Raw genomic sequence first — 56,645 nt, 5'->3', positions numbered from 1 at the left:
GGCCCAGCCCTCGACCGGGCCGTCCATCCAGTCGGCCTGCGTCGGCGGGTCGTACGGCAGCTCGTTCTGGTAGAGGATCGTGGTGCCGTGCTCGCCGTTCCAGACCGTGTTGTACCGCTGGAAGTGCTCGACGAACAGCCCGGTAGCGGTCACGCGGTCGCCGTTGATGACGGCCCCGTAGCGACCGGTGTTGGTACGCCAGCGGTCGGTGTCACCGTTGACGCCCTCGGTGAAGCCCTCGACGCCGTGATCGCCGCGCCACACCCAGGTGTGGTCGATGAGCACGTTGTCGCTGTTGACCTCCAGCGCGGTGTTCGTCCGTCCGATGTGCGGACCGCCGACCCGGAAGTACACGTCGGAGAGCGTGGTCGGGTTGTGCGGGCTGCTCGGGTTGTGGCCGTGCTGGCGTCCGACCCGCAGCAGGACCGGCGACTCGACGGTGCCGGCGTCGATCGTGACACCGGCGACGATCACCCCGGGCACACCGGCCACGTCCAGCGGGATCGCGCCGTTCACGGCGGTGAGCGTGGCGTGCCCGATCCCGAGCACCACGGTGTCCGGACGCCGGACCTCGATGCTGCGCGCGATGTCGTACGTGCCGGGGGTGAGCAGCAGGTGCTTGCCCCGGGCCAGCTGGCTGTTGATGACCCGCACCGGGTCGGAGGGCTTGGCGATGAAGAAGTCGCCGATCCCGATGGTCCGCCCCGGCGTCATGCCGTCGGCCCAGGAGACGCCCCGGCTGTCCCGCTGGGCGGCGGGCACCCGCACCTGGTAGCGGCCCTTGCCGTCGACGAAGAGGTAGGGCTTCTCCCGGCTGAGCGGGGTGGTCTCCAGCGTGGTGTAGGGCGGGTCGGGGAAGCTGGCGTCGTCCGGCGCGCCCTCGACCCCGGCGAACACCTGGTTCCACACCGCGTTGGACCAGCCCGCGACCTCGCTGTTGCGGGTCAGCCACTGCTGCTGTGAGCCGTTGGTGGTGGCGGGCAGCCGCGAGTCGGCGATGAAGCCGCCGCTGGCGTACTGCGGACCGGCGGTGCAGTAGTCCATCAGCGACAGACCACCACCGCCGATGTTCAGCCGGCGCATCGACACCGCCTGGGACACCGCCCAGAAGTTCGCCGACGACCGGCAGTCGTCCTGGCCGGCCGCGTTGATGGTGAGCGAGAGGTTGGACAGGGTGCGCCAGAAGTTGACCAGCGCCAGGCAGTTGCCGGTGCCGCCGTCGGCCAGGCAACGGTTGTAGACCTCGAGTTTGCCGTTGATGGCGACGTCGGTGGGCGAGGCGCCCAGGCCGGACACCTCGGTGTAGTAGCCGACCTTGGCCTGCAGCGGTTGCGCGGCGGTGCCGTACGTGCCCGGCTTGAACAGGTAGGCGTGCCGCTCGGTGCCCATCTCGTTGTCGACCTGCCGGGCGTGCGCGGCGTCGAGGGTCTGCTGGATCTGGCCGACCGGCATGGACGGGTCGAAGATCGTCACGTTCGGGCCGAAGTCGGGTGCGCCGTGCGTGGGGCGGCCGGCGGTGGCGGCGGTGCTGGACATGGTGACGGCGGCGGTCACCAGCAGGGCAAGGGTGAGGGTACGTCGGGACGGGCTTGTCATGTGGTTCGTCCTCTCCGCTGACCGGACCGTCTCGTCCGGCGCAGCTGGGGCGGCGTGAGAGCGCTCTCTGACCACAGCGGCCGAGAACGGGTCGCGCGCCGAAGGGGTCGACATGTTTCTACCCGTTAATTCGGCCGGCCGCCATGACCGGGACGGCGAACTTCGCGCCGGGCGGAGGAGGATGACGGACGAACTGGGAGATGCCGATGCCGATCGACCCACTGCCCCACCTGGACGAACACACCACGTTCATCAACGCCGGGCCCGACCGGGTCTGGCCCCACCTGATCGACGTCGTGGAGAGGTCCTTCTCGCGGTTCGGCGCTAGCGGGTACGCCCGCCTGGTGCATGCCGCAGACCCCGTCACGTCCGGGCCCCGACCCCTCAGCGAGGGCTCGACACTGCCCGGATTCCACGTCGCCACCGCGATCCCCGGTCAGGAGCTGGCCCTGCGGGGCAGCCACCGGTTCTCGACGTACGCGCTGACCTTCCGCCTCGACGCCGACGGTCCGACCCGGTCACGGCTGCGCGCCGAGACACGCGCGGTCTTCCCCGGCCTGGCCGGCGGCCTGTACCGGCAGATCCTGCTGACCTCGGGCGGCCACGTGTTCGGCGTACGCCGCCTGCTAGCGGCGGTCCGCCGCCGATCCGAACAGGGATCCGTACGCTGACGAGAGGGGTTCGTGATCCCGACCGCACGGTCCACGTAGCTGGTCCAGTTCAGGGTCCGGACACGGCGAGGCCCGCCCTCCGGGGGAGGGCGGGCCGGCACGATGGTGCGAGAGGTCAGCGCACCCGACGGCGGCCGTAGGCACCGGCTGCGACAGCCACGCCGACAGCCGCGAAGGCGACCTGGATGACCAGCTCGATCCAGTCGATCCCACTGGTGTCGTCGACGCCGAAGACACCGGCAACGAGCGTGCCGAGGATCGCCGCGATCACACCGATGAGCAGCGTCAGCCAGATCGGGATGTTCTGCTTGCCGGGGACCACGAGCCGGCCCAGCGCGCCGATGATCAGACCGATGATGATGGCGGCGAAAAAGCCGGAAACTTCCACGGGGATTCGTCCTTCCAGAGGGATGTCGTCGACAGGTGATTGCCCCGAGCAACCGATTGCGAAACACCCCTACGCCTCCCCCAGGAACTCGTCGATCATCGGGGCCAGCCAGTCGGCGCGCTGCGGGATCGTGGTGTGGGTGGTGCCGGGCAGGATGGCCAGCCGGCAGGCCGGCAGGCCGGTCAGGTCGCCGGGCACCGCGCCGCCGAGCAGCCGGAACATGCGCACCGCGTGCTCGGGTTGGACGATGTCCGCGTCGCCCAGCACGATCATGGTGGGTGCGGCCAGCGCGCGGACCTGCTCGGGGGTCCACCGGGGCAGGTTCGCGTCCAGCACCTTCATCTTCGTGACCAGGGTGGCCCAGCCCGCCGGGTCCGGTGCGGTCCGCAGGTACTCCTCGTGGAACTCCGAGCCGTGCAGGTGCTCCGGTTGCAGGTCCTGGATCCCGTCGAGCAGCCCGGGGTGCAGGCCGTCCTCGTCGAAGCTCACCGAGGCGAGCACGAGGCGGCCCACCCGGTCGGCGTGGTGGGTGCCGAGGCGCAGCGCCACCGCCGCGCCCATGCTCCAGCCGAAAACGTCCGCCCGCCCGATGCCCAACCGGTCGAGCAACTCGACGACGTCGGCGGCGAAGTGCTCCACGGTCAGCGGACGGTCCACGTCGGGGGTGTGGCAGTGGGCCTGCAACTCGACGGCGATCACCCGCCGGGTCTTCGCCAGCGACGGCAGGATCGTGCCGAACGACGTACCGATGCCGGAGAGTGCGCCGTGGATCAGCACCAGCGGGCGACCCTCACCATTGCCATGCGCTTCGGAGTAGATGTCCATGCCCACACCGTGCGCCCGCGCGCTTACGGTCGACTTCAGGTCGCCTTACCGGTGTCGAAGCCCCTGCCCGGCCGGCGGCGGGCCCGGACGGCGCCCCGGCAAGGCCATAAGATGACCGCCGTGCAGTTCGGGGTGCTCGGGCCGCTCGCCGTGACCACCGACGCCGGCGAGCCGGTGGTGGTGCCCGGCACGAAGGTACGGGCGTTGCTGGCCGACCTGCTGGCCAACCGCAACCAGGTGGTCTCGGCGGACCGCCTCATCGACGACCTGTGGGGTGACGACTCCCCCGCCAACCCGGCCGGCGCCCTCCAGGTGCGGGTGTCGCAGCTGCGCAAGGCACTCAACGACGCCGAGCCGGGCGCCCGTGAGCTGGTCGAGTCCCGGCCACCCGGCTACCTGCTGCGGGCCGACGCCGTCGACGCGGACCGGTTCGTCGACCTGAGCCGCAGCACCGATGTCGAGCGGCTGACCGAGGCGCTGGCACTGTGGCGCGGCGAGGCGTACGCCGACGTGGCCGACGCCGCCTTCGCCAGTGCCGAGGCGGCCCGCCTCGCCGAGCAACGCCTCGTCGTGCAGGAGCGGTTGGCGCAGGCCCGGCTGGCCCGGGGCGAGCACGACCTGGTGGCCGCGGACCTGACCGAGCTGGTCGCCCGCCATCCGCTGCGCGAGGGTCTGCGGGCGGTGCAGCTGCGCGCGCTGTACGCGGCGGGCCGCCAGTCCGAGGCGTTGGACAGCTACGCCGACCTGCGCGAACGCCTCGCGGAGGAGTTGGGCCTCGACCCCGGCCCGGAGCTGGTCGCCCTACACCGCAGAATCCTCGAACAGGACGCCGGCCTCAGCGCCCCGCCCAAGGCGGCGATCATCCGGAACAGCCTGCCGGCCCAGCTCGACGAGTTGGTCGGTCGGGCCGAGGCGTTGGCCGAGCTGCGGGCGCTGCTGTCCCGGCAGCGGCTGGTCACGCTGGTCGGCCCGGGTGGCGTCGGCAAGACCCGCCTGGCCACCGAGACGGCCCGCGCGCAGTCCTTTCCGGACGGCGTCCAGCTGGTCGAGTTGGCGCCGCTGCCGGCCGGTGACGCCCGGGTCGCCGAACAGGTGCTCGGCGCGCTGGGCGGCTATGAGACCGCCGGCACGAGCCTGTCCCCCGCCGACCGGGTGGTCACCGCCCTGCGGCACCGGCAGCTGCTGCTCGTGCTGGACAACTGCGAACACGTCATCGAGCCGGTCGCCGAGCTGGTCGCCCGGCTGCTGCGCGACGTGCCCGGGGTGAGCGTGCTGGCCACCAGCCGGGAGCCACTCGGGCTGACCGGTGAGCAGCTCTGGGAGGTACCCCCGCTGCCCGTGCCGGACGACGGTGACCTGGACACGGTCCGGCGCTCGGCGGCGGCCCGGTTGTTCGCCGCCCGCGCCGCCGCGCAGCAGCGCGGTTTCCGCCTCGACGGGCAGAGCGCGGCGGCCGTGGCCCAGCTCTGCCGTCGCCTCGACGGCCTCCCGCTGGCGCTGGAACTGGCCGCGACCCGGGTACGCGCGCTGGGCGTGCGCGGCGTGGTGGACCGGCTCGACGACAGGTTCCGGCTGCTCACCACCGCGCAGCGGGATGTGCCACCCCGGCAGCGGACGCTCACCGCGGTGATCGCCTGGAGCTGGGACCTGCTGGACGAGCCCGACCGGATGGTGCTGACCCGACTGGCGGTGTTTCCGGACGGGTGCACCCCGCAGGCCGCCGAACACGTCTGCCGCACCGACCTGGACACCCTGGCTCGACTGGTGGACCGGTCGCTGGTGGTGCTCGACGACTCCGGCGCGGCCCCGCGCTACCGGCTGCTCGAATCGGTGGCCGCGTTCTGCCTGGAGCGCCTGAGCGACGCCGACGAGGTCCGCGCCCGGCACGCCGCCTACTACACCGAGCTGGCCGAGCGCGCCGACCCCGGGCTGCGCGGGGCCGAGCAGCGGCGCTGGCTGGCACAGTTGGACGCCGAGACGGCGAACCTGCGTGCCGCGCTGGGCCACGGTGGCGGGCTGCGGCTGGCCGTCGCACTGAGCTGGTACTGGTTTCTACGTGGCCGGCTCACCGAGGCACGGCGTGCCCTGTCGGTGCGCGGCGACCCGGCGCAGGAAGCCCGCGCGGCGGCCTGGCGGGTGGGCTTCGCGCTGCTGCGGGGCGACGCCGTCGCGCCGGCGCAGGTGCGCGCCGCGGTCGCCGGCGACCCGGACGGCCGGGGCGCCTGGTTCGCGGCCAACGCGGTGACCGACCACAGTGACCTGGCCCTGGCGGCGGAGCTGTTGCCCACCCCCGCCGACGCGTGGACCGAGGCCGCGGTGCTCACCACCCAGGCCAAGATCGCGCACGTGCTGGGCGACCAGGCGACGCTGGAGCGGGCGGCGACCCGCAGCGCCGCGCTCTTCGCCGACCTCGGCGACCGGTGGGGGCAGCTTCAGGCGACCGAGTGGGTGGGCGCGTTGGCGGAGATGCGCGGCGAGCACGACCGCGCCGCCGCACTGCACCGCGACGGGCTGCGCTGGGCCGAGCAGCTGGGGCTGTGGCCGCAGGTCGGCACCGAGCTGTCCTGGCTGGCGTGGCTGGCGGTGCAGACACGCGACTACCCGCAGGCCAGGGAGTTGGCCGAGCGCGCGTACCGGCTGGCGCAGGAGCACGACTCCCCCAGCGCGCTGGTCTTCGCGGAGCTGAGCCTCGGGCTGGCCGCCCGCCGAGACGGCAAACTCGACCTGGCCCTCACCCACCTCACCAACCTCGTCGAGCGGGGCCGGGCCGAGGCGCAGCCGGCGCTGTACCTGCCACCGGTCCTGGTCGAGCTGGGCCACGCGGTCGAGCAGGGTGGCGACCCGGACGCCGCGCTGGCCCTGCACGTCGAGGCGTTCGAGGTCGCCGAGGCGATGGCCGCGCCCCGCGACGCGAGCTACGCCCTGGAGGGGATGGCGTCGGCGGTGCGGGCCCCGGAGGCCGCCGCCCGGTTGCTCGGCGCGGCCGCCGCGGCGCGGCTCGCCACGCAGGCTCCGCCCGCCCCGGCCGAACGCGACGAGATCGAGCGGGTGACCGGTCGGGTGCGCGCCGCGCTCGGTCGGGAACGCTTCGACGCGCTGGTCGCCGAGGGCGCGAAGCTGAGCCCGGGCGAGGCCCGGGCTCAGCTCTGACCGGTGCTCAGCGCTTCGGCTGGTACGAGGCGACGATCACGCCGCTCTTGTGCACCCGGGTGTCGACCAGGTCGAACGACGCCTTGAAGTCGGTCAGCGGCACGGTCACGCTGGCGGCGCCCTCCAGCACGGGGTGGATCCAGAACCGGACCTCGTCCACCAGACCGGCCCGGATCAGCTGGGCGGTGACCGAGCCGAAGCCGTACTGGATGATGTTCCTGCCCTCCTGGGCCTTGAGCGCGGTGACCGCCGCGACCAGATCGCCCTGGAGCACCTCCGTGTTGTTCCAGGTGGGGTTGGTCAGGGTGGTGGAGGCGACGTACTTCTTGACGTTGTTGAAGTACGCCGCGCCCGTGGTCGGGTCGCTCTCGTCCATGTTCGGCCAGGCCACGGACATGCCGTCGTAGGTGGCCCGGCCCATCAGCATCGCGTCCGCCTCGTCGGTCTGCGCTCCGGCGAGGCTCATGGCCTCCTCGTCGAAGTACGGCCCGGTCCACATCGGGTTCTCGATGACGCCGTCGAGGGTGATGTAGGTCGAGTTGATGAGCTTGCGCATCGGAATCTCCTGGGTGTCGGTCGTGTTCTCCGGTGACACCCAGAACTCTGCCGGCGACCGCTTACGATTCGCTTCAGGTGCCCTTTCGCGGGCCCGGAAGCGGGCCTGACAGCGGGCCTGACAGCGGGCCCTTTCACGGACCCGACGGCGGGTCCGGAAGCGGGTCGGTCAGCGGGATCGGCAACGCCTGCGGGGTCACCGCGCCGCCGCCGGTCGAGTGGGCCGGGGCGGGACGGTCGCCGACGCGACTGTGCAGCCGTCCACGCCCGGCCGGCCCGGCGCGGCGGGTCACCTCGACAGTCACGATCCGCACCGGCGGTGGTGGCACGGCGAACCGCCCGACGCCCCACCGCACCCAGATCGGGATCCGGCCGGCGTCCGCCTCCGCGCGCAGCTTCTGCACGGTGCGGGCCCGGTCGGTGTGGTCGACCTCCACCACCACGGGCGGGCCGTCCGGGCGGGCGCACGCCACGTCGAGCACCGAGTGCCGCTGCTGAAGCGGCGGTGGCAACGGCAACACGCTGGGCGCGCGCCGGTAGACCCGCCAACCCTGGCCCTCGGCCCACCGCACCACCGCGTCGATCACCCGCGCGGTGACCTCGTCGGTGTCCAGGTCGACGAACGTCAGCTCGGCCAGCCAGCGGCCCAGGTCCGCGGCCAACCGCTCGCCCTGCGCCGCGACCTCCACCGGCGCAGGATAACGCCTCAGCCGAGCACGCTCGCGGTGGCGGCGAGGTGCCGGGTCAGCCAGGCGGCGGTGGCCGTCCGGGCCGCCTCGGCGTTGGCACGGCTCAGGAAGTCGTGCCCCTCACCGGCGAGCACCAGGTGCCCGTGCGGCACACCCCGGGCGGCGAGGGCCTCGGCGACCTGCGCCGACTCGCCCGCCGGCACGTTGGTGTCGTTGGCGCCGTGGATGAGCAGCACCGGCACGTCGAGCCGGTCGATGTGGGTCATCGGCGACAGGTCGCGCAGCAGGTCCGCGTCCCGCCGCGGGTCGCCGTACTTGCTGACGGCGGCGGCGGCGATCCACGGCTCGGTGCCGGCGAAGAAGGTGTGGAAGTCGGAGATGCCGCACTCGGCGACCCCAGCGGCGAACAACCCGGGGAAGTTCACCAGAGCCGCCAGGACCAGATAACCGCCGTAGGAGCGGCCCAGGCAGCCGAGCTGACCGGGCCGGGCGACACCGGCGTCGACGAGGAATTCGGCGCAGGCCGCCACGTCGGCGATCGCCCCGTAGCGGCCGGCGAGGTTGTCGGCGGCGACGAAGGAACGGCCGAACCCGGACGAGCCGCGCACGTTGGGCGCGAACACCGCGACGCCCTGCGCCACCAGGGCCTGGAACAGCGGGTGGTAACCGGGACGCTCCTGCGCCTCCGGGCCACCGTGCAGGCTGATCGCGGTGGGCCAGGGACCTGGCCCGGCCGGGCGGTAGAGCCAGCCGGAGAGCGGCAACCCGTCGCGGGCCCGCAGGTCGACAAGGTACGGCGCGACACCGGCGTCGTCCGTACGCGCGGCGGTGTCCGACCGCAGCGGGCGCGACGCCCCGGTCGACGGGTCGACCAGCCACACCTCGCGGGGCCGCACCGGCCCCTGCGCGGTGAGGCAGAGCAGGCCGCCGTCGGCGGCGAAGACGGCGTCGCCGAGCACCTCGCCGGGGGCGGCGACGGCCCGCTGCACCCCGCTGGTGAAGTCGAGCAGGCTCAGCTCGCTGCGCCCGCCGTAGGTGTTCCACAACAACGCGCCGCGCTGCCCGTCCGCGCTCGGCGTGACGTGTTCCAGTTCGGCGTCCGGCCGACCGGCGAGCCGGGTCGGCGGTTGCTCCGGTCGGGTCAGGTCGACCCGCACCAGCGCGGCCAGTTCCGAGTACGCGTCGGTGCGGGCCAGCACGCTCGTGCCGTCCGGGCCGAACCACCCCTGGTCGGTGCTGCCCCGTCCGCTGTCGGGCAGCAGCCGCCGGCGAACCCCGGTGGCCACGTCGAGCAGCTCCAGCCAGCGGGCGTTGCGCGGGCCGCGACGCAGCAGGGCCGCCCCGCCGTCCGCCGTGACGTCCAGGAGGGTGAGCAGCTCACCCTCGGCGAGCACCCGCCGGTGTCCGGTGGCCGCGTCGACCAGCAGGGCCCGCCCGTGCGCGTCGGTCTCGGTTACCGCCATCAGCGCGCCGCCGGGCAACCAGCCGGCCAGTGTGGCGCTACGCCGGCCGAACCCGGCGACCTGGCGGCGTCGCGTGCCGTCCGGGCGCAGCACCCACAGCTCGGTGCGGGGCGCACCGCCGGGGGCGACGACGCAGGCCAGCCACTGCCCGTCCGGGGACCAGCTCAGCGCGAGCACCGGCTCGTCGCCGACGGGCAGCGCGACGGGCGTGCCCGCGTCCACCTCGCAGACCCAGACGCCGGGCGTACCTGCCCGGTCGGAGAGGAACGCCACCCGGCGACCGTCCGGCGACGGCGCGGGGGCGAAGTCCGCACCCACCGGCGGCGACACCGGACGGGGGATCGCGGGTCGGGCCCGCCGGGCGGTGCGTGGCGCCTCGGTCCGTACGCTCATCTAAACCCCGATCCGCTGCAACCAGAGCTCCAGCAGCCCGAGCTGCCAGAGCGCGTTGGAGCCCAGCGTGGTCCGCCGGGCGTTCGGCGCGTCCAGCAACTCCTCCAGGTAGTCCTTGCGGAACAGGCCCCGCTCGCGCGCCGGTCGGGCGGTCAGCGCGTCCCGCACGTCGTCGAGCAGCGGGCCGGCGAGGTGCCGGATGGCGGGCACCGGGAAGTAACCCTTGGGCCGGTCGATCACCTCGTCCGGGACGATGCCCCGGCTCGCCGCCTTCAGCACACCCTTGCCGCCCTGCGCGAGCTTCATCGCCGGTGGGCAGGCGGCGGCCAGCTCGACCACCTCGTGGTCGAGGAACGGCACCCGGGCCTCCAACCCCCACGCCATCGTCATGTTGTCGACCCGTTTCACCGGGTCGTCGACCAGCATCACCAGGCTGTCCAACCGCAGCGCCGCGTCCAGCGCGGTGTCCGCGCCGGGCGCGCCGAAGTGCGCGGCGACGAACTCCAGGCTGGCGTCGCGGTCGAGCATCCACTCGGGCGCCAGGTGCCCGCCGAGCGCGTCGTGGCGACGATCGAAGAACACCCGGGCGTACGCCTCGACGGCGTCCGCGCGGGCCACGTTGGCCATCGGCGGGTACCAGTCGTAGCCGGCCAGGATCTCGTCCGCGCCCTGCCCGGACTGCACCACGGTGATCCGCTGCGAGACCTCCTCGGAGAGCAGGTGGAACGCCACGCAGTCGTGGCTGACCATCGGCTCGCTCATCGCCGCGATGGCCTGGTGCACGGCGGGGACGAAGCGCTGCGCGCCGATGCGGATCTGCTGGTGGTCGGTGTGGAAGTGGCGGGCCACCAGGTCGGAGTAGTGGAACTCGTCGCCGCTCTCCCCCGCCGCCGCCTCGAAGCCGATGCTGAAGGTGGCCAGGCCGCTCTGGCCCTGCTCGGCCAGCAGGGCGACGATCAGGCTGGAGTCGAGACCGCCGGAGAGCAGCACGCCGACCGGCACGTCGGCGACCATCCGCCGACGTACGGCGGTGCGCAGCGCGGCCATGAGCCGCTCCTGCCACTCGTCGGCGGACATGGCGGGGGCGGCGGCCCGGTTGAACTCCGGCCGCCAGTAGGTGGTGTCGGTGCTCCGACCGTCCGCGGTGATCACCCGCACGGTGGCCGGCGGCAGCTTGCGGACCCCGGTGAGGATCGTGCGGGGCGGCGGCACCACCGAGTGGAAGCTCATGTAGTGGTGCAGCGCCACCGGGTCGAGGTCGGTGTCGACGTCACCGGCGGCGAGCAACGCCGGCAGCGTCGAGGCGAAGCGCACCCGGCCCGGCCCCTCGGCCAGGTAGAGCGGCTTGATGCCGAGCCGGTCCCGGGCCAGCACCACCGTGTGCGTGGCCATCTCGACCAGGGCGAACGCGAACATCCCGTAGAACCGTTCGACGCAGGCGGTCCCCCACCTGTGGTACGCCTTGAGGATCACCTCGGTGTCCGAGGTGGACCGGAAGGCGTAACCGGCGGCGGTCAGCTCGTCGCGCAAATCCCGGTAGTTGTAGATGCAGCCGTTGAAGACGGTCGCCAGACCCAGCTCCAGGTCGACCATCGGCTGCGCCCCCGCGTCGGACAGGTCGATGATGCGCAGCCGGCGATGCACCAGGGCCACCGGTCCGTGCTGCCACCGCCCCTCGCCGTCCGGTCCCCGGGAGGCCAGCGCGGGGAGCATCCGCTCGACGGCCGCCAGGTCCGGTGGTGACCCGTCGAGGCGGAGTTCGCCGCCGATACCGCACATTCGCACGCACCTCTCATCGGCTGGACCCGCTGGGCCGCTGACCGGTCCAGGCTTGGCGGGCCGGGTTGCGTCCCGATGACGGGTCAGTCAAGCGTGGGTTACACCGGCGGTTCGTCGGCTCCACCGAGCAGCCAGGTGTCCTTCGAGCCGCCACCCCGCGACGAGTTGACGATCATGCTGCCGGCCGGCGCCACCCGGGTCAGCGCCACCGGCGCCACCTCGGCGGTGTCACCGAGGAACACGAACGCCCGCAGGTCGACGTGGCGGGGAGCCAGCGCCGTGCCGTCGAAGACCGGGTGGGTGGTCAGCGCGACCACCTCCTGGGCGATCCACCGGTGCGGGGCCGCGAGGATCTGCTCCCGGACCGCGTCCAACTCCTCGGCCTCGGCCCGGGGGCCGATCACCACCCGGTCACCGCCGTACCCGTCGACCGGCTTGAGCACCAGCTGGTCGAGCCGGCCCAGCACCTCGGCCCGCTGCTCGGGCAGCCCACACAGGTACGTGGGCACGTCTCCCAGCAACGGCTTCTCGCCCAGGTAGTACTCGATCAGCCGGGGAACGTAGGCGTACAACGCCTTGTCGTCGGCGACGCCGTTGCCCAGCGCGTTGGCCAGCGTGAGCCGCCCGGCGTGCACCGCGGCGAGCAGCGGCCACCCCAACGGCACCCCGTCCGCGCCCGGGGCGTGCAGCAGCGCCTCCTCGTCCATCCGCAGGTAGATCACGTCCACCTCGCGGCGGCAGCCCTCCCGGACCAGCCGGACCCGGCCCTCCTCCACCAGCAGGTCGCTGGTCTCGGTCAGCGGAACCCCCATCTCGTCGGCGAGCAGCCGGTGCTCGAACCACGCCGGGTCACCCGGGCCGCCGCTGAGCACCACCACGGCGGGGTCGTCGGTCGTGGCGGGCGCGGCGGCGACCAACGCCCGGTACAGCATCGCCGGCGTCTCGTCGGCGGGCAGCAGATCCTCCGGTACCGGCAGTTCCGGCAGCACCGCCCGGGTGAGCCGACGGTTCTGCACCGCGTAGCCGATCCCGGAGGGCACCCGCAGGTTGTCCTCCAGCACGTACCAGCCGCCGTCCGGGTCGCGGACCAGGTCGGTGCCGGACACCTGGGCGCGGGTGCCCCGCCGGCCCATCAGCGCCCCGGTCGGGCGCAGCCCGGGTGACGACTCCACCACCCACGCCGGCACCACGCCGTCGGCCACCACCGTCCGGTCGGCGTAGACGTCGCGCAGGAACGCGTCGAGGGCGCGGGCGCGTTGCACCAGGCCGGTACGCAGGGTCCGCCAGTCGGCGGCGGGCACCACCCGGGGCACCAGGTCCACCGGGAAGAGCCGGGTGCTCGCCTCACCGGCCACGCTGAACGTCACCCCCCGGGCCCGCTGCTCCTCGTCCCGGTCGTGCTCGCGTTGACGCAGGACGCCGGCACCGAGCTGACGCAGGGCCGCGAGCATCGGGGCGTACGCCGGTTGCGGTCCGGCCGGTCCGAATACCTCGTCGCCGGCGTCGGCGTACGTGGGCAGCGCCGGTGGTGTCGACGCACCCGGCAGCGGCCCTCGGACCCGACCCCGGGTCTCGTCGAGCAGCAGGTCGACCACGTCGGCCAACCGGCCACGCCGCTCGTACGCCCGCCGCTGCCGTGCGGCGGAGCTGCCGTGCTCCAGCGCGTACCGGGTCAGCTCGCGGACCTGCTCCCAGTCACCGGTCGCCTCCAGTTGCGGGCGCAGGTCGGTCACCAGCCGGCGGACCGCCTGGGCGGCCGGCACCGGCCGGGCCGAGCGGGGCAGGTCGAGCAGGTCACCTTCCAGGCCGGAGCGGGCCGCCCGCCACACGGCCGCCCGCAGCACCGGTGGTCGCACGGCGGTGCGCTCCACCCCGGCGCGCAGGGCGGCGACCTCCCGCCGGACGAGCGCCCGGAACAGGCCGGCGAGCAGGACGATGGTCTCCACGTCGGCGTTGGCGTCGGTGATCCGCAGCTCCACTGTGGGCACGTGCGCCGACGGCCGGACGTCGAAATAGATCATGGCGGGGTCGGTGATGGTCTCGGAGGCGATCAGTTCGGCGACCAGCGCCTCGTGGTCGGCGGCGCTGGTCACCTCGCCCGGGTCACCGGCGGTGGGCCAGCGTTGCCAGACCAGCGACCGGACGCTGGCGTAGCCGCTGTCCTGACCCATCCAGTACGGCGAGCTGGTGGAGAGGGCGAGCAGCACCGGCAGCCACGGCTGGACCCGGCGGGTGACCGCCACCGCCAGGTCCCGGTCGGCGACGCCGACGTGCACCTGCGCCCCGCAGATCAGCTGCTCCCGGGCGAGCATCTGGTACTCGTCGAGCATCCGCCGGTAGCGGGAGGTGGGTGTGACGCTGGGGTCACCGTCGGCCCGCAACGGCACCGTACCGGCCGCCACGATGCCCAGCCCGGCCCGGTCGGCGACCTGGACCGCGCTGTGCCGCAGCCCGGTCAGCTCGGCGCGGATCTCGTCGAGGGTGCGGCAGACCGCGGTGTTGGTCTCCACCACGCTGCGGTGCAGCTCGGCGGTGAACGAGGCCGCCGGCAACCGGTCGAGCAGCTCGCCGGCGCGGGGCACCAACTCCCGGGTGTGCAGGTCGACGACGTGGAACTCCTCCTCCACCCCGATCGTGGCCAGGTCAGCCGGGTCGCCGTCGTCGAGCGACAGGGCCCGGTTGGTGCGCGGCGTGGGCGCTGGCCGGCCATTGCCGGACCGGCCCACCGGCCCGTCGTACGTCGGCACGTTCGTGGTGTTGTCGGCCATGGTCACCCCGGTTCGCGTGTCGGTGGTGTCGACTGTCCGACGAGCGTTCCCAGGGTTGGTACCGGGGGCGTTTCCGGCGCGTTAAGGTGACCCGCCGTTCTGTCCATCCGCCGGCACGGCGATCGATCCGCGCGCTGCTGCCTGATCGACACGGGCATGGCGATGTCGGGGTATCCCGTCGATCCGGATACCCCGACATCAGTGAACTCGTGTCGATCATGGCCTGGGAGCGGCCGGGGTCACCTCATGTTCGCCACTACGAACGGCGCGTGGCCGTGCAGGTAGTTGGTCCACCCGCCGGTCACCGGCGCGCCCGGGCTGAGCAGGTTGGTGGTGTCGGTGCCGACGTCGAGCTTCCAGGCCGTCCAGGAGATGCCGTTCGCCTTCATCCAGTCGATCCAGGACTGCGCCTCGGGCAGGCAGGCCCGGCCGTCGAGGCCGCCGTCGGCGTTGCTGGCGCCCCACTCCGTGACGAACAGCGCCAGACCCGCGCGGATCGCGGCGTCCCCCTTGGCCCGCAGCGACGACCCGTGCGTGCAGGAGTAGAAGTGCAGCGTGTACATCAGGTTGGTGCCGGCGACCGGGCTGGCCGCCGCGACGTCGACGTCCTGTGACCAGGTCGGGGTGCCGAGCACGATGATGTTGTCCGGGTCGGCGGCGCGGATCGCGGACACCACCGCCTGGTGGTACGGCTTGATGACGGTGGTCCAGCTGACCTGGAGCGGCTCGTTGTAGGGCTCCCAGATGACGTTGGGCAGGTTGCCGTACCGGCGGGCCAGGTCGCCGAAGAACGCCACCGCCTGGGACTGGTTGTTCTGTGCCTCGTGCGCGTGCCAGTCGACGATCACGTACACCCCGGCGGTGACCGCGTTGTTGATGATGGTCTCCACCTGTGCGCGCGCCTTGGCCGGGTCGCTGAGGTACGCCCCCGCCGGCTCCACCCCCATCGCCGCGCGGATCACCTGGAGGTTCCAGTTGTCGCGCATCCAGCGCAGCGCGGAGAGGTTCTCGGCGTACGGGGCGGTCTCCCAGTTGAGCCACATGCTGCTGATGCCGCGCAACTGCACCCGGGCGCCGGACTTGTCGCACATCGTGGTGCCGCAGACCCGCAGCTGCCCGTGCCGCTCGACGGGCGTGCCGGTGGTGGGCGGCGGGGTGGTCGGGGGTGGCGTGGTCGGCGGCGTGGTCGGGGGTGGGCCGCCGGCGCAGCCGGCGCCGTTCACCGTGCAGTTGACCGGGGTGCCGGTGCCGTTGACGAGGAAGCCGAACGAGGTCGAGGCGCCAGCGGCGAGGTTGCCGTTCCAGGACACGTTGGCGAAGGTGTAGTGACTGCCCGAGGTGGTCTGCTGCGCGTTCCACGACTGGGTGATGGTCGAGGAGGACGGCAGGTCGAACTCGACCCGCCAACTGCTGATCGGCGCGGAGGTGTCGTTGGTGACGGTGACCTGCCCCTGGTAGCCGTTGCCCCAGTTGTTCGTCACGGAGAACACGGCGGTCGCCGCGCTGGCCGGTGTGGCGGCGACCACCGCCGCCCCACCGGCGAGCAGGCCGGCGACGGCCAGGGTCGTGACAAGTCTCAGTGTGCGCATGCGGAACCCGCTTCGGATCGACGATGGTGGCCTGAGGCGGGGCGGCGCCTCCGCCGACAATATCGATCAACGCCGATGCAGGCAAGCGGAGCCGCTGCTCAGAGGGTCCTGGCGAGCTCGACGAGCTGGTCCAGCGCCGCACCCCAGCCCTCGTGGAAGCCCATCTCCTCGTGCGACTTCTTCGCCGACGCGTCGGCGTGGATCGCGGTGGCGGTGTACTTCGTGCCGGCGCCGTCCGGCTCGATCTGGATCACTGCGGTGAACGGGAAGCCGTCGGTGGTGACGACCGGGCGGAACCCGCCGCCCATGGCGGAGGTGAAGACCAGCGTCGAGCCCTCGTCGGCCACCAGGATGCAGCCGCTGCTCGGGAACTCCTGGCCCTCAGGCGAGCGCATGGTGGTGTCGAACCGGCCGCCGGGCCGCAGGTCGATCTCGCAGGCGACGGTCGACCAGGGTTTCGGGCTGAACCACCGCATCAGCAGCTCGGGCGTGGTCCAGGCCCGCCAGACCAGTTCGGGGGCCACGTCGACGCGGCGTTCCAGGACGAGATCGAGGTCGGGGTTCACCGGGTAGTCGGTCATCGCTGTTGCTCCTTCAGGTCGTAGAGAACCGAGTCGAGTTGGTCGAGGCGTCGGGTCCACCGGGCGCGTTGCGCGGCGAGCCAGGTGTCGAGGCGTTCGAGCGACTGAGGCGCGAGCCGGTAGGTGCGCACCCGGCCCCGCTTCTCCGACGTCACCAGGCCGGAGCGCTCAAGGACGTGCAGGTGCTGGGTGAACGACGGCAGCGCCATGTCGAACGGGCGGGCCAGCTCGCTGGTCGTGGCCGGACCCGCCGCGAGGCGCTCCACGACCTGGCGGCGGGTGGGGTCGGACAGCGCGTGGAGCACGCCGTCGAGCGCGTCGCCCCCCACATGCTTAGCCATACGCCTAACTATTCCATCGGGCTGACACTGAGGTCAAGCACTAAGTGTCAGCCCGATGGTCAGGGGCGTAGCGCGTTGAGCACCAGGTCGGCGTACCGGCGCCACACCGCCGGGTCGCGCTCGTCGAGCACGATGAGCTGCCGAACCGCCCCGCAGAGAAGCACCCGGATGTCCAACTCCCCGGCGTCCTGGCGGATCTTGCCGGACAGCCGGGCCGCCGCCACCAGCTGCCCGATCAGGCTCAGGATGCGCGCGGCGGGCACCAGCCGGCCCTCGAAGAACGCGTCGGCGAGGACCCGGTCGCGCGCCAGGCGTCCGAACAGGTCGGGCACGAACGAACACCACTCCTGGTACGCGTCAGCGCCGTCAAGCGCCGCGCGGATGCGCTGCTCCAGCTCCTCAAACTGCCGCTGGACCACAGCGACGATCAGGTCCTCCTTGCTGGGGTAGCTGCGGTACACCGTCGCGCGACCCACCCCGGCCCGCTCCGCCACCTGCGGCACCGTCACCTGCAGACCCTGCTCGGTGAAGAGCTCCCGGGCGGCGGCGATGACCCGCTCCTGGTTGCGACGGGCGTCCAGCCGCCGACGGGGTGCGTCCGGGTCGCTCGGCGTCGGTGGGGTCATGGCGTCAGTCTGCCCGTTCGGTCCCGCCGGTCAGCAACGGCTCGTCGCCGTACACGGTGGTGAGTTCGACGTTGAGCACCGTGGCCACCCGTCCGAACGACCAGTAGTAGCCGATCACCTGGAGCACCTCGACGACCTCGCGCTCGCTGAGATTGGCCCGGACCTCGTCGAAGAGGTCGTCGGGAACGCGCGGTGAGCGCACCACCTCGGCGGCGAACCGGATGAGCGTCCGGTCGTCCGCGGCAAGGCCCGGGTTGTCGAGGTCCCGGCTGCTGATGATGTCGCGGGTGCGCTGGTCGACGCCGGCGGCCTCGGACATCGGGCGGTGCTGGGCCGCCACGAACTCGCACCCGGCGTACTCGGCGACCGTCAGGATGACCAGCTCCCGCGAGCGGGCGGGCAGCTCCAGCGAGGTGAACTGCGCCTTCGCGAGCTGGATGAAGAGGGCCACCGTGCCGACCGAGTGGGTCAGCATCTTGACCATCGGGTCGGGCGGCAGGGCGGACAGGACGTCGCGGACGTCGGCCGGAATGGCGTTCGGGTCGGGGTCGGCAAGGCGGGGCATGGCTCTCTCTCCGGTGCTGATGGTCGAGATGGGTCAGGCGGGCAGGTCGAAGCCGGTCTCGCTGAGGTGGCGGAACCGGCCGTCCTCGGCGTACGACCCGAAGATCGCGATCTCCCGCCTGGCGGTCGACCCGTCGACCATGGTGATCTCGAAGACGTGTCGTTCGGCGTAGCGGAGACCGTCGCGCACCTCGTCGAGAACCCGTACGGTGCCGCCGGCGATCTGGGCGCGTACCCGGGTCACCATCTCGACGAATCCGGCCCGGTCGACGGTCTCGCCGTCGCTGCGGTGGGTGTAGTCCGGGGCGTAGAACTTGTCGAGCGCCTCGGTCAGGTCGCGGGTGGGTTCGAAGACCACCGCGCGCAGGGCGTCGCTGATCCGTACCGGGGTCATGGGGCTCCTCGTGGTGACGGTGGGCATATCCGGACTCGCAGGTCCGCTTCGCGTCCACCGTACCGGACTCGCGAGTCCGTTTCTGGTGAGAGTCGTCACCGCGCAGTTTCGGATAAGCGTCCGGCGGCGCGGACCCCTACCGTGACGTGCATGTTCACCGCGATCACGCACTCACAGATCTACGTCCTCGACCAGGACGAGGCCCTCGACTTCTACGTCGGCAAGCTCGGCCTGGAGGTCAACGCCGACGTCGACATGGGCTTCATGCGCTGGCTGACCGTCAACGTCCCCGGCGAGCCGGGTCGCCAGATCCTGTTGGAGAGGCCCGGCCCACCGGCGCTGTCCGAGGAGACCGCCCAGCAGGTCCGCGCCCTGGTCACCAAGGGTGCGATGGGCGGCTCGCTGATCTTCTCCACCGACGACTGCCGCAAGACGTACGAGACGCTGCTGGGCCGGGGCGTCGAGTTCACCGAGGAACCCACCGAACGCTTCTACGGGATCGACTGCGCCCTGCGCGATCCGTTCGGCAACAGCATCCGCTTCACCCAGTTGACGTCCTGAGCGGCGAGAAGTCCCGAGGGCCGACGCGGGCACCGGACCATCGGGGCGGTCGACCCGGCCGCCCCGACGCGCGAGGTGCCCGCCGGCCGCGTCGGTCGTAGCCTGGGGCGCATGCGAACCACCACGCTGGGCAGCACCGGCCCCGAGGTCGGCGTCATCGGCCTCGGCTGCATGGGCATGAGCCACGGCTACGACATCACGGGCCCTCGCGACGACGACACGTCGATCTCCGTCATCCGACAGGCACTGGACCTGGGCGCGACACTGATCGACACGTCGGACGTGTACGGGCCGTACACCAATGAGGAGCTGGTCGGGCGGGCGCTCACCGGCGGCGAGCGGGAGCGGGCCGTGCTGGCCACGAAGGTCGGCCTGGTGGCCACCTCCCCCACCGGCGGCCCCGGCAACTCGCCGAGGATCGGCAACAACGGCCGCCCGGAGCACATCCGCGCGGCGATCGACGAGAGCCTGCGCCGACTCGGCACCGACCACGTCGACCTCTACCAGCTGCACCGGGTCGACCCGCAGGTGCCCATCGAGGAGTCCTGGGGCGCGATGGCGGAGGTCGTGGCGGCCGGCAAAGCCCGGCAGATCGGGCTCTCCGAGGTGACGGTCGCCCAGATCGTGCGCGCCCAGGCGGTGCACCCGGTCGCGTCGGTGCAGTCCGAGCTGTCACTGTGGACCCGCGACCCGTTGACCGAGGTGCTGCCGTACTGCGCCCAGCAGGGCATCGCCTTCCTGCCGTTCTCCCCGCTCGGCCGCGGTTTCCTCGCCGGCCGGTTCAGCTCGTTCGACGACCTTCCCGCCGACGACTTCCGGCGCGGCCTGCCGCGCTTCCAACAGGACGCGCTGCGCGCCAACCTCGCCATCGTCGCCCGGGTCCGGGAGATCGCCGACCGGGCGGGCGTCAGCCCCGCGCAGGTCGCCCTCGCCTGGGTGGTGGCCCAGGGTGATCAGGTCATCCCGATCCCCGGCACCAAGACCCCGAGATACCTGCTGGACAACTGCGCGGCCGCTGACGTGCGGCTCAGCGCCGAGGACCTGGCCGACCTGGACGCCCTGCCCGCGCCCGAGGGTGGCCGCTACTGAGCCCGCGGCGGCCCGGCGGCACGTAGCCGGGCCGCCACCGGCGGGCCGAACCGGACTCCGACACCGGGCGAGTAGAGCACGCTGACCGGCGGCCCGACCGGTGCCGGCAACCCGGCGGCGGCGACCAGCTCGTCATCCAGGTGCAGCAGCTCGCACCGGTGCAGCGGCCAGCTCGGATGCCAGTTCGGCAGGTGCAGCGTGCGTCCGTACGCCCGGGTGTGCAGCCCCCAACGGGCGGTGAGGAAATGGTCGAGCGGGGTCGGCTCGACGATCCGTTCCCCGACCCGCACCACCATCCGGCTCGTCGCGCCCGCCGGCCCCGGCCAGCGCCGCCGGCATCGGTAAGTGCGGCGGTCGCCGTCGCGTGCCAACCGCATCGACGACCAGAGGTACGGCAGGCGCAGCGTCGCCCGGGCCACCAGCACCGGCACCAGGCGGGACGCGTCGAGCGACCGGAACACCACAGCTCGTCGGCCGTCGTCGTCGACGGAGTAGAGCCGGACGTTGGTTTCTGAGAAGGTGCCGAAGTAGGGCACCCCCGGGCCACGGCCGAAGCCCAGCCCGACCATCCGGAAACCGATCAGGCCGACGTAGCTGACCCCGTGGAGCGTGTCGGGACGGGTCCCGACGGGAAGCAACGGCGCGACGAGCGCCGGATCGACCGCCCAGTGCAGGAACGTGAGGTCCTCCCAGCGCTGCCGCAGCACCGCCCAGGGGAACGCCTGCCGGGGCGCGTGGTCGACCGGTTCGGGAAGCACCCTCTCATCCTCGCCCAGTCGGCAGGCTGGCGTGGTCTCAGGCGTGCGGGCCGACACTGACGGTGCCGACGGTCAACGACGCCCGGCCCTCCAGGATCTCGCCCACCCGGTCGACCTCCTGCGCCAGCGCCCGTTGCCGGGCCGCGTCGAGCGGGCGCAGCGGCTCGACGGTGACGCGGATCGACCGGCCGGAGCGGCGTTGGTGCCACACGCCGGCGACCACCCCGTCCACCAGCAGCACCGGATAGTTGCCGGCCTGGCCACCCGCGAGCGCCCGGGTGGCGGCCGCACCGGGGAAGAGCCGCTCCCGGGGGTGGCAGCCGACCGCGTACGCGTCGAAGTAGGGCAGCAGCCGTAACCCGGACGGCCGGTCGTCGGGGAAGTCGGTGTCGTCGGCGGCCACCCAGGCCGTGGTGCCCTCCACTGTCACCTCGGTCAGGTCGAGCGAGTCGAACAGCCATGTCCCCCACGCCGGTGGGACCGCCAGCCACCTGGCGAACTGCGCCGGGGTGGCCGGGCCGTACGCGTACAGGTAGCTGCGCACGAGTGCGGCCAGGGCGGCGCGACCGGGCATCGGCGCGAAGTCGGGCAGCCACCGGGTCGGGCTGGTGTACGTGGTGACCCGACCGCGGTTCGGGCCGAAGCAGATCACCCCGCTGCGGGTGGCGTCCGTCATCGCGGCGACCCACCGGGGCCACCTGTCCTGAAAGGCCTCCATGACCAGGTCGCCCGCCCACGGGCCGGTACGGGCGACGATCTCCTCGGTCAGCTCGGCGGTGGTCAGGTCAGCCTCGGCGACCGCGTCGGCGATGGCCGCGAGGACCTGCTCGGTCTGCTGGGGCGTCAGCAGAACCACGCTGCGTTCCCACGACGGGGCCGGCAACGCGGTCAGCGCGCCGACCCACATCGGCAGGTCCGCGGCAGCGAGCAGGTGCACGGTGCCGCGTGGCCCCCGGGTCTTGACCAGCGTGCGATCCGTCCACAGTGCCCGGCGCACCAGGGCGCGGGTCGCGCCCGGCACCCGCAGCCCGACGGACAGCTCGGCGGCCGACGCGACCTGGGCGTGCGCTCCGCACATCGTCGACACCACGTCGGCGACGCGTCCGGCGTCCGGTGCCGCGCCCGCCGCCGGTGTGTGCAGCCCGTGCCGCCGAAGCCGTCGGGCGGAGACCTGGTCCCAGCTCAGCTCGGTCATCGCAACTCTCGGAAGAACGTGCGGATGTCCGCGGCGTGCGCCAGCGGCTCGTCCATCGCCACGAAGTGGCTGCCCGGGTTGCCCTGCGGCCAGTGCACGATGGTGTTGTCCCGTTCTGCGAGGCGGCGCATCAACGCGGACCCACCGCCGTACACACCGGACGGCACCCGCCGTTGGCCCGTCGGCCAGGCGAAACCGCCATCTTCGGTAACGGTCAGCCGCTCGTACATGGGCCACGACGACGTTCCGGACGTGCCGGTGAACCAGTAGAGGCTGACGTTGGTGAGCAGGTGATCCCGGTCGATGACCTGCTCCGGCGTGGGCACCGTCATGGTGAACTCCTTGAACTTCTGCATCATCCAGGCCAGCAGCCCGACCGGCGAGTCGTTCCAGGCGTACGAGAAGGTCTGCGGCGCCGCCCGCAGCAGCGCGTGATGGTCCACGCCACCGCTCATCCACCGCTGCATCTGCTCCCACTCGGCGCGTTCTGCCACGCTCATGTCCGGCACGTCGGCGGCGGTCGGGAAGCCGAACCCGCCGTCGATGTGCACACCGACCACCCGCTGCGGCGCCACCGCCGCCACCCGCGGCGCGACGTACGCGCCAAGGTCGCCGCCCTGGGTGCCGTAGCGGTGGTAGCCGAGCCGGGCCATCAGTTCGGCCCACATCCGGGCGAGCCGGTCGATCGTGAAACCGGCCGGCGGCGCCTGCGAGAAACCGTAGCCGGGCACCGACGGGACCACCACGTGAAACGCGTCGGTGGGATCACCGCCGTGGGCGCGCGGGTCGGTCAGTGGACCGATCAGCTCGGTGAACTCGACGACGGAGTTCGGCCAGCCGTGCGTGAGCAGCAACGGCAGCGCGTCCGGCTCCGGCGAGCGGACGTGCAGCAGGTGTACGTCCAAGCCGTCGATCTCGGTGAGGAGTTGGGGAAAGTCGTTCAGACGCGCCTCGTGCGCCCGCCAGTCGTAGTCATTCGCCCAGTACCCGGTCAGCTCACGGAGGTAGTCCACCGGCACCCCGCGGCTCCAGCCGGTGCCGGGCAACGAGCGGGGCCACCGGGTGCGGGAGAGCCGGTCACGCAGGTCGTCGAGGTCCGACTGGCTGATGTCGATGCGAAAGGGTGTCATGCCGAAAACGCTACGGCCCATATAGGACAGCTTCTGGCACACATCGCTGGCATTCTGGGAGCCATGTCCGACACCCCCGCCCGACTGCTGAGCCTGCTGTCGCTGTTACAGACGTCCCGCGAATGGCCCGGCAGCGAGTTGGCCACCCGGCTCGGGGTCAGTCTGCGCACCATCCGCCGCGACGTGGAGCGGCTGCGCGATCTCGGCTACCCGGTGCGGGCGACGATGGGCGCGATCGGCGGATACCGGCTCGTCGCCGGTAAGGCGATGCCCCCGCTGCTGCTCGATGACGACGAGGCGGTGGCGATCGCTGTCGGTCTGCGCACCGCCGCCGGTCACGCGGTGGCCGGCATCGAGGAGGCCTCGGTGCGGGCGCTGACGAAGCTCGAACAGGTGCTGCCATCCAGGCTGCGGCACCGGGTCAGCGCGCTGGGGGCGGCCACCGAACCGATGCTCACCTGGGACCAACCGACTGTCGACCCGGAGCACCTGAGCGCGCTGGCCGCCGCCGTCAACAACCGGGAGCGGCTACGGTTCACCTACCGCCGTCGCGACGGCGTGGACGCCGAACGGCTCGTCGAGCCGTACAAGCTGGTGTCGGCCGGGCGACGCTGGTATCTGGTGGGCTACGACAACGACCGCGACGACTGGCGGATCTTCCGGGTCGATCGGATCACCGACCTGCGGCCCACCCGGAACCGGGTCGCCGCCCGGCAACTGCCGGCGTCCGACGCCGCCACGTTCATGACGGAGAAGCTGCTTGAGCTGACCCCCGTCTACCGAGCGGTGGTGACGCTGCACGCGCCGATCGAGCGGATGGCGGGCCCGCTCAGCGGTGCCGGCGTCGAGCTGGACCCGATCGACGCGACCTCGTGCCGGCTGCGCAGCAACGCCGACACGCTGGAGTGGCTGGCGTGGCGCCTGCTCACCCTCGGTTGCGAGCTGGAGGTGCACGAGCCGCCGGAGTTGATCGCACACCTGCGGCAGATCGGCACCCGTGCCACCCGCGCCGCCGGCCCTCCCGCAGCGTAGGACGGCCGGCCGCTCGGGGCATCGACACGCCAGCCCGCCGTACGCTTGACGGAGCACAAGCCAGCAAAACCGGCTTTTGGGGAGGAGCTGGACGTGACGCAGAGCGACGCGGAGCTGGTCGTGCTCGCGCAGGCGGGAGACGCGGCCGCGCTCGGTGTGCTGCTGGCCCGGCACGAGGCCGGGATGCGTGCCGTCGCGCTGAGCGTCCTCGGTTACGGGCCGGACGCCGAAGACGCGGTGCAGGACACCATGGTCGTCGCCCTGCGTCGCATCGGCGAGGTTCGCGACCCGAACGCCGTCGGGTCCTGGTTGCGGGCCATCGTCCGCAACACCAGCCGGACGACGTTACGCAAGCCCCGAGCCGTCCCGGTCGCCGAACCGGAGTGGTTCACCGGCCCGGCCGACAGCCCCACCCCGGAGGAGGCACTGGACCGGGCCGCGATGCGCGACTGGGTGTGGCACTCCATCGAGCAACTGTCCGAGCCTGACCGCCTGGTCACCCTGCTGCGCTACTTCAGCGACGCGTCCTCGTACGAGCAGATCGCCGCCGTGTGTGGGGTGCCGGTCGGCACCGTCCGCAGCCGCCTCAACCACGCCCGCCGTGCGCTCGCCGGCGGTCTGCGCGCGGCCGCGACCACGGCGCACGCCGACGTCGCCGCCGCCAACGACGCCCGGTGGCGCGAGGGCCGCGACGTGATCGCCACCGCGATGGGCGGCGACTTCGAGCGGGTGGTCCGCGAGAGTTGGTGGCCGAACGCCGAAATGATCGTGCCGGGCGGCCCGCGCGGCGGTCGTGACCTGGCGATCAGCGGCATGAACCGCGACCTGACCGCCGGGGTACGTCAGCGGCTGCGCAACGTGGCCGCCAGCGGCGACGTGCTGATCTGGGAGACCGACCTGATCAGCCCGCCCGACGACCCGGAGCACTGCCCACCCGCGGCGCTGTGGTTGCAGGTGCTGCGCGAGGGGCGGGTACGCCAACTGACCCTCTTCCACCCCGTCCCCGCGCTGGTCTGAAAAACCCTCCCGGCCGAGCGAACTTTTCCCCCGACCCGAGCATCTGGTCCGCGTCATGCACCAGTCGCCGTGTCGGCGGACGCCGCACGGTTCTCGGATCGGGAGATAGTTCATGGGTTCCACCAGCCACGACGTCAGCGCCCTCGCACCCGGTGCCCACACGTTCACCGTCGACGACGTTCGGCAGGTCTACCACGTCGCCGGCACCGGCCCGGTCTGCGTGGCGCACTCCGGCGGCCCCGGCATCGAGTGGGCGTACCTGCGGACGCCCAGCCTTGAGACGCACTTCACCATGGTCTACGTCGAGCCGGTGGGCACCGGCGCGTCCGGGCAGCTGGAGAACCCCGCCGATTACCGCCTGGACACCTATGTCCGGTTCCTGCACGCCGTCGTCGAGCACCTCGGCGAACCCCGGGTGTACCTGCTCGGACACTCACACGGCGGTTTCGTCGCCCAGCGGTACGCGCTCACCCACCCGGACCGGATCGCCGGCCTCGCCCTGTACGACACGTCACCCGTCACCGGCGCCGAGTTCTGGGCCGAGGCCATGGCAGGCCTCGCCGCCTACCCGCAGCGGCACCCGGACCGGCCGGAGGCGGCGGCGGTCCCGGCCGCCTTCGCGCAGATCGGCGGCGCGACGGACGACGAGTCGTTGGGCGCCGCGCTGCGCGCCGCCCTGCCGGTGTACTTCGCGGACTTCTGGGGTCGACAGGACGAGTTCGCCCCGTTTCAGGCGGCCGTCCGGATCTGGTCGACGCCGGCCGGCGCGCAGGACCCCACGCCCTTCGACGTGCGGGACAACCTGGGTGAGATCACCGTGCCCGTCGTGGTGATCGTCGGAGCGTACGACTTCATCTGCGGCCCGCGCTGGGCCGAGCAGCTGCACGCCGGGCTTCCGGACTCGCGGCTGGTGACCCTGCCGCGAAGCGGACACTTCGCGCACATCGAGCAGCCGGCCGAGTTCACCGACGCCGTGGCGGAGCTGCTGAAGCGCTGACCCGCCCGGGTACGGCGCGACCCGAGGTCCGTTCGTCACAGCGGGCAGGCCTCGGGGTGCGGGCGCGTTGCACGGTCATAGGCTGAGCACTTTGCCGCACCGTGACACAGAGGAGACCGCCGTGAGCCAGACCGAACGGATGGATTCCGTCGACGAGTGGAACGTGGCCGAGGACGACGGGGTGCTGGACGCCTCCGACACCCTCGACGACGACCTGGTCGGCGACCCCCTCGACACCGGCATCGTCGCCGAGGACCACTGGACGGCGGCCAACCGGTTCGGCACCACGCCCGCCGAGGAGCGGGCGGGCGAGTCGCTGGAGCAGCACCTCGCCCAGGAGGTGCCGGATGTCGACCCGTACGCCGAGGGTGGCGACGACGAGGACGAGCTGACCCGCCGGGGGTACGAGGCGGAGGCGCGCGCCGGCCGCCTCGTCGCGTACGACGACGGCGTCCGCGAGGACGACGAGGCCGAGGCGGTGGCGTGGGACGCCGGCATCGACGCGGGTGCCGCCAGCGCCGAGGAAGCGGCGATCCACGTGGTCGAGGACCCGGACGGGCCCGGCGACGGTCCGTTGCGCTGACGACGTACCCGCCGCGCCCGGCACCTCAGCGGGTGCCGGGCGCGGCGGGGTCGGTCAGTGGATGACGACGGGCGTCTTGATCTGCTCGCCCTGCGGGTCGTCGAGCTGCGCCGGCTGCCGTCGGCGCGGCAGCAGGGCGGCCGGGATGAAGGTGAGCACGACCAGCGCGAACGCGACCCAGAACGTGGTGGCGAACGACTTGGCGGCGAAGTCGAGCCCGCGCTCGATGAGCGACGGGTCGACCGGCATCTGCTGAAGCAGCTCCGGCCGCTGCTGGGAGGCGATGGCCAGCCCCGCCTCGGTGACCGGCTTGCCGCTCTCGTCCACCAGGCCGGGAATCGGCCGGGAGCCGTTCAGCTCGTTGGTGAGGATCACCGACATCACGGCGGCACCGACCGACCCGCCGATCTGCTGGAGGATGTTGACGAGCGTCGAGCCGCGCGCCACCTCCTGCGCCTGCAACGTCCGCAGCGCCGACGTCATGATCGGCATCATCGTGCCGCCCATGCCCAGACCCATCACGAACAGCGACGCGCCGAGCAGCCAGTACGAGGTCTGCGGGTCGACCTGGGTGAAGCCGAAGAACCCGATCACGATGAGCCCCAGCGCGAACGGGACCGTACGCCCGATCGGCACCCGGTCGGCGAGCGTGCCGGCGATCGGCATGGTGATCATCGCGCCGATGCCCTGCGGGGCCATCAGCAGGCCGGCGGCCAGCGTCGACTCACCGCGCACCTGCAGGAAGTAGCTCGGGAACAGCAGCCCGGCGCCCATGAACGCGATGATGAACACGAACATCGTCACCGACGCGATGGTCAGGCTGCGGTTACGGAACAGCCGCAGGTCGAGCAGCGGGTGCCGAGGCCTGAACGAGTAGAGCACGAACGCCACCACCAGCGCCCCGCCGACCAGCATCGGGGCCCACACCTTGGCCTCGGCGAAGGTGCCCACCTCCGGCAGGGACGAGACGCCGTAGAGGAAGAGGGCCAGACCCGGGGAGAGCATGAGCATGCCGACGAAGTCGAACGACTCGGACGGCTCGGGCGCGTCCTTCGGCAGCGCGAACTGCGCGTAGATCAGGGCGATCAGGCCGATCGGCAGGTTGATCAGGAAGATCCAGTGCCAGCTCGCGGTGTCGATCAGCCAGCCACCCAGGATCGGGCCGCCGATCGGGCCCAGCAGCATCGGGATGCCGAGGACGGCCATCAACCGGCCGATCCGGTGCGGCCCGGCCGCCCGGGTCATGATGGTCATGCCCAGCGGCATGAGCATGCCGCCGCCGAGGCCCTGCAGGACCCGGTAGCCGATCAGCTCGCCGATCGTGTCGGCCATGGCGCAGAGCCCCGACCCGATCGTGAACAGAGCCAACGCCACCATGTAGAGCCGTTTGGTGCCGAACCGGTCCGCCGCCCACCCGCTGAGCGGGATCACGGTGGCGAGCGCGAGCGTGTAGGCGGTCATGGTCCAGGCGACGCGGGCGTAGGACGCGTCGAACTCGCTCTGGAATGTGGGCAGCGCCACACTGACCACCGTCACGTCGAGGATCGACATGATCGCGCCAAGGACGACGACGCCCGCCACCTTGAGCACCGCACCGTCGAGTTTGTCCGATGTCGCGATGGATTGCTGTGTCACTAACTCTCCTGAAGTCGATTGAGCCGGCCGATGGTGGGCGGTGGCGGCGATGCCGCGCCTACCGGGCGCGGGGCGCGAGGTGCCCGGGGCAGCGACGCGCGGAGGCAGACTAACCGCCAGTTGTGACGATTCGCCGCCGGTTTTCGTGACCGCCCGGCTGCTTATCCGAACGGCTGTGCGACTGTGGCCGGACGTCGGGGTGGCGATCGGCCGGCAGAACCGCGATCCAGTGGTCACCGGGATGGTCTCCTGATCGGCCTGGACAGCCGCCCTGGTGATCTGCCGGTCTGTCGAACGCGTCAAGGCGGGAAAGCCGCGCGTCAGGCCCGCCGTCCCTGCGCGGCAGGACCTCATCCCCGGTAGCTGAACGGGAGCGGCAGCGCGCCAGGTCTTGGCCCTCGCGCCCTCTCACCCCTCCGTAGCTGCACGGTGCGGGCGTGTGCAGGGTCCTGGCCGCGCGCTCTCACCGCCTCGAGAGCTGAACAGGAACGGGCCCATGCCGGTCCTGGCCGCGCCCCGGCCGCCCTCGGTGGCCGCGCGGAATTGCGGCGTGCCGGGCTGAACACTCGATCCGCCCGCCAGCATCACTGCCAGCTTTACGGCGGCGAGACGTTGCTCCAAGCGGTGCGCGGCGTCGAGCGCGGCGATCAGGTCCTGCTCGGAAAGGGCCCAGGCGGCGGCGTCGACACACGCGGCGACCGCGGCGTCTGCCTGCGCCAACTCCTCGAACATGACCCGAATCTAGAACACCTGTACGACACTTTCAGTCACCGTGATCGATTCGCAGCAGGTCGGCGCCAAGGCGGCGGGCGCCTGATTTATCGCGCGGCCCGCAACGCCGCCGCGACCTGGACCACGTCCAGGTCGACGACGACGTCCTCACCATCCCGCATGCCGCGCTCACCGATCGCCAGACCGATCAAGGCCAGTTCGGAGGCATCGTCACGCAGTTCGTACTCTTCGCGACTCTCCTCGCCGAAGCCGCCCAACTCGTCGCGATTCCAGGCGGCGACGGCTGACTCGGCCAGAGACCGAGGCAACCGCACGCTGATCCGGCAGACCTGGGAACCGAGACGAGCACCGATCGCCAGCAGCACGGTCCGGTCCCGCTGATATCGCAGGTACTGTTCGCGATCCTCCACGAGCCGAGGCTACTCACGCCCCGTGCAGCCACCGGTCCCAAGCCGGTGAACGTTAGTGGTCAGGGCACTAGTTGCTGCGCTTGCTGGCGTCGAGGGCAGCCTGCTCCACTCGCTGCCGGTGTTCCCGCCACCATGACTCGTCGGCCGGGGGCAGGTTGTCGTTTTCCGACAGCAGCCCGACCGCGCCGTCGATGAGTTCGCGCACGATGTCGGCGTGGCCTGCGTGCCGTTGCGTTTCCGCGACGACGTGGACCAGGACGTGGTGCAGCGTGACAGCAGCATCGCCCCACCACGGCACCCGGCCGACCTCATCCAGGGTGAGGGCTTCGATGGTGGTGTCGGCGTGGGCGATCGCGCGACGGTACAGTGCGACGATTTCCTCGCGGGTCTCATCCGCGCTCGCCCACATGTCGGCGTTGGGCTCCGCCCCGTCGCCGACGTACGGCAGTTCCTCCTCGAACGGCCGGCCGAACACGACGCCGAAGTAGAGGACCTCCATGGCCGCCGCGTGCTTCACCAGACCCAGCAGGTTGGTCGCGGTCCGGGTCAACGGACGCCGAACATCGTATTCGCTGAGCCCGTCGAGCTTCCACAGCAGCGTGTCACGGCCGCCCTTCAGGTAACTGTGCAGGTCTGCCTTCATCGCGGCACTATGGCATCCGATCTGGTGTCGGCGCCGCCCCGGACAATCAAAGAAGTTCGTGATCGGTGGAACCTAGACGGTGACCACCGGCACGGCGGCGGTCAGCGCCCAGTCGTGCCCGATGTCGGCGGCGGCGCGCAGCAACCTCGGCAGGTGCTCCTCGCGCAGGGTCTCCACCGAGGTCTCGGCGGCGTGCACCGTCACGTTGATGGCGGCGACGACCCGCCCGTCGCCGTCGCGGACGCCGGTGGCGACGGATCGGATCCCCGGGGCCAGGTCCTGGTCGGCGAGCGCCCAGCCCTTCGCCCGGACCTCGCGCAGCACGGCGTCGAGGTCGCCGGGCGAGGGCTGCCAGCGCGGGGTGATGCCGGAGCGGCTGGGCTCGGCGAGGACGGCGGCCAGTGTGTCCGGCGGTAGCGCGGCGAGCAGCACCTTGCCCATCGACGTCGCGGGCGCCGGAAAGCGGGTGCCGATGGTGACGCCCAGCGTCACGATCTTGGGGACGGCCACCCGGGCGACGTAGACGATGTCACTGCCGTCGAGCTGGGCCATCGAGGTCGACTCGTTGGTCTGCGCGACCAGCTTCTCCATGTGCGGGCGGGCCACGTCCCACATGTTCAGCGCGTTGACGTACGCCATCCCCAGTTCGAGGACACGCGGGGTGAGGGTGTGGCCGCGGCCCGCCGCGCGGACGTAGCCCAGCGATTCGAGCGTGATGAGGATGCGCCGGACGGTGGGGCGGGCCAGGCCGGTGGCGGCGGCGATCTCGCTGAGGGTCATCGAGGGGCTGGCGGGACGGAAGGAGCGTAGGACGTCGAGGCCCCGAGCGAGAGCCTCGATGAAGTCGGGCCCGGCGCCCCTCCCGTTGTCACCCATGTCCTAATGCTTCCATTGCGCCGACCCGGCGTCCCACTCGGTGTACTGGTACGGGTTCTCCAGGATCGCGGTCTCGGGGATGTCCGGGTTCATGCCCCGCTGCCACGCCTGCTCCCCCATCGTCTCGCGCAGGTGGTCGATGGTCGCCGCGACCCGCGCCCGCGCGGCGGCGAGGTCGACGCCGACGAGGCGGCCGTCGCGCTTCACGACGCGCCCACCGACAAGCACTGTGTGCACGTCGGCACGCTGGGCCTGGAAGACGACGTGACCGTGCGGGTTCAGGATCGGGAACATCACCGGCGAGGCGTCGTTCTTGATCAGGACGACGTCGGCCTGCCGGCCGGCGGTGAGCGCGCCGATGGTGGCATCCATGCCGAGGGCGCGGGCGCCGCCCCGGGTGGCCCACTCGACGACCTGCTCGGCGCGCAGGTGGCAGTGGGTGACGGTCTCCTGCTTGGCGTGCGCCTCCAGGTGCTCCCGGGAGCGGTCCGCGCCGAGCGTGCTGCGCATCGCGGAGAAGAGGTCGCCGCTCCACCACACGCTGGTGTCCATCGACAGTGACACCGGGATGTCGTGGTGGCGCAGCTGCCAGGTGGGTGGGTAACCCTGGCCGGCGCTCTGCTCGCTCTCGGTCGAGACGGAGACCGAGCCGCCGGTCGCGGCGATCCGGTTGTACGAGTCGTGGGTGAGCGTCGCCGCGTGCACGTAGACGGTCGACGGGGTCATGAACCCGTTCTCGTGCATCAGTCGGATGCCGTCGTCGTTCGTGGCGCCCCACACGCCGGCGTGGGTGGTCACCGCGGCGCCCAACTCCCGGGCCACCTCGAACGCGGCCCGTTCCGGGAAGGCGGGGTCGCCGGTGACGTCGAAGGCCATCTGGAAGCCGGCCAGCTTGCCCCCGTCGACGCGGCGGCGGTGGAAGTCGCGGAACTCCGGGGAGGTGGCCCACTCCCAGGGCCCCTGCTGGATGTTGCCGTAGGCGAGCACGAACCGCCCGTCGACCGCCTCCAGGGCGTCCACTGCGGCGTCGGCGTGCTCGGGTGTCTGCAACCCGTGCGACCAGTCGACAGTGGTGGTGACGCCCGCGTCGATCGCCTCGATCGCCCCGAGCAGGTTGCCGGCGTGGATGTCCTCCGGCCGGAAGAGCTTGCCGGACTCGAGGTAGTACCAGACGAAGTACTGGGTCAGGGTCCAGTCGGCGCCGTACCCGCGCATCGCGGTCTGCCACAGGTGCCGGTGGGTGTCGACCATGCCGGGCATGAGGATGCCGCCGGTGGCGTCGATCTCCAGGGCGTCGTCGGGCGCCGTGAGGCCGACGCCGACCTGCGCGATCCGGTCGCCGACGACCAGCACATCGGCGCCGGGGAGCACCGTGTGCGCGTCGTCCATGGTGAGAACCAGGCCGTTGCGGAAGACCACCGGCCGGTCGGTTGCGCTCATCGCCACCCATTCCTTTCCGGGGTACGAGGGGAATCCGGACTCTTGTCCGCTGTACGGCCAGCCCGGGTGGCGCAAGTGTGGTCCGGGTCACCATTCGTGTCAAGGGCTCTCCCCGCTGGCCAAATTCTCCGTTGACACTCCCCTTCCGGTGTCGGAAGCTGTCACGACGGACAGGTGTCCGTAGAACGGGCGGAAAAATGGTGCAGCATTCGACAGGACCGTTGGCCGGGCTGCTCGTCGCGGACTTCTCCCGGATCCTCGCCGGGCCGTACGCGACGATGCTCCTGGCCGACCTCGGCGCACAGGTGGTCAAAGTGGAGAGCCCCGGTGGCGACGACACCCGCACCTGGATGCCGCCCACCCGCGACGGTGTCTCGACGTACTACCTCGGCATCAACCGCAACAAGCGGTCGATCGCCCTGGACCTCAAGAATCCCGACGACCTGGCCGCCGCGCAGGAGCTGGCCCGCCGCGCCGACGTGCTCATCGAGAACTTCCGGCCCGGTGGCCTCGCCCGGTTCGGCCTCGACTACGACACGGTCACCGCGACCAACGAGAAGGTCGTGTACGCGAGCATCAGCGGCTTCGGCACCGGCGCCGGCCGGGACTTCCCCGGCTACGACCTGATGGTGCAGGCCATCTCGGGCCTGATGAGCCTCACCGGCGACCCGGACGGCTCGCCGTACCGGGCCGGGATCTCGGTCTTCGACGTGATGGCCGGGTTGCACGCGAGCATCGGCATCCTCGCCGCGCTGCACCACCGTGGCGAGACCGGACGCGGCCAGCACGTCGAGGTCAACCTGCTCAGCTCGGCGCTGTCCGGCCTGGTCAACCACTCCAGCGGCTACGTCGCCGGCGGGACCGTCCCGTTCCGGATGGGCAACGCGCACCCCAGTCTCTTCCCGTACGAGCCGCTGCCCACCGCCGACGGCGAGCTGATCGTCATCGCCGGCAACGACGGGCAGTTCCGCAAGCTCTGCCAGGTGCTCGACCTGCCCGGCCTGCCAGACGACAGGCGCTTCGGGCGCAACCAGGACCGCACCGCCAACCGCGAGGAGCTGCGTCCCCTGCTCGTCGAACGGCTCGCCAAGCGGACCAAGGACGAGTGGTTCCGGGACCTGCTCGCCGCCGGCGTCCCCTGCGCGCCGATCAACACCATCGACGGCGGTGTGGCGCTCGCCGAGGAACTGGGGCTCGACCCGGTCGTCACCGTCGGGGACGTACCCGGCGTGCGTAACCCCATCACCTTCTCCGACACCCCGGCGCGTTACGAACTGCCGCCGCCCGGGCTCGACGAACACGGCGAGGAGATCCGCGCGTGGCTGAAGAACTGAGCTTCCCGACCGGGATCGGCACCTCCGACCCGACCACCATCTCCCTGCTGGGGCACGACCTGGCCGCCGACCTGATGGGCACCGTGGGCTTCGGCGAGCTGGCGTACTGGCTGGTCGCCGGCCGCCGGCCCACCCGGGGCGAGGTACGGGTCTTCGAGGCGGTGCTGGTGGCCCTCGCCGACCACGGCTTCACCCCGACGGCGATCGCGGCCCGGCTGACCTACCTGTCCGCGCCCGAGTCGTTGCAGGGCGCGCTCGCCGCCGGTCTGCTCGGCGGGGGCTCCCGCTTCCTCGGCGTCACCGAGGACTGTGGACGCTTCCTCGCCGACACGCTCGAGAAGGCCGGTGAGGTGACCGACTACGACGCGGTGGCGCTGGACGCGGTCACCCGGGCCAAGCAGGAACGCCGGCTGGTCCCCGGGCTGGGGCACCCCGTGCACAAGGAGCAGGACCCGCGCACCCCCGTGCTGATCCGGATCGCCACCGAGGAGGGTCTGCACGGCCCGCACCTGCGGCTGTTCGAGGCGATCGGACGCGTCCACCCGCAGGTGCTCGGCCGCACCCTGCCACTCAACGGCGCCGGGGTCTGCGGCGCGGCCCTGGCCGACCTGGGGCTCCCCGTCGAGATGCTGCGCGGCTTCGCCCTGCTGGCCCGCGCGGCGGGGCTGCTCGGGCACCTCGCCGAGGAGCGACGACGACCGCTCGGCATGGACATCTACCGCACCGTCGACAGCAACGCCGTCTACGAACCCTGACCCCCTCTCGCGCCCCCGAAAGGAGCGGGAATGGCCTCCATCGTCGCGGTCATCGCCTCCACCCACCACCCCTTCTACTACCGGGCCAGCACCGCCACCGGCGAGGATCGACCACCGTTCGCCGACGAGTGGACCCGCAAGATCCTGGCGTTCCGGGAGACGTTGACCCGGGCCCGACCCGACGTGCTGGTGATGGTCGGCTCCGACCACTTCCACCAGCTCTGGCTGGACAACATGCCGCAGTTCCTGGTCGGCAAGGCGCCCCGCTACGACGCCAACTGGTACAACGAGGAGCGCGAGTTCGGGCTGCCCCGGATGCTGCTCACCGGCCAGGAGGACCTGTCCGCGCACATCCTGCGGGCCGGGCTCGACGCCGGGTTCGACCTCGCGTTCAGCAACGAGCTGCGCATCGACCACAGCATCACCTGCCCGATCATCACGCTGCGGCCCGAGGCCGACCTGCCGATCGTGCCGATCTACACGAACATCTTCGCGCCGCCGCTGCCGCAGCCGAAACGCTTCGTCCAACTCGGCCAGAGCATCCGCGACATCGTCGAGTCGTGGCCGTCGCACCTGCGGGTGGCCGTCATCGGCACCGGTCACCTCTCGCTGGAGCTGGGCGGCCCCCGGCAGTTCGGCCCGCACGGCCCGGACCCGGAGTTCGATCAGCGGGCCGTCGAGTGGATCGCCAACGGCGACCTGGACGAGTGCCTGCGCGAGGTCACCCTGGACAGCCTGCACTCACCGGGCAACGCCACCCACGGCTTCATGGACTTCATGCTCATGATGGGCGTGGCCGGTGCCGGCGTGAAGGCCGACTACGTCGACACCCTCGATCTGTTCCACACCATGGAGGCGTACTTCACCTGGTACCCGAACGGAGCGCCGACGGCATGAGCAGATACCTGCTGAACAAGTTCCTCTTCACCGTCGACAGGGACCCGGAGCTGGTCGAGCGCTACCGCAGCGAGCCGCGCGAGCTGGTCGCCTGGTGGGAGGCCGAGTGCGCCAACACGGTGCTGAACTGCCACACCGGCGAGGCCAGCACCTGGCTACGCTTCGACGACGTGGAGCGCGAGGCACTGGCCACCCACGACCACGTGAAGCTCTTCGAGCTGGGCGCGCACCCGTTCCTCACCCTGACCCTCTTCATCGCCCTCTTCGAGCGGGACAACACCGAGCCGTTGGAATACCAGAAGTCCTACGGCGCGCGGCTGGCCCACTTCGCGATGCCCTACCCGGACATCGCGACGTGATCCGCGCGGCAGTGCTCACCCGCTGCGGTGCCGCCCCGACGCTCGCCGAGCGGCCGACACCCGTGCCGGCCGACGGCGAGGTGGCGGTCACCGTCGAGGCCGTGCCGATCACGCCGCTGGACGTGCTCTGCGCCACCGGCACCAGCTACTTCGGCCCGCCGACCACGCCGTACGTGCCGGGTGTGCAGGGGGTCGGTCGGCTGGCCGACGGCACCGCGGTCTGGTTCGGCACGTCGGCCGGGATGCGCTCCGGTGTGGACGGCAGCATGGCGGGCACGGTCACGGTGCCCACCGCCGACGTGGTGGCGCTGCCCGACGGCGTACCGCTGAGCCTGCTCGCGGCCCTGGGCCTCTCCGCGGTCGCCGCGCAGGCGGCGCTGACCGACGCCGGCGGCCTGTCGGTCGGTGACCAGGTCGTCGTGCTGGGGGCCGGGGGTGTGGTGGGCCAGGCCGCCATCCAGCTCGCACTGCTCGGCGGCGCCCGCCGCGTCATCGCCGTGGCCCGCTCGGCGGCGGCCCGCGCCCGGGCCGAGGAGCTCGGCGCCGCCGTCGCCCTCCCGCTGCTCCCCGACGACGACGTCGCGTCGTTGGCCGACCGGCTGCGCCACGCCGCCGACGGGCCGGTCGACCTCGTCCTGGACCCGGTCTTCGGTGTCCCGGCCGCGGCGGCGCTGCGGGTGCTGCGCCCCGGTGGGCGACTGGTCAACCTGGGCAGCGCGGCGGGTGCGACCGCACCCATCGAGTCCGCCGTGCTGCGCAGCGGAGCACTGCGGATCGTCGGTTACACCAACAACGGGTTGTCGACCGCCGCGCGGGCAGCGGCGCTGACAGTGGTGGCCGGGCACGCGGCGACCGGCCGGCTCACCGTCGATCATGAGATCGTGCCCTTCGATGCCGTCGCTGACGCCTGGGCCCGGCAGGACGCCGGCACCGCCGCCGGCCGGATCGTCCTCGCGCTCTGACCTTGCCGGACCCCAGCCAGGGATCGCGAAACCCTGGATAAACCGCACCTGGTTGGGGTTCCGGCACGGTGCGACGGTCGGTCCATGACACCTTCCACCCACACCGTCGCCGGCCACTGGATCGGTGGCGAGACCGTCACCGGCTCCGCCGGCACCCTTCCCGTCGTGAACCCGGCCACCGGCGAGGTCGTCGCCGAGACCCCGGCCGGCACCGCCGCCGACGTCGATCGCGCCGTCGCCGCCGCCCGGGCCGCCTTCCCGGCCTGGTCGGCGACCACCCCGCAGCACCGGGCGGGCGTGCTGCGCCGCCTCGGCGCCGGCCTGGCCGCCCGTACCGAGGAGATCGCCCAGGCGATCACCGCCGAGATGGGCTCGCCGATCGGCATGTCCCGCACCGCCCAGGTCGCCTTCCCGGCTGCGGTGCTCGAATCCATCGCCGGCCTGGCCGACGACTTCGCCTGGACCGAGGAGGTCGGCAACTCGCTGATCGTCCGCGAGCCGATCGGCGTGGTCGGCGCGATCACGCCGTGGAACTTCCCGCTCCAGCAGATCGTCTCCAAGCTGGCCCCGGCCCTGCTCGCCGGCAACACGATGGTCTTCAAGCCGTCCGAGAACGCACCGCTGACCGCGCGCATCCTCGCCGAGACCGCCGCCGAGGCCGGCGTACCGGCGGGCGTCTTCAACGTCGTCTACGGCACCGGCGCGACGGTCGGCGAGGCGATCTCCGCCCACCCGGACATCGACATGATCTCGTTCACCGGCTCCACCCGCGCCGGGCAGCGCATCTCGGCGGTGGCCGCGGCGAGCGTCAAGCGGGTCGCGCTGGAGCTGGGCGGCAAGGGGGCGAACATCATCCTGGACGACGCCGACCTGCCCGACGCTGTCGAGCGGGGCCTGATGATGGCGTTCAGCAACGGCGGTCAGGTCTGCGGCGCGTGGCCCCGGATGCTGGTGCCCGCCTCCCGGCAGGACGAGGTCGTGGCGTTGGCCGTCGAGGCCGCGAAGCAGTACACAGTCGGCGACCCGGGCGACGAGGCCACCCGGATCGGCCCGATGGCGTCCGAGGCGCACCGGCAGAAGGTGGTCGGGTACATCGAGCGGGGCATCGCCGACGGTGCCCGGCTGGTGTTCGGCGGCCCGCAGCGGCCCGAGGGGCTGACCGTCGGGGCCTACGTCCAGCCGACGATCTTCGCCGACGTCGACCCGGCCTCCGCGATCGCTCAGGAGGAGATCTTCGGCCCGGTGCTGACGATCATCCCGTACGCGGACGAGGAGGAGGCCGTGGCCATCGCCAACGGCACGGTGTACGGCCTCACCAGCGGCGTCTTCGGTGAGCCGGAGCACGCTCTCGCCGTCGCCCGGCGGCTGCGCGTGGGCCAGGTCGACGTGAACGCCGGCCACTGGAACCCGCTCGCCCCGTTCGGCGGCTACAAGCACTCCGGCAACGGCCGCGAGTTCGGCCGAATGGGCCTCGAAGAGTTCCTGGAAACAAAGTCCATCCAGCGCTAACCCCCCCACCCCGCCGCCCCGCCCCCACCCCACCCCTTGACCCCGCCGATCTTGCACTTTCGGTCGTCGGAATGAGGCGAAACGCACCTCATGTCCCGACAGAAATCGCAAGATCGCGAAGGAGTGGGGTGGGGTGGGGTGGGGCGGAGGGAACACGGGGTTGGGGGTGTGCTGTTGCGCTCGATGTGCCGGGTCGTTTCCCGGCACCTGCCGATCGGAGTCATCGTGGACCGCGCCCAACTCGCGAGCTTCCTGCGCACCCGCCGCGAGGCCCTCCAGCCCGAGGACGTCGGGCTGCCCCGGGGCCCGCGCCGACGCACCGGAGGGCTCCGGCGCGAGGAGGTCGCCGCGTTGAGCGGGATGTCCACCGACTACTACAGCCGGTTGGAGCAGCAGCGTGGGCCGCACCCCTCGGAGCAGATGCTCGCCGCGCTCGCTCGTGGCCTGCGACTCTCCCTCGCCGAACGGGACCACCTGTTCCAGCTCGCCGGGCACGCGGTTCCGCGTCGGGCGCTGCGCGCCGATCACGTGAACCCGGGCATGATGCGGATCCTCGACCGGATGCACGACACCCCGGCCCAGGTGGTGAACCACCTGGGCGAGACCCTGGCGCAGACCGCGCCGGCCGTCGCGCTGCTCGGTGACGAGACCCGGTACACCGGCCTGGCGCGCAGCGCCCACCACCGCTGGTTCACCGACCCGGCGGCACGGCAGCTGCACCCGGCGCAGGACCACCAGACGCAGAGCCGCCTGCTCGTGGCGCACCTGCACGCCGCGTACACCCGTGACGGGCGCGGGTCACGGGCCGCCGCGCTCGTCGACGACCTGCTGGCTCGGAGCGCCGAGTTCGCGCGGCTGTGGCGCGAACACCCGGTGCCGGCCGGCTACTGCCCGCCCAAGCACTTCGTGCACCCGGAGGTCGGGGCGTTGGAGCTGCACTGCCAGACACTCGTCGACCCGGACCAGTCACAGACGCTGTTGGTCTTCACCGCCGTGCCCGGGTCGCCCAGCGACGAGAAGCTGCGCTTGCTCTCCGTCATCGGCGGCCAGCTCGTCTGACCCGTCCGATCAGCCCCGGGCGGGGTAGCGGGCCGGGCTGACGCCCAGGTAGCGCCGGAAGTGGCGGGCCAGGTGCGCCTGGTCGTAGAACCCGGCCGCGACGGCCGTCTCGACGGGCCGCTGCCCGGCGAGGAGCAGGCGCCGGGCCAGCTCGACCCGACGACCGGTCAGGTACGAGTGCGGTGGCACGCCGTACACCTGGGTGAAGGTCCGGACCAGGTGGGTCGGGTGGGCGTGCAGCAGCTGCGCGGCCTCCCCCAGCGTGACGCCGTCGACGGTCCGGGCGTCCAGCAGCTCGCGTAGTCGGACCGCGAGGCCGCGTCCGGCCGGCTGGCCATCGACCGGAGGGCGCTGGCGCAGCTGGCGGCGTAGCCGGTCCAGGATGAACGCGAGGCGACTCTCGGCCTCGAACTCGTCGCCGGGTGCGGCCAGCGCTTGGTGCAGGTGGTGGATCCGGTCGCGCAGCTGCGGATCGGCCAGGTCCGGCTCGTCCACGGCCCGGCCGATCAGCTCGGCGTCGAGCGCGGAGGCGTCCAGGTACAGGACCCGCTTGCGGAAGCCGTCCGGGGTGGCGGAGCTGCCGTCGTGCGGGACGTGCGGTGGCAGCAGGGTGACCGACGTGCGCAGCGCGCCGTGCCGGTGCCGGTCCAGGTCGAAGCGGACCGCGCCGTCGTCGACGATCAACAGGGTCCACACCTCGTGGATGTGCCGGGGGTAGGCGTGGTCCACGAAATGGGCGTGGAAGACCTCGGCGACCCCGGCTACCGCGGGGCGCCATGCGCTGACGTGCGAGCCAGCCGGGCTGGTGGCCACGCTAAGAACGTACAAGACCGCGCGGCGTGGGGGCGGGCAGGCTCGACGCCATGACCGAACCGATCCGCTTTCCCACCAAGATCGCCGTACTGCTCCGTGACGACCTGGCGAGCTGGCAACGACTGAACGTCACCGCCTTCCTGGTCAGCGGCATCGCGAGCACGCTGCCCGAGTTGCTCGGCGAGGAGTACCGGGACGCCGACGACACCCGCTACCTGCCGATGTTCGGCCAGCCGGTGCTGATCTTCGCCGGGGATCGGGCGACGGTGGTCGGCGCGCACTCACGCGCCCTCGCCCGGGGCCTACGGTTGGCGATCTTCACGGCCGAGCTGTTCGCCACCGGCAACGACCGGGACAACCGGGCCGCCGTCCGTGCGGTCGGACGGGAGAAGCTCGACCTGGTGGGCCTGGCGCTGCACGCGCCACGCAACGTGGTGGACAAGGTGCTCAAGGGCGCGTCGATGCACCCGTAACGGCATCCGTGGCGACGAAGACATTGATATCGGTGTGTATGACTGTAATGATTAACACACTTTACAGTTATTTCGCCGCCCCGGAAGGACCCCGACATGGCGCGACGACTGGCCGGGCTCGTGCCCCGCCACCCCCGCATCAGACTGACCTCCGCGCTCGCCGCGGCCCTGCTCGCCGTACCGGCCGCGATGGTCGTCGGCGCGGCACCCGCCACGGCGGCCGCGACCGGCGCCATCACCGGGTACGGCGGCAAGTGCGTCGACGTGGCCGCCGCGAACCCGGCCAACAACACCCAGGTCCAGCTCTTCACCTGCAACGGCTCCACCGCGCAACAGTGGACGGTGGCCGACGACGGCACCATCCGGGCGCTGGGCAAGTGCCTGGACATCGCCGCCGCCAGCACGGCAAACGGTGCCCGGGTGCAGATCTACGACTGCAACGGCACCGGGGCGCAACAGTGGTCGGCCAACGCCGGCCAACTGGTCAACCCGGTCTCCGGCAAGTGCCTCGACGCCACCGGTCCCAGCTCGGCCGACGGCACCCCGCTGCAGATCTGGAGCTGCACCGGCACCGCCAACCAGACCTGGACACTGCCCAGCGGCGGCGGCACGACACCACCGCCCTCTGCCGGTTTCACCCACCCCGGCGTGCTGGTCAGCCGAGGCCAGCTCGACTTCGTCCGGGGTCGGGTCCAGGCCGGCGCGCAGCCGTGGGCGGCGGCCTACAACCAGATGATGAGCAGCCGGTACGCCTCCCTGTCGCGTACCCCGGCGCCCCGTTCGGTGGTCGAGTGCGGTTCCTACTCCAACCCGAACAACGGCTGCACCGACGAGCGTGAGGACGCGATCGCCGCGTACACCGACGCGCTGGCCTGGTACGTCACCGGAGACGCCCGGTACGCGCAGAAGTCCATTCAGATCATGGACGCGTGGTCGGCCACGATCACCGCCCACACCGGCAGCAACGCCCCGCTGCAGACCGGCTGGGCCGCCTCGGTCTGGCCCCGGGCCGCCGAGATCATCAAGTACACGTACACCAGCTGGCCCAACGCCAGCCGTTTCGCCACCATGCTGCGCACCGTCTACCTGCCGATGGTGCGCAACGGCTCGAACAGCAACGGCAACTGGGAACTGACCATGATGGAGGCTGCCGTCGGCATCGCGGTGTTCCTGGACGACCGCAGCGCCTACGACGCGGCGGTCACCCGCTTCCTCAACCGCACCCGGGCCTTCGTGTACCTGCCCAGCGACGGCGCGTTGCCGTACACCACGCCCGGCAGCGGTCTGGACACCAGCGCGGAGATCATCGGCTACTGGCAGGGCCAGTCCACCTTCGTCGCCGGCCTGGCCCAGGAGACCTGCCGCGACTTCGTCCACACCGGGTACGGGATCTCCGCCATCTCACACGTCGCGGAGACCTCCCGGATCCAGGGCCGCGACCTGTACCCGCAGGTCGGCGAGCGGCTGCGTCAGGCGCTCGGCTTCCACTCGCGCTACCAGCTCGGCGAGGCGCCGCCCTCCTGGCTCTGCGGCGGCAGCCTCACCCGGGGCCTCGGCCCGATCACCGAGGTCGGCTTCAACGCGATGAGCAACCGGCTGGGCAACGTCATGACCAACACCCAGACCCTCACGCTGCAACAACGTCCGGCCGGAACCAACAACCTCTTCGTCGCCTGGGAGACGTTGACCCACGCCAACAACCCCAACTGACCGGGCCGCCGTGGGGCGGCGCCGACAACCGACGCCACCCCACGGCGGTGCTCAGCCGTCAGTCCCCAGCGCCACCACCGGGCTGACCCGCGACGCCCGACGGGCCGGCAGCACCCCGGCCAGCGCGGTCAGCCCGACCAGCACCACGAACAGCCCGGCCAGCGGCAGCAGCGGCGCGGTCAGCGGTGCCGCGATCCCGAGGGCCTGCACCGCCAACCAGGCGTACGGGACGCCCAGCACCAGGCCGATGCTCGCGCCGATCAACCCGTACAGGCCGGACTCGACAGTCAACATGGTGCGCAGACCCGTCCGGGACAGCCCGATCGCCCGGAGCAGCCCGGACTCGCGTACCCGCTCGACCACCGACAGCGCGGTCGTGGAGCCCACCCCGACGACCGCGATCAGCACGGTCAGACTGACCAGACCGACCGCGATCCAGACCAGGGTGCGGACCAACGCGTCGTTGCGGTCCCGTTCGTCGGCGAGCACCGTGAGGCCCACCCCGTCGCTGCCCGCGATCGCCTGCCGCAGCGCCCGCACACCGGCGGTGCGACCGTCCTCGCCGGCACCGGCCGCGTCCGCCAACAGACCGGTGTACGCCGACGCCACGCCGAGCCGGTCCAGGTCGGCCGGGTCGGCGAGGATGCCCGCGTGCAGCGGCCCGTCACCGGGCAGCACCGCGACCACCCGGACGTCGACCCGGCGGGTGGCGACGGCGAGCGTCGCGGTGTCGCCGGCCCGCAGGCCCGCGTCCCGCGCGACCCAGCTGTTGAGCACGATCCGGCCGGGGCCGCGATCGTCCAGGCTGCCCTGGGCCACGTCCAGGTCACCGGTGCTCGGCAACACCGCCACGTCCAGGTCGCTCATCGGGTAGCCGGACTCGACGGCGCCGAGCCTGTCGGCACCGCGCAGCAGCGTGGCGTCGTCAACCTTCCGGTACGGCACCACCCGGGCCAGCGCGCCGTGCGCCGCCTCGGCCCGACTCACCACAGCCGGCGGCAGCGTCGCACCGTTGCCGGTGACCTCGAAGTCGGTGGGGGCCGCGAGCGCCATCTCGCGGTCGGCGAGGACCTGCAACGACGTGCCGCCGATGACCACCCCGGAGATCAGCGTCGTGCCCAGCGCGACCACGACGGAGACCGCGGCCGCCCGGCGCGGCGCCCCGCCGATGCCACCGACCGACATCCGTCCGAGCGGCCCGAGCTGGCGCAGCGGCCAACCGACCACTGCCAGCACCGGGCGTACCAGCAGCGGACCGAGAGCGACCAGCGCGAAGAACGCCAGCGCGCCGGACCCGACCAGCAGAAGCAGCGGCATCGCGGGGTCGTAGCTCGACTGGTCCGGCTTCGGCAACTGACTGATCGTCGCGACCGCCGCCAGTACCGCACCGATGGCCAGGATCAGCCCGCCGACCAGACGCAGGACCCCGATGCCGCGCCGGCCGGCGGTGGTGCTCGCCGTCCGCAGTGCCTCCAGCGGGGAGACCCGGGCGGCCGAGAGCGCCGGTGCCAGCACGGCCAGCACGGTGAGCACGACAGCACCGATCACCACCAGGACCGCCGTCGCCAGTGGCAGGCCCGGCGCGGAGACCGCGCGGCCGGTGGCGCGCAGCACCGCCGGCAGCGCGTACCCGAGGGCGAGGGCACTGACGACCCCGACGACGCCGGCGACCAGCCCGGTCAGGGCTCCCTCGGCGGTCAGGGCCCGCACCAGGGTGCCCCGACTCGCGCCGACCGCCCGCAGCAGCGCGAGCTGCCGCATCCGCTGGGCGAAGACGATGCGGAAGGTCGAGGTGACCACCAGCGCCGCGGCGACGACGGCGATGGAGACGAACATGCCGACCAGGATGAAGAGTCGCCCGACCTCCTCGGCCGCCGCGTTGGCCTCGGCCTCGCGCACCTCGGCGCCGGAGCGGATCGGCTGGCCGGCGACCGCCGCGCTCACCCGTTGGCGGACGACCTCCGTCGAGGCGTCGGCGGAAACTCGCAGGTCGACGCGCTCCACGCCGGTGAGGCGCGCCCAGGCGATCACCGCGCTGTCCGGGGCGTACGCGTCGTAGCCGGCGTCGGCGGCGGTCTCCACCACGCCGGTCACGGTGAGTGCGGCGGGGGCGGTGAGCTCACCGCCGGTACCGCTGGTGGTGGTGCCGACCGAGAGCCCGAGCCGCTCGGCGGTGCGCGGCGTGACCGCGATCTCGCCGGGCTGGTCCGGGTAGCTGCCCTCGATCAGCCGGACCGTGCTCAGCGGGCCGGTGCCCGGATCGGCCTGGAGGTTGAGGTAACCCTCGCCGACGGAGATCCCGGCCGACGCCCGGGCCACCGCCTCGGCCACCCCGGGCACGGCCCGGATCTGCCGCACGTCCGCCACGGTGGGTGGCGGCTCGCCGGGGCTGCCGATCACGAGGTCGGTGACGGCCGGGGTGCCGCTGAGGTTGTCCCGCACGGTCCGCTCGGTGATCTGCTGCACCAGCACGGTGCCGAAGACGACGAACGACGCGACCAGGATCGCCAGGCCGGTCAGGATCAGCCGGCCGGGCCGCCGGGCCGCGGCGGCCGTCTGGGTACGCAACACCGTCGCCCTCATGCCCGGGCCGCCAGCTCACGCAGGGCGTCGGTGACCGACACCTGGTCCGGCTTGTCGATCTCGCCGGCCAGCCGCCCGTCGGCGAGCAGCACCACCCGGTCGGCGTACGCGGCGGCGATCGGGTCGTGGGTGACCATGACGACGGTCTGGCCGAGGTCGCGTACCGAGTCGCGCAGGATGGTGAGCACCTCCGCGCCGGAGCGGGAGTCGAGGTTGCCGGTCGGCTCGTCGGCGAAGACGACCTCGGGCCGGGCCACCAGCGCCCGGGCCAGCGCGACCCGCTGCTGCTGGCCACCGGACAGCTCGCTGGGCCGGTGGTTCAGGCGGTCGCCGAGGCCCAGCACCCGCACCAGGTGCGCGAGGAGGTCGGCGTCGGGCCGCCGACCGGCGAGGTCCAGCGGCAGGGTGATGTTCTGCGCGGCGGTGAGCTGCGGCAGCAGGTTGAAGGACTGGAAGACGAAGCCGATCCGCTCCCGGCGTACCCGGGTCAGGGTCCGGTCCGACCGGCCGGTCAGCTCCGTACCGCCGAGCAGGACGCGTCCGGAGGTGGCCGTGTCGAGTCCGGCGAGGCAGTGCATCAGCGTCGACTTGCCGGACCCGGACGAGCCCATGATCGCGGTGAACTCGGCCCGGCCGAAGCCGACCGAGACCCCGTCCAGGGCACGGACGGCGGTCTCGCCGCTGCCGTACACCTTCACCAGGTCGACCGCGGCGACCGCGGCGTGGCTGGTCTGCGGCGGGGCGTGGGTTGTCATCGTTCCTCCAGTGGCTGCGTGGTGACCGGGGAAGCGTCGCCGCCGCGGTGGGGTTGGCGCATCGGCCCGGGGCCGGGTATAGCCGTCACCGGGTCTGCCTTTTGGCCGATCCGGCAGCTCCGCCCGGCTGGCTACGCTGGGTCACCATGAGCGCTCCGGATCTTCGCCGTCTGTGGGTACGCCTGGCCCAGGCGGCCGGGCTGGTGGCCTTTGGCCTCCTCGCTCTGTTCGACTTCACGGCCAGCACGGCGGACGACCGCGGGATGTCGGCTCTTCTGCTCCTGCTGGTGCCGGTGGGGTTGGCGGTGGCGACGGTGCCGCTCTGGCTGCCGGTGCACCAACCGGGTTCGCGCCGGCTGCCGGTGGCCGCGCTGGCCCTCGCCGCCGCCTCACTGGCGGTGACCGCGGGGGTGGTGCTCCTCTCCGCAGGCGGCGGCATCCTGATCGCCCGCACCTGGGGGCTCGCCGAGTCGGCCGGGCTGATCGGCGTGGTCTTCGTGGTGAGCCGCTGGGGTGCGCCCCGGCTCGCCCCGTGGGCGGCGGTGGCCGCCGGGCTCGCCGTGGCCGCGATGCCGCTGCGCGTCGGCACCGACAACCTGCTGGTGATCTTCGGACTGCTCCAGGCGCTCGCGGCGGCCGGCGCCGCCGGGGTGGGGCTCTACCTGCGGGTGATCGCCGCCGGCCGGGCGCGGGCGATCGCGCTGGTCCGGGCGGAGCAGCGCGCGGAGTTCGCCCGTGACCTGCACGACTTCATCGCCCACCACGTGACCGGGATCGTGGTGCAGGCGCAGGGCGCCCGGTTCGTCGCCGAACAGGACCCGCAGCGGGTGATCGTCGCCCTGGAGCAGATCGAGCGGGCCGGCGCGGAGACGATGGCCTCGATGCGGCGGATGGTCGGGATCCTGCGCAACCCGGACGCCCCACCGGACGCGCCGCTGGCCCCGCTGGCCGGGGTGACCGAGTTGGAGCCGCTGCTGACCGGGTTCAACGGCGCGGCGAACGCGCCGGCCAGGCTGCACGTGGACGGCGACCTGACGGGACTGCCGGTGGAGGTCTCGACGTCGGCGTACCGGGTGGTGATGGAAGGGCTGACCAACACCCGTCAGCACGCGCCGGACGCCCGATCCGTGGATGTGGTCGTGCGGCGTACCCCGGACTGGTTGCTGGTCCGGGTCGCCGACGACGGTGCCTCGCCGCGCACCGCGCCGGCCCGGGGGCACGGTTTCGGTCTGATCGGCCTCACCGAGCGGGTCCGTGCGCTCGGCGGCACGATCACCGCCGGGCCCGGCGTCGTCGGTGGTTGGGTGCTCGACGCCGCGTTCCCGCTGCCCGCGGCGGTGGCCCGGTGATCCGGGTGTTGATCGCCGATGACCAGGCGATGGTCCGGACCGGCTTCGGCATGATCATCGGCGCCCAGTCGGACATGGAGGTGGTCGGCGAGGCCGCCGACGGGGTGCAGGCCGTCGAACTGGCCCGACGACTGCGCCCGGACGTGGTGCTGCTGGACATCCGGATGCCCCGCCTCGACGGTCTCGAGGCGCTGCGGCTGCTCGCCGGAGCGGGTGTCACCGACCCGGTCCGGGTGGTCGTGGTGACGACCTTCGACCTCGACGAGTACGTGCACACCGCGCTCGCCAACGGCGCCTGCGGCTTCCTGCTCAAGGACTCGGGCCCGGCCCTGCTGGTCGAGGCGGTCCGCGCGGCGGTGTCCGGCGACGCGCTGATCAGCCCCTCGATCACGGTACGACTGTTGGAGCACCTCAGCTCACCGGCCCCGGCGCGCGACGACGGCGGGCTGTCGCCACGGGAACTCGACGTCGTGAAGCTCGTCGCCCGCGGCCTGACCAACGCCGAGATCGCCACCCAGCTCTTCATCGCCGTGGGCACTGTCAAGACCCATCTGGCGAGCGTGCAGATGAAGCTCAAGGCCCGCAACCGGGTCGAGATCGCCGCCTGGGCCTGGGAACGCCGCCTCGTCGGCTGACGGGGCAACGGTGCGACCAGCAGTGGCCTAACATCGTCGGCAGTCGATGACTGGTCCGCTGCGGTCACCCGGAAGCGAGGCAAGCATCATGCGCGATCATCAGGTGCGCGGCGTCCGATCCAGGGCCGCCGCGCTGGCCGCCTGCGTGCTCACGACGACAGTGCTGGCGGCGGGCGCGACCCCGGCGTACGCCGCCGCGGACACCGAACGACCCACCGCCCCCGGCCCGATCACCGTCGTCGCCGTCGACACCACCTGGATCGAGCTGACCTGGGCGCCCGCGACCGACAACGTCGGCGTGGTCAGCTACCCGGTCGGCGTCCGGTTCGAGGATTCCGGCGCCCAGTACTCGACCGACACCACCAGCATCCGGATCACCGGCCTGCGGCCGTCGCGCACGTACGTCTTCTCCGTCGCGGCGGTGGACGCGGCCGGCAACCGGTCGCTGTCCGACCCGACAGTGCGGGTGACCATGCCACCGGGAGACGACCAACCGCCCGGCGCACCCGGCCAACCGGTCGCCTACGACGTCGCCGCCACGCTGGTCTGGCTGCGCTGGGCGCACTCGGTCGAGAACGTCGCCCTCGACCGGTACGAGGTGTTCCGGGTCGACGCCGGCGGCGTCCTCACCCGGGTCAGCGAGGTGTACCAGTACCCGCCCGGGCGCAACAGCACCCAGATCAGCGGGCTGACGCCGAGCACAACGTACACCTTCGTGGTGCAGGCCCGCGACGAGGCCGGCCACCTGTCACCGATGTCCGCACCGGTCACCGTGACCACGCTGCCGCCACCGCCGAGCTGCACGGTCCGCTCGAGGGTGGGGCAGTGGCCCGACGGTCTGGTGGCACGCCTTCTGGTCACCAACACCGGCGCGACGGCGATCGACGGTTGGACGATGCGGTGGCGGTTCTACGCCGCCCAGCAGCTGCGCAGCCTGTGGGGCGCGGAGGTCGTCGACCGCGACAGCAGCTACCTGCGGGTGCGCAACGTCCGCCACAACGCGCTGATCCCACCCGGCGGCACGGTGTCGCTGGGGTTCGTCGCCACCGGATCACAGCCACCGGAGGAGGTCACGCTCAACGGCGGCATGTGCACGGTGGCGGCTGAGTAACACTCGGGTACGAAGTCTGGCGCGCGTCAGGACATCTTGCGACGCTAACGCCTGTGTATGACTACGACCTGTTGGTGCTGGGTTCCGGACCCAGCGGTCAGAAGGCCGCGATCGCCGCCGCCAAGCTCGGCCGGCGGGTCGGCATCGTGGACCGCCGCGACATGATCGGTGGGGTGTGCATCAACACCGGCACCGTCCCCTCCAAGACCCTGCGCGAGGCCGTGCTCTACCTGACCGGCCTGAGCCAGCGGGACCTGTACGGCAGCAGCTACCGGGTCAAGGAGGAGATCACGGTCAGCGACCTGGCCGCCCGGACCCAGCACGTCATCACCCGGCAGACCGACGTCATCCGCAACCAGCTGGCCCGCAACCGGGTCGCGATGATCACCGGCACCGGACGGTTCGCCGACGCGCACTCGATCTGGGTCGACGGTGGCTCCGGCCGCGAGTCCAAGGTGACCTTCGACAAGATCGTCATCGCCGCTGGCACCCGCCCGGCCCGCCCGGACAGCGTCGACTTCGACGACCGGACCATCGTGGACTCCGACGGCGTCATCAATCTCCAGGCCGTACCCCGCAGCATGGTCGTGGTCGGCGCGGGCGTGATCGGCATGGAGTACGCCTCGATGTTCGCCGCGCTCGGCACGAAGGTGACGGTGGTGGAGCGCCGCGACCGGATGCTGGAGTTCTGCGACGACGAGATCGTCGAGTCACTCAAGTACCACCTGCGCGACCTGTCCGTGGCGTTCCGCTTCGGCGAGGAGGTGGCCGCCGTGGAGAAACACCAGACGGCGGCGCTGTGCGTCCTCAAGAGCGGCAAGAAGATCGTCGCCGACACGGTGATGTACTCGGCCGGCCGGCAGGGCCAGACCGACGACCTGGCGCTGGAGGCGGCCGGGCTGGCGGCCGACCGACGCGGCCGGATCGCCGTCGACGGCAACTACCGCACCTCGGTGGAGCACATCTACGCGGTCGGCGACGTGATCGGCTTCCCCGCGCTCGCGTCCACCTCGATGGAGCAGGGCCGGCTGGCCGCGCAACACGCCTGCGGCGAGCCGATCCGGGAGATGCACGGCCTGCAACCGATCGGCATCTACACGATCCCGGAGATCAGCTTCGTCGGGCAGACCGAGGCGCAGCTCACCGAGAGTTCCACCCCGTTCGAGGTGGGCGTCGCCCGCTACCGCGAGTTGGCCCGGGGTCAGATCGTGGGCGACTCGTACGGCATGTTGAAGCTGCTCGTCTCCCCCGACGACGGCCGACTGCTCGGGGTGCACGTGTTCGGCACCGCCGCCACCGAGATCGTCCACATCGGTCAGGCCGTGATGGGCTGCGGCGGCACCATCGACTACCTGATCGACGCGGTGTTCAACTACCCGACGCTGGCCGAGGCGTACAAGGTGGCCGCCCTGGACGCGTCCAACAAGATCCGCAACATCACCCGCATCGACGGCTGACTCCTCGGGGCGGCCGGGCCATCCCCGATCACCCGTTGGCGGGATGCCCCGGCGACCGTCGCCGATGCCAGAATTTCCCCATGCGACGCGCCATCGTCGGGCGGGACGAGGTGTTCGACCGGGCCTGGCAGCAGCTGGGCCGATCCGGGCCGGTGCTGGTGGAGGGGCCGGCCGGCATCGGCAAATCCGAACTCTGGCGGGCACTGGTCGCGCACGCCACCCAGGCGGGGTGGCTGGTCCTCAGCTGCGCGCCCACCGAGGCCGAGGCGGAGCTTCCCTACGCCGCCCTGGCCGACCTGTTGCGTCCGCTCGCCGACCAGGTCGCCGCGCTGCCCGGCCCGCAGCGGGCCGCGGCTGAGGTCGTGCTCCTCTCCGGCACCGTCCGGGAGGCCGTCGACACCCGGGTGGTCGGGGCGGCGACCCGGTCCCTGCTGGAAGCCGCCACGACCGACCCCCACTTGAGGACGCTGGTGGCAGTGGACGACGCGCCGTGGCTGGACCGGCCGAGCGAGCGCGCGTTGCGGTACGCGCTACGCCGGGTGGCGGGCCTGAGCGTGCTGGTGAGTCGCCGACGCGGCCAAGGCGACAGCGAGGACGTGCCGCTCGGGCTCGACGACGGCCGCCACGGCAACCGGCTCGACCGGGTGGAGCTGCCGCCACTCGACGTCGGCGCGCTGCACCACGTCGTGCGCGACCAGCTCGGCGTCACGCTCACCCGACCGATGCTGGTCCGGGTGGCCCGGGAGGCCGGGGGCAATCCGCTGCTGACCATCGAGGTGGTCCGCGCCATGCAGCGGCTGCCACGCCACCCCTCGCCCGGCGACGATCTGCCGGTGGCCGCGTCCATGCACCACCTGCTCGCCGACGTCGTCGCCGGGCTGCCCCCGCCCAGCCGCGACGCGCTCCGACTGGCCGCCCTGCTGACCGTGCCCACGCTCGTCGACCTGTCCGCGGCCGGGGTGCCCGCCGCCGCGCTGGACGCCCCCGAGGAGGCCGGGCTGATCGTGGTGACACCGACGGGCGTGCGGTTCACCCACCCGGTGCACGCCGCCGCCGTGCGGGCCGGCATCCCGCCCGGAGTCCGCCGCCGCCTGCACCGCAAACTGGCCGATCTGGTGGCCGACCCGGACGAGCGGGCCCGGCACCTGGCGCTGTGCACGACAGCACCCGACCCGGTGGTCGCGGAGACCCTCGCCGCCGCGGCCGAACGCTGGCACAGCCGGGGGGCGCCCGACCTCGCCGCCGATCTGCACGAGCGCGCCAGCCAGCTCACCCCGGTCGAGGACCGGGCACTGCTGGGCCGGCGGCGGCTGGCGGCGGCGCGCTGCCGGCTGGACAGCGGTGACCTCCCGGCGGCCCGGCAGGCGGCCGAGGCGGTCGCCGCCGATTTCACCGGCGACCTACGGGCCGAGTCGTTGCTGCTGCGCGCCGTCGTCGCCTGGTCCAGCGGCGAGGCCGGCCAGGCGGCGGTGGAGATCGGCACCCGGGCCCTGACGGCGGCCCGACCGGGCTCCGCAGTGGCCGGCCGCGTCCACGCCCACCTGGCCGTCTTCGACGACCACACCGAGGCCGCGCGGGCGCACGCCGAGGCCGCCGCCGCGCTGTTGGACGGTCGCGACGGCGAGCACGACCTGCTCGCGGCCGCCCTGCTCCTGCTCTTCTTCCAGGAGGTACGCCTCGGCCGGGCGCCGCGTACCGACCTGCTGGAGCGGGCACTGTGCCTGGAGGGCGACGAGCCCGCGTGGCTGGCGAGCACGGTGCCCGCGATCTGGTGGAAGTCGATCGACGACGCGCAGCGGGCCCGCGATCGGCTGCACCGGATGCTCGCTCGGGCGGAGGCCCGCGGCGACGAGCCCCTACAGCACGAGTTGCTCTCGCACCTGGGTGAGGCCGAGTTGCTGGCCGGCCGGTGGGACACTGCCGAGCGGCACATCGCCGCCGCCCGGGACCTCGGCGACCAGCTCGGCAGCGGCCTGGTCGCGGAGACCTGGCTGGCCGCCCTGCTCGACGCCCACCGGGGTCGGCTGGCCGAGGCGACCCGGGTGGCCAAGTCCGGCCTGCGGCTCGCCGAGGAGCTGGACGACGACTGGTGCCGACGCATCCACCAGCAGTTGGCCGGGTTCGTGGCCCTGTCGGCCGGCCGGATGGCGGAGGCCGCCGCCGCCTACACGACCCTGGCCGCGACGATCGATGCCAGGGGTCTGGTGGAGCCTTTGGCGATGCGCTTCGAGCCGGACTGGATCGAGGCGTGCGTCGGGGCCGGCGACCTCGACCGGGCCGCCGCCGCGCTGCAACGTCTGAATGACCGGCATCGCCGCCTGCCCCGGCCCTGGACGATCCTGGGCACCGCGCGGGCCCGCGTGCTGTTGGACAGCGCCACCGGCCGGGACCCGGGGCCGGCGCTCGACGCGTTGACGGCGGCGCGGGACGCCGTACCGCCGGATGTGCTGCCGCTGGATCGCGCACGCTGCCTGTTCGTGGCGGGGATGGCGCACCGGCGTTCCCGCCGCAAGTTGCCGGCCCGGCAGGCGCTGGAGGCGGCGGTGGCGGAGTTCACCGCGATCGGCGCTGCCGCGTTCGCCGAGCGCGCCCGGGCCGAGCTGGCTCGCGTCGGCGGCCGGGCACCGACACCCCGGCATCTCACCCCCACCGAGGATCGGGTGGCGCGGCTGGCGGCGCGCGGCCGGACCAACCGGGCCATCGCCGACGAACTGTTCGTCAGCCCGAAGACCGTCGAGGCCAACCTCGCCCGGGTCTACCGCAAGCTCGGCATCTCCACCCGTGCGGAGCTGGGCGCGGCGATGACCAGGGCAGAAGCGCAAACATAGGGAAACGCCCGATTCCTCGCCGCCGGCCACGTCCTAGCGTCGGGTCATGGCCAACCACCTGTTCGTCCTGGAGCAGTACTACTGCTCCGCCGACGCGGGCGCGGTGGCACCGCTGATCGCCACGGTGGGCTGCCGGCTGGTCGCCACCATCCGGTTGCCCACCGACGATGTCGTCATCGCGCTGGTCGAAGGCCCCGACGCGGAGGCGGTGGCCGCTGCCGCCGCCGTCAGCGCGTGGCGGGTGGACCGGCTGATCCCGGCCTGGTGGATCCATCCGCCGCAGGCCAACCCCACCATTTCGGACGTTCCACGACAGGTGAAGGAAGCATGACTATGCGCCGACTGATCGCACCCCTGTGGTGCTCGCTGCTGCTGATCCCGCTCGTCGCCTGCGGCCCCGACGACACCGGGGGCAGCGACCCCGTCGTCGGCGTCGGGGTCGACGCCGACGCGGACACCGACGCCGGCGGTGACCTGCCCGATGTGCCCCGACCCGCGTGCCCGTTCAGCGCTGCCCAGGTCTCCGACCTCGTCGGTCAGTCGATGCAGGACCAGGGCAACTGCCTGTTCGGCGACGGCAAAGGCGTCGCCTCGCTGACCATCACCACCGCATCGCCGCTCGCCGGCGAAAGCACCTACGCCTACCAGCGTGATCAGGCCACCCAGGTCTACCGGGAGGTGCGGGACGTCGACAAGGGCCGCAAGGCGTACCTGGCCGTCAAGGACATCGCGGGTGAGGCCGTCGTGGTCAGCGACAAGGGCAGCTACACCGTGATCCTGAGCAGTTTCGAGCGGCTGGGCGCCACCTCGGGCGGATACGAGTCGACGTTGCGCTCGGTGCTCGACGCCCTCCCGCTGTGAGCCCGAGGCCGGAACCGGCCGAGTCCGAGACACGGAGAGGAGCCACGATGACCCACCTCGCACCGGTGTGGCGACGCGCCGGAGGAGCCGTGGCCGCGGCGGTCCTGGCGCTCGCCGGGCTCGGCGGCTGCGCCCTGTTCGGCGGCACGGGCGGCGACGGGGACGACCCCGCCGCCGGCGTCCAGCCGACAGTGGCGGCCACCTCCGACGGCGAACCGTCGGTGCCGCCGGAGCAGGTGGCCCCGGCGACCACGGCCGTCGACGCCTGCACGCTGTTGACCAGGCAGGAGGCCGAGAAGCTGGCCGGCACCCGGCTGGCGGAGCCAGCGGAGCCGCCCGCGCCGGATCGGAGCAGCTGCACCTACACCGGACCGTCGACCGGCCCGACCGCGCAGGTCGAGGTATATGTCGGTGACGGCGCGAAGAAGTTCCTGGACATCGATCGCGAACTCGGGCACAAGCTGACCCCGATCAGTGGAGTGGGCGACGAGTCGTACGCCGAGGACGGCACGGTCTTCGTCAGCAAGGACGGGCTGTGGGCCTGCGTCCGGTTGGTTCGCACCGAGGACCCGGCCGTCTATCGCAAGGCCCTGGAATCCGCGGCCGCCACGGTCGCCGGCCGACTGTGACCGTCCGGGGCGGCGACGTGGTGCCCGCCGGGCCGGGGCGTCGTCGTCCGGTGATCGCGTTGCTCACCGCGACAGTGCTCCTGCTCACCGCCTGCGGGCGGGGTGACACCGCACCGAGGCCGCCCGAGCCGCCGACCGCCGACCCGGCGGTGGAGCAGCGGTACGGGGCCGCGCCGACGTCCGACCCCGGGGTGACCTACCAACCCGACGTGGTGTTCGTCGGTGGCGGCGGCGCGTCGGTGCGCGGGCTCTCCGCGGACGCGCTCACCTGGCGCATCGATCCCCGCGCCAGCGGCGCGAACACGCTCGCCCGGGGAAAGGTCATGTTCCTCACCGGGCGGGCGGTCGGGCGGGTGCTCGACCTCCGCCGTGACACCGGCGACCTGGCGGTGACCCTGGGGCCGGTGGACATCACCGACGTGATCCGCGACGGCACCTTCGCCAGTGACGGCCCGGTCGCGTTGGAGAACCCGACCCGGCACGACGCGGGCACGCCCTTCTGGGCGGAGTACGACGCCGACGGTGAGGGTGCCGCGGGCGTGGCCTCGACCGCCCCGGTCGCCCGGCAACGGCCTGACTCGACCTCGGGTGGGCGGCTCGGGGTGGCCCGCGCGGTGCGACCGGGAACCTTCGCCGCTCAGCGGCGGGTGGCCGGGTTCGCCGTCACCCCGATCTGTTGTGCCGGCGGTGTGGGCGCGCGGTTCAGTTACGACGGCGGTGGGATCCGCGTGGCGGGCACCGCGACGTTGCTGATGAAGCGGCCCACCGCCCGGTTCCACCTGGAGATTCGCGGCGCCACGGTCCGCCGGGCGGAGTTGCGGATCGGCGGGATGGCCGGGCTGCGGATCGAGATCGCCGGGGCCACCGACAGCCACCAGAACATCAACAAGCGTATCCCCATCCCCCTGGACTTCAGCGTGCCGGTGGGCGAGATCCTCGGCGTACCGTTCTCGGTCACCGCCAACCAGCTCATCGGCGTGCAGACGGCCTTCAGCGCCAAGGACGGCAACATCAAGGCGGCCGGCGAGTGGTCGCTGGGCGGCTCCATGGGGTTCGGTTACGCCAACGGCGCGTTCGGCGCTACCGAGCCCTGGCGCCTCAGCGTCCGCAACAGCATCACGGACTCGATCAGCGGCCCGTCGGTCGGCGTGAACGGGATCATCGTGCACTACCAGGCCGCGTTCCGGGCTGGTCTGGGTGCGCTCGGCTTCACCGCCGGCTTGTACGCGACAGTCACCGCCTCGGTGGGGCTGACCGTCGGCTCCGCGCTGGGGGCACCGCTCGTGCTGTGCCGCAGCACCCAGCTCGGCCTGTACCTGGACTACGGCGTCGGTTACACGATTCCCGCTGGTCTGACGAGGGCGATCAACGCATTCCTCGATCTGGTGAACGCCGGGCCGATCGCGGCGAAGGCGGGCATCGGCAGAGTCGACAACGTCTTCACCAAACTGGACATCCAACCGCCCAAGAAGATCTGCACCTCCTAACGTCCCCAATCGGGCTCACCCCCACCTCGACTCGGTGATCAAGAGATTTCGGTCAGCGTCCACGGCGTGTCGTGACGCAAACCTCTTGATCACCCGCTCGGGGGTGGGGGGTGGGGTGGTCCGGCCGGTGCGGAGGTCCTGCCTCCGCACCGGCCGGACCAGGGTTCAGCGGGCTGAGCAGGTGGGGCTGAGAGTGCCGGCGGTGCCGTTGGCCTGGAAGCCGTACTCGGTGGACTGTCCGGCGCCGACCTGGCCGTTGTACGACACGTTCGTCCAGGTTGTCGTGCCGCTGTTACCGCTGCGGTCGGCGCTCCACGCGTTGGTGACCGTCGCGCCCGACGGCAGCGCGATCGTCACCGTCCAGCCGTTGAGGGCCGACGATCCGGCCGTCACCCGAACGTTCGCCACGAAGCCACCCGTCCACTGGTTCACCGTCACCGTGGCCGTGCAGCCACCCGTCCCCGGCGGCGGGGTCGTGGGCGGATCGGTCGGCGGGTCGGTCGGCGGGTCGGTGGGCGGGTCGGTCGGCGTGGTGCCGTTGTTCAACGCCGCGAGGACCGCGTCGTACGCCGGCTTCTTCGAGCCGTTGCTGTTGAACAGCAACGGGGT

General features: G+C 72.3%; 53 protein-coding genes (1 of these 53 running past the window's edge). 26 read left to right on the top strand and 27 right to left on the bottom strand.

Features of this window, described 5'->3' with window-relative positions; translation table 11 throughout:
* Positions 1–1,596, bottom strand: the 5' portion of a protein-coding gene (locus AB0C03_RS05485) for a pectate lyase-like domain-containing protein (protein ID WP_357634647.1). Its footprint begins 258 nt before the window's first position; only the first 1,596 of its 1,854 coding nucleotides appear in the window; its start codon is at positions 1,594–1,596; its stop codon lies beyond the left edge, outside the window.
* Between the two features lie 206 nt (positions 1,597–1,802).
* Here AB0C03_RS05485 and AB0C03_RS05480 point away from each other — a divergent pair, with 206 nt between their 5' ends.
* Entirely contained in the window at positions 1,803–2,267 is a 465-nt protein-coding gene (locus tag AB0C03_RS05480) for a hypothetical protein (RefSeq protein ID WP_030335409.1), read from the top strand.
* A gap of 115 nt (positions 2,268–2,382) precedes the next feature.
* On the opposite strand, the gene AB0C03_RS05475 is transcribed toward AB0C03_RS05480, so the two are convergent.
* The gene (locus AB0C03_RS05475; protein WP_030335408.1) at positions 2,383–2,655 is read right to left on the bottom strand and encodes a GlsB/YeaQ/YmgE family stress response membrane protein; all 273 of its coding nucleotides are present in this window, start codon (positions 2,653–2,655) and stop codon (positions 2,383–2,385) included.
* A gap of 69 nt (positions 2,656–2,724) precedes the next feature.
* Positions 2,725–3,480 (bottom strand): alpha/beta fold hydrolase, encoded by a 756-nt coding sequence (locus AB0C03_RS05470; protein ID WP_051708735.1) that lies wholly within the window; start codon positions 3,478–3,480, stop codon positions 2,725–2,727.
* 111 nt (positions 3,481–3,591) lie between these two features.
* On the opposite strand from AB0C03_RS05470, the gene AB0C03_RS05465 reads away from it, so the two are divergent.
* Positions 3,592–6,630 carry an AfsR/SARP family transcriptional regulator gene (locus AB0C03_RS05465; RefSeq protein WP_357634642.1) on the top strand — a complete coding sequence of 1,013 codons (3,039 nt, stop codon included), beginning with the start codon at positions 3,592–3,594 and terminating at the stop codon, positions 6,628–6,630.
* A gap of 7 nt (positions 6,631–6,637) precedes the next feature.
* Here the strand turns inward: AB0C03_RS05465 and AB0C03_RS05460 are convergent, their stop codons facing one another.
* From AB0C03_RS05460 to AB0C03_RS05410, 11 genes are all read right to left on the bottom strand, one after another.
* A complete protein-coding gene (locus AB0C03_RS05460; RefSeq protein ID WP_030335403.1) occupies positions 6,638–7,186 on the bottom strand; it encodes a dihydrofolate reductase family protein in 549 nt (182 codons plus the stop codon).
* A 133-nt stretch (positions 7,187–7,319) separates the two neighbouring features.
* Positions 7,320–7,874: a hypothetical protein gene (locus AB0C03_RS05455; RefSeq protein WP_357634637.1), complete on the bottom strand. Its 555-nt coding sequence runs from the start codon at positions 7,872–7,874 to the stop codon at positions 7,320–7,322.
* Between the two features lie 17 nt (positions 7,875–7,891).
* The gene (locus AB0C03_RS05450) at positions 7,892–9,730 is read right to left on the bottom strand and encodes a S9 family peptidase (protein WP_357634634.1); all 1,839 of its coding nucleotides are present in this window, start codon (positions 9,728–9,730) and stop codon (positions 7,892–7,894) included.
* Positions 9,731–11,509 carry an N-acetylglutaminylglutamine amidotransferase gene (locus AB0C03_RS05445; protein ID WP_357634631.1) on the bottom strand — a complete coding sequence of 593 codons (1,779 nt, stop codon included), beginning with the start codon at positions 11,507–11,509 and terminating at the stop codon, positions 9,731–9,733.
* A 98-nt stretch (positions 11,510–11,607) separates the two neighbouring features.
* A complete protein-coding gene (locus tag AB0C03_RS05440) occupies positions 11,608–14,277 on the bottom strand; it encodes a glutamate--cysteine ligase (protein WP_357634628.1) in 2,670 nt (889 codons plus the stop codon).
* 239 nt (positions 14,278–14,516) lie between these two features.
* Positions 14,517–15,866 carry a cellulase family glycosylhydrolase gene (locus AB0C03_RS05435; RefSeq protein WP_357634625.1) on the bottom strand — a complete coding sequence of 450 codons (1,350 nt, stop codon included), beginning with the start codon at positions 15,864–15,866 and terminating at the stop codon, positions 14,517–14,519.
* Between the two features lie 98 nt (positions 15,867–15,964).
* Entirely contained in the window at positions 15,965–16,447 is a 483-nt protein-coding gene (locus AB0C03_RS05430; protein ID WP_357634622.1) for an SRPBCC family protein, read from the bottom strand.
* Entirely contained in the window at positions 16,444–16,788 is a 345-nt protein-coding gene (locus AB0C03_RS05425) for an ArsR/SmtB family transcription factor (RefSeq protein ID WP_357634619.1), read from the bottom strand. Before AB0C03_RS05425 ends, AB0C03_RS05430 begins: the two co-directional genes overlap by 4 nt.
* A gap of 59 nt (positions 16,789–16,847) precedes the next feature.
* Positions 16,848–17,414 (bottom strand): TetR/AcrR family transcriptional regulator, encoded by a 567-nt coding sequence (locus AB0C03_RS05420; protein ID WP_357634616.1) that lies wholly within the window; start codon positions 17,412–17,414, stop codon positions 16,848–16,850.
* 4 nt (positions 17,415–17,418) lie between these two features.
* A complete protein-coding gene (locus AB0C03_RS05415; protein WP_030335392.1) occupies positions 17,419–17,979 on the bottom strand; it encodes a carboxymuconolactone decarboxylase family protein in 561 nt (186 codons plus the stop codon).
* Positions 17,980–18,012: 33 nt separating this feature from the next.
* Complete coding sequence (locus tag AB0C03_RS05410) at positions 18,013–18,372, bottom strand: hypothetical protein (RefSeq protein ID WP_357634613.1); 360 nt, start codon at positions 18,370–18,372, stop codon at positions 18,013–18,015.
* A gap of 150 nt (positions 18,373–18,522) precedes the next feature.
* On the opposite strand from AB0C03_RS05410, the gene AB0C03_RS05405 reads away from it, so the two are divergent.
* Positions 18,523–18,933, top strand: coding sequence for a VOC family protein (locus AB0C03_RS05405; protein ID WP_030335387.1), 411 nt, complete (start codon positions 18,523–18,525; stop codon positions 18,931–18,933).
* 111 nt (positions 18,934–19,044) lie between these two features.
* Entirely contained in the window at positions 19,045–20,022 is a 978-nt protein-coding gene (locus tag AB0C03_RS05400) for an aldo/keto reductase (RefSeq protein ID WP_030335385.1), read from the top strand.
* Here AB0C03_RS05400 and AB0C03_RS05395 read toward each other — a convergent pair.
* Genes AB0C03_RS05395 through AB0C03_RS05385 form a run of 3 tightly spaced genes read right to left on the bottom strand, consistent with a single transcriptional unit; the run spans position 20,016 to position 23,105 of the window.
* A complete protein-coding gene (locus AB0C03_RS05395) occupies positions 20,016–20,780 on the bottom strand; it encodes a YqjF family protein (protein WP_030335383.1) in 765 nt (254 codons plus the stop codon). The genes AB0C03_RS05400 and AB0C03_RS05395 overlap by 7 nt on opposite strands.
* A 37-nt stretch (positions 20,781–20,817) precedes the next feature.
* The gene (locus tag AB0C03_RS05390) at positions 20,818–21,975 is read right to left on the bottom strand and encodes a winged helix DNA-binding domain-containing protein (RefSeq protein WP_357634609.1); all 1,158 of its coding nucleotides are present in this window, start codon (positions 21,973–21,975) and stop codon (positions 20,818–20,820) included.
* Positions 21,972–23,105: an epoxide hydrolase family protein gene (locus AB0C03_RS05385; RefSeq protein WP_357634606.1), complete on the bottom strand. Its 1,134-nt coding sequence runs from the start codon at positions 23,103–23,105 to the stop codon at positions 21,972–21,974. The genes AB0C03_RS05390 and AB0C03_RS05385 overlap by 4 nt, the downstream gene beginning before the upstream one ends.
* Positions 23,106–23,168: 63 nt before the next feature.
* Here AB0C03_RS05385 and AB0C03_RS05380 point away from each other — a divergent pair, with 63 nt between their 5' ends.
* The 4 genes from AB0C03_RS05380 (at position 23,169) to AB0C03_RS05365 (ending at position 26,734) form a co-directional block, all read left to right on the top strand.
* A complete protein-coding gene (locus AB0C03_RS05380; RefSeq protein ID WP_357634603.1) occupies positions 23,169–24,137 on the top strand; it encodes a helix-turn-helix transcriptional regulator in 969 nt (322 codons plus the stop codon).
* 93 nt (positions 24,138–24,230) lie between these two features.
* Positions 24,231–25,154 (top strand): RNA polymerase sigma factor, encoded by a 924-nt coding sequence (locus AB0C03_RS05375; RefSeq protein WP_357634601.1) that lies wholly within the window; start codon positions 24,231–24,233, stop codon positions 25,152–25,154.
* A 112-nt stretch (positions 25,155–25,266) separates the two neighbouring features.
* Positions 25,267–26,151, top strand: coding sequence for an alpha/beta fold hydrolase (locus tag AB0C03_RS05370; protein WP_357634598.1), 885 nt, complete (start codon positions 25,267–25,269; stop codon positions 26,149–26,151).
* 121 nt (positions 26,152–26,272) lie between these two features.
* Positions 26,273–26,734, top strand: coding sequence for a DUF5709 domain-containing protein (locus AB0C03_RS05365; protein ID WP_081883976.1), 462 nt, complete (start codon positions 26,273–26,275; stop codon positions 26,732–26,734).
* Between the two features lie 54 nt (positions 26,735–26,788).
* Here the strand turns inward: AB0C03_RS05365 and AB0C03_RS05360 are convergent, their stop codons facing one another.
* From AB0C03_RS05360 to AB0C03_RS05335, 6 genes are all read right to left on the bottom strand, one after another.
* The gene (locus tag AB0C03_RS05360) at positions 26,789–28,369 is read right to left on the bottom strand and encodes a DHA2 family efflux MFS transporter permease subunit (RefSeq protein WP_030335371.1); all 1,581 of its coding nucleotides are present in this window, start codon (positions 28,367–28,369) and stop codon (positions 26,789–26,791) included.
* Positions 28,370–28,777: 408 nt separating this feature from the next.
* Complete coding sequence (locus AB0C03_RS05355; protein ID WP_357634595.1) at positions 28,778–29,101, bottom strand: hypothetical protein; 324 nt, start codon at positions 29,099–29,101, stop codon at positions 28,778–28,780.
* A gap of 86 nt (positions 29,102–29,187) precedes the next feature.
* The gene (locus tag AB0C03_RS05350; RefSeq protein WP_357634592.1) at positions 29,188–29,511 is read right to left on the bottom strand and encodes a hypothetical protein; all 324 of its coding nucleotides are present in this window, start codon (positions 29,509–29,511) and stop codon (positions 29,188–29,190) included.
* Positions 29,512–29,578: 67 nt separating this feature from the next.
* Positions 29,579–30,154 (bottom strand): DinB family protein, encoded by a 576-nt coding sequence (locus tag AB0C03_RS05345; RefSeq protein WP_357634589.1) that lies wholly within the window; start codon positions 30,152–30,154, stop codon positions 29,579–29,581.
* Between the two features lie 72 nt (positions 30,155–30,226).
* On the bottom strand, positions 30,227–31,030 hold the full coding sequence (locus AB0C03_RS05340; protein WP_030338318.1) for an IclR family transcriptional regulator domain-containing protein: 804 nt from the start codon (positions 31,028–31,030) through the stop codon (positions 30,227–30,229).
* Between the two features lie 3 nt (positions 31,031–31,033).
* On the bottom strand, positions 31,034–32,470 hold the full coding sequence (locus AB0C03_RS05335) for an amidohydrolase family protein (protein ID WP_030338320.1): 1,437 nt from the start codon (positions 32,468–32,470) through the stop codon (positions 31,034–31,036).
* Positions 32,471–32,667: 197 nt separating this feature from the next.
* On the opposite strand from AB0C03_RS05335, the gene AB0C03_RS05330 reads away from it, so the two are divergent.
* The 7 genes from AB0C03_RS05330 (at position 32,668) to AB0C03_RS05300 (ending at position 39,345) form a co-directional block, all read left to right on the top strand.
* Positions 32,668–33,804: a CaiB/BaiF CoA transferase family protein gene (locus AB0C03_RS05330; protein WP_357634584.1), complete on the top strand. Its 1,137-nt coding sequence runs from the start codon at positions 32,668–32,670 to the stop codon at positions 33,802–33,804.
* Positions 33,789–34,559: a citryl-CoA lyase gene (locus tag AB0C03_RS05325; protein WP_357634581.1), complete on the top strand. Its 771-nt coding sequence runs from the start codon at positions 33,789–33,791 to the stop codon at positions 34,557–34,559. The genes AB0C03_RS05330 and AB0C03_RS05325 overlap by 16 nt, the downstream gene beginning before the upstream one ends.
* Positions 34,560–34,589: 30 nt before the next feature.
* A complete protein-coding gene (locus AB0C03_RS05320; protein ID WP_030338324.1) occupies positions 34,590–35,456 on the top strand; it encodes a DODA-type extradiol aromatic ring-opening family dioxygenase in 867 nt (288 codons plus the stop codon).
* Positions 35,453–35,815, top strand: coding sequence for a hypothetical protein (locus tag AB0C03_RS05315; RefSeq protein ID WP_357634578.1), 363 nt, complete (start codon positions 35,453–35,455; stop codon positions 35,813–35,815). Before AB0C03_RS05320 ends, AB0C03_RS05315 begins: the two co-directional genes overlap by 4 nt.
* Complete coding sequence (locus tag AB0C03_RS05310; protein ID WP_357634575.1) at positions 35,812–36,777, top strand: zinc-binding dehydrogenase; 966 nt, start codon at positions 35,812–35,814, stop codon at positions 36,775–36,777. The genes AB0C03_RS05315 and AB0C03_RS05310 overlap by 4 nt, the downstream gene beginning before the upstream one ends.
* An 84-nt stretch (positions 36,778–36,861) precedes the next feature.
* Entirely contained in the window at positions 36,862–38,286 is a 1,425-nt protein-coding gene (locus tag AB0C03_RS05305; RefSeq protein WP_357634572.1) for an aldehyde dehydrogenase family protein, read from the top strand.
* 225 nt (positions 38,287–38,511) lie between these two features.
* Complete coding sequence (locus AB0C03_RS05300) at positions 38,512–39,345, top strand: helix-turn-helix transcriptional regulator (RefSeq protein ID WP_357635495.1); 834 nt, start codon at positions 38,512–38,514, stop codon at positions 39,343–39,345.
* Positions 39,346–39,354: 9 nt separating this feature from the next.
* On the opposite strand, the gene AB0C03_RS05295 is transcribed toward AB0C03_RS05300, so the two are convergent.
* Positions 39,355–40,158, bottom strand: coding sequence for a helix-turn-helix transcriptional regulator (locus AB0C03_RS05295; RefSeq protein ID WP_357634569.1), 804 nt, complete (start codon positions 40,156–40,158; stop codon positions 39,355–39,357).
* Between the two features lie 50 nt (positions 40,159–40,208).
* On the opposite strand from AB0C03_RS05295, the gene AB0C03_RS05290 reads away from it, so the two are divergent.
* Positions 40,209–40,631, top strand: a complete 423-nt coding sequence (locus AB0C03_RS05290; protein ID WP_210862690.1) for a DUF2000 domain-containing protein — start codon at positions 40,209–40,211, stop codon at positions 40,629–40,631.
* Positions 40,632–40,727: 96 nt separating this feature from the next.
* Positions 40,728–42,341: a ricin-type beta-trefoil lectin domain protein gene (locus tag AB0C03_RS05285; protein WP_247676366.1), complete on the top strand. Its 1,614-nt coding sequence runs from the start codon at positions 40,728–40,730 to the stop codon at positions 42,339–42,341.
* Between the two features lie 51 nt (positions 42,342–42,392).
* Here AB0C03_RS05285 and AB0C03_RS05280 read toward each other — a convergent pair whose 3' ends face one another.
* Together AB0C03_RS05280 and AB0C03_RS05275 are read right to left on the bottom strand one after the other, a co-directional pair.
* The gene (locus tag AB0C03_RS05280) at positions 42,393–44,924 is read right to left on the bottom strand and encodes an ABC transporter permease (RefSeq protein ID WP_357634565.1); all 2,532 of its coding nucleotides are present in this window, start codon (positions 44,922–44,924) and stop codon (positions 42,393–42,395) included.
* Positions 44,921–45,679 carry an ABC transporter ATP-binding protein gene (locus AB0C03_RS05275; protein ID WP_030338156.1) on the bottom strand — a complete coding sequence of 253 codons (759 nt, stop codon included), beginning with the start codon at positions 45,677–45,679 and terminating at the stop codon, positions 44,921–44,923. Before AB0C03_RS05275 ends, AB0C03_RS05280 begins: the two co-directional genes overlap by 4 nt.
* 146 nt (positions 45,680–45,825) lie before the next feature.
* Between AB0C03_RS05275 and AB0C03_RS05270 the strand changes: the two genes are divergently transcribed.
* The 9 genes from AB0C03_RS05270 to AB0C03_RS05230 all read left to right on the top strand — a co-directional run bounded on the left by AB0C03_RS05270 (position 45,826) and on the right by AB0C03_RS05230 (position 56,036).
* Positions 45,826–47,028, top strand: coding sequence for a sensor histidine kinase (locus AB0C03_RS05270; RefSeq protein ID WP_030338154.1), 1,203 nt, complete (start codon positions 45,826–45,828; stop codon positions 47,026–47,028).
* The gene (locus AB0C03_RS05265; protein WP_030338152.1) at positions 47,025–47,663 is read left to right on the top strand and encodes a response regulator; all 639 of its coding nucleotides are present in this window, start codon (positions 47,025–47,027) and stop codon (positions 47,661–47,663) included. The genes AB0C03_RS05270 and AB0C03_RS05265 overlap by 4 nt, the downstream gene beginning before the upstream one ends.
* 88 nt (positions 47,664–47,751) lie before the next feature.
* On the top strand, positions 47,752–48,774 hold the full coding sequence (locus AB0C03_RS05260) for a fibronectin type III domain-containing protein (protein ID WP_167337360.1): 1,023 nt from the start codon (positions 47,752–47,754) through the stop codon (positions 48,772–48,774).
* A gap of 53 nt (positions 48,775–48,827) precedes the next feature.
* A complete protein-coding gene (sthA, locus tag AB0C03_RS05255; RefSeq protein ID WP_030338148.1) occupies positions 48,828–50,231 on the top strand; it encodes a Si-specific NAD(P)(+) transhydrogenase in 1,404 nt (467 codons plus the stop codon).
* A gap of 80 nt (positions 50,232–50,311) precedes the next feature.
* On the top strand, positions 50,312–53,059 hold the full coding sequence (locus AB0C03_RS05250) for an AAA family ATPase (RefSeq protein ID WP_357634559.1): 2,748 nt from the start codon (positions 50,312–50,314) through the stop codon (positions 53,057–53,059).
* A gap of 46 nt (positions 53,060–53,105) precedes the next feature.
* Positions 53,106–53,390 (top strand): hypothetical protein, encoded by a 285-nt coding sequence (locus AB0C03_RS05245; protein WP_030338145.1) that lies wholly within the window; start codon positions 53,106–53,108, stop codon positions 53,388–53,390.
* Positions 53,387–53,920 carry a hypothetical protein gene (locus AB0C03_RS05240; protein WP_357634556.1) on the top strand — a complete coding sequence of 178 codons (534 nt, stop codon included), beginning with the start codon at positions 53,387–53,389 and terminating at the stop codon, positions 53,918–53,920. The genes AB0C03_RS05245 and AB0C03_RS05240 overlap by 4 nt, the downstream gene beginning before the upstream one ends.
* A 47-nt stretch (positions 53,921–53,967) precedes the next feature.
* Positions 53,968–54,549, top strand: a complete 582-nt coding sequence (locus AB0C03_RS05235; RefSeq protein WP_210864346.1) for a DUF3558 family protein — start codon at positions 53,968–53,970, stop codon at positions 54,547–54,549.
* Positions 54,546–56,036 carry a hypothetical protein gene (locus tag AB0C03_RS05230; RefSeq protein ID WP_357634553.1) on the top strand — a complete coding sequence of 497 codons (1,491 nt, stop codon included), beginning with the start codon at positions 54,546–54,548 and terminating at the stop codon, positions 56,034–56,036. The genes AB0C03_RS05235 and AB0C03_RS05230 overlap by 4 nt, the downstream gene beginning before the upstream one ends.
* A 165-nt stretch (positions 56,037–56,201) precedes the next feature.
* Here AB0C03_RS05230 and AB0C03_RS05225 read toward each other — a convergent pair.
* Positions 56,202–56,645: cellulose binding domain-containing protein (locus AB0C03_RS05225; RefSeq protein ID WP_357634550.1), on the bottom strand; the 444-nt coding region annotated here is incomplete at its 5' end.

The organism is Micromonospora parva, assembly GCF_040649675.1.
GTDB classification, from domain to species: domain Bacteria; phylum Actinomycetota; class Actinomycetes; order Mycobacteriales; family Micromonosporaceae; genus Micromonospora; species Micromonospora parva.
Note: the sequence above shows the minus strand (reverse complement) of the source record. Positions and strands in the feature narration are given on the sequence as shown.

Coding starts and splice junctions, on each gene's coding strand:
- AB0C03_RS05480 (WP_030335409.1), top strand. CDS start 1,803: ATGCCGATCGACCCACTGCCCCACCTGGACGAACACACCACGTTCATC.
- AB0C03_RS05470 (WP_051708735.1), bottom strand. CDS start 3,480: ATGGACATCTACTCCGAAGCGCATGGCAATGGTGAGGGTCGCCCGCTG.
- AB0C03_RS05465 (WP_357634642.1), top strand. CDS start 3,592: ATGACCGCCGTGCAGTTCGGGGTGCTCGGGCCGCTCGCCGTGACCACC.
- AB0C03_RS05460 (WP_030335403.1), bottom strand. CDS start 7,186: ATGCGCAAGCTCATCAACTCGACCTACATCACCCTCGACGGCGTCATC.
- AB0C03_RS05450 (WP_357634634.1), bottom strand. CDS start 9,730: ATGAGCGTACGGACCGAGGCGCCACGCACCGCCCGGCGGGCCCGACCC.
- AB0C03_RS05445 (WP_357634631.1), bottom strand. CDS start 11,509: ATGTGCGGTATCGGCGGCGAACTCCGCCTCGACGGGTCACCACCGGAC.
- AB0C03_RS05440 (WP_357634628.1), bottom strand. CDS start 14,277: ATGGCCGACAACACCACGAACGTGCCGACGTACGACGGGCCGGTGGGC.
- AB0C03_RS05435 (WP_357634625.1), bottom strand. CDS start 15,866: ATGCGCACACTGAGACTTGTCACGACCCTGGCCGTCGCCGGCCTGCTC.
- AB0C03_RS05430 (WP_357634622.1), bottom strand. CDS start 16,447: ATGACCGACTACCCGGTGAACCCCGACCTCGATCTCGTCCTGGAACGC.
- AB0C03_RS05425 (WP_357634619.1), bottom strand. CDS start 16,788: ATGGCTAAGCATGTGGGGGGCGACGCGCTCGACGGCGTGCTCCACGCG.
- AB0C03_RS05420 (WP_357634616.1), bottom strand. CDS start 17,414: ATGACCCCACCGACGCCGAGCGACCCGGACGCACCCCGTCGGCGGCTG.
- AB0C03_RS05415 (WP_030335392.1), bottom strand. CDS start 17,979: ATGCCCCGCCTTGCCGACCCCGACCCGAACGCCATTCCGGCCGACGTC.
- AB0C03_RS05410 (WP_357634613.1), bottom strand. CDS start 18,372: ATGACCCCGGTACGGATCAGCGACGCCCTGCGCGCGGTGGTCTTCGAA.
- AB0C03_RS05405 (WP_030335387.1), top strand. CDS start 18,523: ATGTTCACCGCGATCACGCACTCACAGATCTACGTCCTCGACCAGGAC.
- AB0C03_RS05400 (WP_030335385.1), top strand. CDS start 19,045: ATGCGAACCACCACGCTGGGCAGCACCGGCCCCGAGGTCGGCGTCATC.
- AB0C03_RS05390 (WP_357634609.1), bottom strand. CDS start 21,975: ATGACCGAGCTGAGCTGGGACCAGGTCTCCGCCCGACGGCTTCGGCGG.
- AB0C03_RS05385 (WP_357634606.1), bottom strand. CDS start 23,105: ATGACACCCTTTCGCATCGACATCAGCCAGTCGGACCTCGACGACCTG.
- AB0C03_RS05380 (WP_357634603.1), top strand. CDS start 23,169: ATGTCCGACACCCCCGCCCGACTGCTGAGCCTGCTGTCGCTGTTACAG.
- AB0C03_RS05370 (WP_357634598.1), top strand. CDS start 25,267: ATGGGTTCCACCAGCCACGACGTCAGCGCCCTCGCACCCGGTGCCCAC.
- AB0C03_RS05355 (WP_357634595.1), bottom strand. CDS start 29,101: ATGTTCGAGGAGTTGGCGCAGGCAGACGCCGCGGTCGCCGCGTGTGTC.
- AB0C03_RS05345 (WP_357634589.1), bottom strand. CDS start 30,154: ATGAAGGCAGACCTGCACAGTTACCTGAAGGGCGGCCGTGACACGCTG.
- AB0C03_RS05340 (WP_030338318.1), bottom strand. CDS start 31,030: ATGGGTGACAACGGGAGGGGCGCCGGGCCCGACTTCATCGAGGCTCTC.
- AB0C03_RS05335 (WP_030338320.1), bottom strand. CDS start 32,470: ATGAGCGCAACCGACCGGCCGGTGGTCTTCCGCAACGGCCTGGTTCTC.
- AB0C03_RS05330 (WP_357634584.1), top strand. CDS start 32,668: ATGGTGCAGCATTCGACAGGACCGTTGGCCGGGCTGCTCGTCGCGGAC.
- AB0C03_RS05320 (WP_030338324.1), top strand. CDS start 34,590: ATGGCCTCCATCGTCGCGGTCATCGCCTCCACCCACCACCCCTTCTAC.
- AB0C03_RS05315 (WP_357634578.1), top strand. CDS start 35,453: ATGAGCAGATACCTGCTGAACAAGTTCCTCTTCACCGTCGACAGGGAC.
- AB0C03_RS05305 (WP_357634572.1), top strand. CDS start 36,862: ATGACACCTTCCACCCACACCGTCGCCGGCCACTGGATCGGTGGCGAG.
- AB0C03_RS05290 (WP_210862690.1), top strand. CDS start 40,209: ATGACCGAACCGATCCGCTTTCCCACCAAGATCGCCGTACTGCTCCGT.
- AB0C03_RS05285 (WP_247676366.1), top strand. CDS start 40,728: ATGGCGCGACGACTGGCCGGGCTCGTGCCCCGCCACCCCCGCATCAGA.
- AB0C03_RS05280 (WP_357634565.1), bottom strand. CDS start 44,924: ATGAGGGCGACGGTGTTGCGTACCCAGACGGCCGCCGCGGCCCGGCGG.
- AB0C03_RS05275 (WP_030338156.1), bottom strand. CDS start 45,679: ATGACAACCCACGCCCCGCCGCAGACCAGCCACGCCGCGGTCGCCGCG.
- AB0C03_RS05270 (WP_030338154.1), top strand. CDS start 45,826: ATGAGCGCTCCGGATCTTCGCCGTCTGTGGGTACGCCTGGCCCAGGCG.
- AB0C03_RS05260 (WP_167337360.1), top strand. CDS start 47,752: ATGCGCGATCATCAGGTGCGCGGCGTCCGATCCAGGGCCGCCGCGCTG.
- AB0C03_RS05250 (WP_357634559.1), top strand. CDS start 50,312: ATGCGACGCGCCATCGTCGGGCGGGACGAGGTGTTCGACCGGGCCTGG.
- AB0C03_RS05245 (WP_030338145.1), top strand. CDS start 53,106: ATGGCCAACCACCTGTTCGTCCTGGAGCAGTACTACTGCTCCGCCGAC.
- AB0C03_RS05240 (WP_357634556.1), top strand. CDS start 53,387: ATGACTATGCGCCGACTGATCGCACCCCTGTGGTGCTCGCTGCTGCTG.
- AB0C03_RS05235 (WP_210864346.1), top strand. CDS start 53,968: ATGACCCACCTCGCACCGGTGTGGCGACGCGCCGGAGGAGCCGTGGCC.